Origin of the sequence: Enterobacter sp. BIDMC109, assembly GCF_001037885.1 — a bacterium.
Taxonomy (GTDB): Bacteria; Pseudomonadota; Gammaproteobacteria; order Enterobacterales; family Enterobacteriaceae; genus Enterobacter; species Enterobacter hormaechei_C.
Window position 1 is genome coordinate 4,577,075 of sequence record NZ_KQ090002.1, and the last position, 57,127, is coordinate 4,634,201.

51 protein-coding genes, 1 tRNA gene, 2 rRNA genes and 1 pseudogene (2 of these 55 cut by a window edge) are annotated in these 57,127 nt (G+C 56.8%); 17 read left to right on the plus strand and 38 right to left on the minus strand.

Annotation, left to right across the window (positions count from 1 at the left end):
- Positions 1–59 carry the beginning of a superoxide response transcriptional regulator SoxS gene (gene soxS / locus SK62_RS21510; protein WP_048249880.1) on the minus strand. Its footprint begins 268 nt before the window's first position, so the window shows 59 of its 327 coding nt (coding positions 1–59); its start codon is at positions 57–59; the stop codon falls past the left edge of the window.
- 98 nt (positions 60–157) lie between these two features.
- Here soxS and soxR point away from each other — a divergent pair, with 98 nt between their 5' ends.
- The 4 genes from soxR (at position 158) to SK62_RS21530 (ending at position 5,090) form a co-directional block, all read left to right on the plus strand.
- Positions 158–616: a redox-sensitive transcriptional activator SoxR gene (soxR, locus tag SK62_RS21515; protein WP_003860275.1), complete on the plus strand. Its 459-nt coding sequence runs from the start codon at positions 158–160 to the stop codon at positions 614–616.
- Positions 617–972: 356 nt separating this feature from the next.
- Positions 973–1,644, plus strand: a complete 672-nt coding sequence (locus tag SK62_RS21520) for a glutathione S-transferase family protein (RefSeq protein ID WP_017694715.1) — start codon at positions 973–975, stop codon at positions 1,642–1,644.
- A 297-nt stretch (positions 1,645–1,941) separates the two neighbouring features.
- A complete protein-coding gene (ghxP, locus tag SK62_RS21525) occupies positions 1,942–3,291 on the plus strand; it encodes a guanine/hypoxanthine transporter GhxP (RefSeq protein WP_047718417.1) in 1,350 nt (449 codons plus the stop codon).
- 152 nt (positions 3,292–3,443) lie between these two features.
- Positions 3,444–5,090 (plus strand): Na+/H+ antiporter, encoded by a 1,647-nt coding sequence (locus tag SK62_RS21530; protein ID WP_003860270.1) that lies wholly within the window; start codon positions 3,444–3,446, stop codon positions 5,088–5,090.
- Between the two features lie 75 nt (positions 5,091–5,165).
- Here SK62_RS21530 and SK62_RS21535 read toward each other — a convergent pair whose 3' ends face one another.
- Positions 5,166–6,053 carry a LysR family transcriptional regulator gene (locus tag SK62_RS21535; RefSeq protein WP_022646759.1) on the minus strand — a complete coding sequence of 296 codons (888 nt, stop codon included), beginning with the start codon at positions 6,051–6,053 and terminating at the stop codon, positions 5,166–5,168.
- 102 nt (positions 6,054–6,155) lie between these two features.
- On the opposite strand from SK62_RS21535, the gene SK62_RS21540 reads away from it, so the two are divergent.
- Positions 6,156–6,566 (plus strand): CidA/LrgA family protein, encoded by a 411-nt coding sequence (locus SK62_RS21540; protein WP_017382632.1) that lies wholly within the window; start codon positions 6,156–6,158, stop codon positions 6,564–6,566.
- Positions 6,559–7,248: an LrgB family protein gene (locus SK62_RS21545; RefSeq protein ID WP_047718415.1), complete on the plus strand. Its 690-nt coding sequence runs from the start codon at positions 6,559–6,561 to the stop codon at positions 7,246–7,248. The genes SK62_RS21540 and SK62_RS21545 overlap by 8 nt, the downstream gene beginning before the upstream one ends.
- Positions 7,249–7,281: 33 nt before the next feature.
- Here SK62_RS21545 and actP read toward each other — a convergent pair whose 3' ends face one another.
- The 3 genes from actP to acs form a co-directional block, all read right to left on the minus strand.
- Positions 7,282–8,931, minus strand: a complete 1,650-nt coding sequence (gene actP / locus SK62_RS21550; protein WP_017382634.1) for a cation/acetate symporter ActP — start codon at positions 8,929–8,931, stop codon at positions 7,282–7,284.
- Positions 8,928–9,242: a DUF485 domain-containing protein gene (locus tag SK62_RS21555; RefSeq protein ID WP_017382635.1), complete on the minus strand. Its 315-nt coding sequence runs from the start codon at positions 9,240–9,242 to the stop codon at positions 8,928–8,930. Before SK62_RS21555 ends, actP begins: the two co-directional genes overlap by 4 nt.
- A gap of 128 nt (positions 9,243–9,370) precedes the next feature.
- Complete coding sequence (gene acs, locus SK62_RS21560) at positions 9,371–11,329, minus strand: acetate--CoA ligase (RefSeq protein WP_048249883.1); 1,959 nt, start codon at positions 11,327–11,329, stop codon at positions 9,371–9,373.
- Positions 11,330–11,752: 423 nt separating this feature from the next.
- Here acs and gltP point away from each other — a divergent pair, with 423 nt between their 5' ends.
- Entirely contained in the window at positions 11,753–13,066 is a 1,314-nt protein-coding gene (gltP, locus tag SK62_RS21565) for a glutamate/aspartate:proton symporter GltP (RefSeq protein WP_015570199.1), read from the plus strand.
- Between the two features lie 80 nt (positions 13,067–13,146).
- On the opposite strand, the gene SK62_RS21570 is transcribed toward gltP, so the two are convergent.
- The 3 genes from SK62_RS21570 to fdhF all read right to left on the minus strand — a co-directional run bounded on the left by SK62_RS21570 (position 13,147) and on the right by fdhF (position 16,565).
- On the minus strand, positions 13,147–13,821 hold the full coding sequence (locus tag SK62_RS21570) for a tetratricopeptide repeat protein (RefSeq protein WP_015570200.1): 675 nt from the start codon (positions 13,819–13,821) through the stop codon (positions 13,147–13,149).
- 121 nt (positions 13,822–13,942) lie between these two features.
- Entirely contained in the window at positions 13,943–14,095 is a 153-nt protein-coding gene (locus SK62_RS21575; protein WP_042719158.1) for a Hok/Gef family protein, read from the minus strand.
- A gap of 322 nt (positions 14,096–14,417) precedes the next feature.
- Positions 14,418–16,565, minus strand: coding sequence for a formate dehydrogenase subunit alpha (fdhF, locus tag SK62_RS21580; protein WP_080024796.1), 2,148 nt, complete (start codon positions 16,563–16,565; stop codon positions 14,418–14,420).
- A gap of 256 nt (positions 16,566–16,821) precedes the next feature.
- Here fdhF and SK62_RS21590 point away from each other — a divergent pair, with 256 nt between their 5' ends.
- Positions 16,822–17,553 carry a response regulator gene (locus tag SK62_RS21590; RefSeq protein ID WP_032104458.1) on the plus strand — a complete coding sequence of 244 codons (732 nt, stop codon included), beginning with the start codon at positions 16,822–16,824 and terminating at the stop codon, positions 17,551–17,553.
- On the opposite strand, the gene SK62_RS21595 is transcribed toward SK62_RS21590, so the two are convergent.
- From SK62_RS21595 to SK62_RS21620, 6 genes are all read right to left on the minus strand, one after another.
- The gene (locus SK62_RS21595; RefSeq protein ID WP_047718412.1) at positions 17,535–18,554 is read right to left on the minus strand and encodes a carbohydrate kinase family protein; all 1,020 of its coding nucleotides are present in this window, start codon (positions 18,552–18,554) and stop codon (positions 17,535–17,537) included. The genes SK62_RS21590 and SK62_RS21595 overlap by 19 nt on opposite strands.
- Positions 18,554–19,414, minus strand: coding sequence for a ketose 1,6-bisphosphate aldolase (locus SK62_RS21600; RefSeq protein ID WP_047718410.1), 861 nt, complete (start codon positions 19,412–19,414; stop codon positions 18,554–18,556). Before SK62_RS21600 ends, SK62_RS21595 begins: the two co-directional genes overlap by 1 nt.
- Before the next feature lie 10 nt (positions 19,415–19,424).
- A complete protein-coding gene (locus tag SK62_RS21605; protein ID WP_023302932.1) occupies positions 19,425–20,111 on the minus strand; it encodes a D-lyxose/D-mannose isomerase in 687 nt (228 codons plus the stop codon).
- A 126-nt stretch (positions 20,112–20,237) separates the two neighbouring features.
- Entirely contained in the window at positions 20,238–21,179 is a 942-nt protein-coding gene (locus SK62_RS21610) for an ABC transporter substrate-binding protein (RefSeq protein WP_003860240.1), read from the minus strand.
- A 28-nt stretch (positions 21,180–21,207) separates the two neighbouring features.
- Positions 21,208–22,203 (minus strand): ABC transporter permease subunit, encoded by a 996-nt coding sequence (locus SK62_RS21615; RefSeq protein ID WP_003860239.1) that lies wholly within the window; start codon positions 22,201–22,203, stop codon positions 21,208–21,210.
- 2 nt (positions 22,204–22,205) lie between these two features.
- Entirely contained in the window at positions 22,206–23,720 is a 1,515-nt protein-coding gene (locus SK62_RS21620) for a sugar ABC transporter ATP-binding protein (protein ID WP_047718407.1), read from the minus strand.
- 181 nt (positions 23,721–23,901) lie between these two features.
- Between SK62_RS21620 and SK62_RS21625 the strand changes: the two genes are divergently transcribed.
- On the plus strand, positions 23,902–26,199 hold the full coding sequence (locus tag SK62_RS21625; RefSeq protein ID WP_015570208.1) for a hybrid sensor histidine kinase/response regulator: 2,298 nt from the start codon (positions 23,902–23,904) through the stop codon (positions 26,197–26,199).
- Here SK62_RS21625 and alsK read toward each other — a convergent pair.
- The 6 genes from alsK to alsR all read right to left on the minus strand — a co-directional run bounded on the left by alsK (position 26,132) and on the right by alsR (position 32,224).
- Positions 26,132–27,076, minus strand: a complete 945-nt coding sequence (alsK, locus tag SK62_RS21630; RefSeq protein ID WP_032620751.1) for an allose kinase — start codon at positions 27,074–27,076, stop codon at positions 26,132–26,134. The genes SK62_RS21625 and alsK overlap by 68 nt on opposite strands.
- Entirely contained in the window at positions 27,060–27,755 is a 696-nt protein-coding gene (gene alsE, locus SK62_RS21635) for a D-allulose 6-phosphate 3-epimerase (RefSeq protein WP_015570210.1), read from the minus strand. Before alsE ends, alsK begins: the two co-directional genes overlap by 17 nt.
- A 10-nt stretch (positions 27,756–27,765) precedes the next feature.
- Positions 27,766–28,746 carry a D-allose ABC transporter permease gene (gene alsC, locus SK62_RS21640; protein WP_047718405.1) on the minus strand — a complete coding sequence of 327 codons (981 nt, stop codon included), beginning with the start codon at positions 28,744–28,746 and terminating at the stop codon, positions 27,766–27,768.
- Positions 28,725–30,257, minus strand: a complete 1,533-nt coding sequence (gene alsA, locus SK62_RS21645) for a D-allose ABC transporter ATP-binding protein AlsA (RefSeq protein ID WP_032620755.1) — start codon at positions 30,255–30,257, stop codon at positions 28,725–28,727. Before alsA ends, alsC begins: the two co-directional genes overlap by 22 nt.
- Positions 30,258–30,333: 76 nt before the next feature.
- A complete protein-coding gene (gene alsB, locus SK62_RS21650) occupies positions 30,334–31,269 on the minus strand; it encodes a D-allose transporter substrate-binding protein (protein ID WP_015570212.1) in 936 nt (311 codons plus the stop codon).
- A 64-nt stretch (positions 31,270–31,333) separates the two neighbouring features.
- Positions 31,334–32,224: a MurR/RpiR family transcriptional regulator gene (alsR, locus tag SK62_RS21655; RefSeq protein WP_015570213.1), complete on the minus strand. Its 891-nt coding sequence runs from the start codon at positions 32,222–32,224 to the stop codon at positions 31,334–31,336.
- A 351-nt stretch (positions 32,225–32,575) separates the two neighbouring features.
- Here alsR and rpiB point away from each other — a divergent pair, with 351 nt between their 5' ends.
- Positions 32,576–33,025 (plus strand): bifunctional allose-6-phosphate isomerase/ribose-5-phosphate isomerase RpiB, encoded by a 450-nt coding sequence (gene rpiB, locus SK62_RS21660; RefSeq protein WP_023295775.1) that lies wholly within the window; start codon positions 32,576–32,578, stop codon positions 33,023–33,025.
- Between the two features lie 69 nt (positions 33,026–33,094).
- On the plus strand, positions 33,095–33,418 hold the full coding sequence (gene yjdP / locus SK62_RS21665; protein ID WP_017382647.1) for a DDRRRQL repeat protein YjdP: 324 nt from the start codon (positions 33,095–33,097) through the stop codon (positions 33,416–33,418).
- A gap of 54 nt (positions 33,419–33,472) precedes the next feature.
- Here yjdP and phnP read toward each other — a convergent pair whose 3' ends face one another.
- The 16 genes from phnP to SK62_RS21745 form a co-directional block, all read right to left on the minus strand.
- Entirely contained in the window at positions 33,473–34,231 is a 759-nt protein-coding gene (phnP, locus tag SK62_RS21670; RefSeq protein ID WP_032620756.1) for a phosphonate metabolism protein PhnP, read from the minus strand.
- Between the two features lie 9 nt (positions 34,232–34,240).
- On the minus strand, positions 34,241–34,675 hold the full coding sequence (phnO, locus tag SK62_RS21675; RefSeq protein WP_015570217.1) for an aminoalkylphosphonate N-acetyltransferase: 435 nt from the start codon (positions 34,673–34,675) through the stop codon (positions 34,241–34,243).
- Positions 34,668–35,219, minus strand: a complete 552-nt coding sequence (gene phnN / locus SK62_RS21680) for a ribose 1,5-bisphosphokinase (RefSeq protein WP_032104477.1) — start codon at positions 35,217–35,219, stop codon at positions 34,668–34,670. Before phnN ends, phnO begins: the two co-directional genes overlap by 8 nt.
- Positions 35,216–36,352, minus strand: a complete 1,137-nt coding sequence (phnM, locus tag SK62_RS21685) for an alpha-D-ribose 1-methylphosphonate 5-triphosphate diphosphatase (protein WP_047718403.1) — start codon at positions 36,350–36,352, stop codon at positions 35,216–35,218. Before phnM ends, phnN begins: the two co-directional genes overlap by 4 nt.
- On the minus strand, positions 36,349–37,029 hold the full coding sequence (gene phnL, locus SK62_RS21690; RefSeq protein ID WP_015570220.1) for a phosphonate C-P lyase system protein PhnL: 681 nt from the start codon (positions 37,027–37,029) through the stop codon (positions 36,349–36,351). Before phnL ends, phnM begins: the two co-directional genes overlap by 4 nt.
- Before the next feature lie 307 nt (positions 37,030–37,336).
- The gene (gene phnK, locus SK62_RS21695) at positions 37,337–38,092 is read right to left on the minus strand and encodes a phosphonate C-P lyase system protein PhnK (RefSeq protein ID WP_015570221.1); all 756 of its coding nucleotides are present in this window, start codon (positions 38,090–38,092) and stop codon (positions 37,337–37,339) included.
- Positions 38,089–38,934, minus strand: a complete 846-nt coding sequence (gene phnJ, locus SK62_RS21700) for an alpha-D-ribose 1-methylphosphonate 5-phosphate C-P-lyase PhnJ (RefSeq protein ID WP_047718402.1) — start codon at positions 38,932–38,934, stop codon at positions 38,089–38,091. Before phnJ ends, phnK begins: the two co-directional genes overlap by 4 nt.
- On the minus strand, positions 38,927–39,991 hold the full coding sequence (locus tag SK62_RS21705; RefSeq protein WP_032104783.1) for a carbon-phosphorus lyase complex subunit: 1,065 nt from the start codon (positions 39,989–39,991) through the stop codon (positions 38,927–38,929). The genes phnJ and SK62_RS21705 overlap by 8 nt, the downstream gene beginning before the upstream one ends.
- Complete coding sequence (gene phnH, locus SK62_RS21710) at positions 39,991–40,575, minus strand: phosphonate C-P lyase system protein PhnH (RefSeq protein ID WP_003860219.1); 585 nt, start codon at positions 40,573–40,575, stop codon at positions 39,991–39,993. The genes SK62_RS21705 and phnH overlap by 1 nt, the downstream gene beginning before the upstream one ends.
- Positions 40,572–41,024, minus strand: a complete 453-nt coding sequence (gene phnG / locus SK62_RS21715; RefSeq protein WP_032672104.1) for a phosphonate C-P lyase system protein PhnG — start codon at positions 41,022–41,024, stop codon at positions 40,572–40,574. Before phnG ends, phnH begins: the two co-directional genes overlap by 4 nt.
- Positions 41,025–41,750, minus strand: coding sequence for a phosphonate metabolism transcriptional regulator PhnF (gene phnF, locus SK62_RS21720; RefSeq protein ID WP_032672103.1), 726 nt, complete (start codon positions 41,748–41,750; stop codon positions 41,025–41,027). It lies immediately after the preceding gene.
- 20 nt (positions 41,751–41,770) lie between these two features.
- Entirely contained in the window at positions 41,771–42,550 is a 780-nt protein-coding gene (phnE, locus tag SK62_RS21725) for a phosphonate ABC transporter, permease protein PhnE (RefSeq protein ID WP_032620758.1), read from the minus strand.
- Positions 42,551–42,708: 158 nt separating this feature from the next.
- Positions 42,709–43,725, minus strand: a complete 1,017-nt coding sequence (gene phnD, locus SK62_RS21730) for a phosphonate ABC transporter substrate-binding protein (RefSeq protein WP_032104778.1) — start codon at positions 43,723–43,725, stop codon at positions 42,709–42,711.
- Between the two features lie 23 nt (positions 43,726–43,748).
- Positions 43,749–44,537: a phosphonate ABC transporter ATP-binding protein gene (phnC, locus tag SK62_RS21735; protein ID WP_032104776.1), complete on the minus strand. Its 789-nt coding sequence runs from the start codon at positions 44,535–44,537 to the stop codon at positions 43,749–43,751.
- Positions 44,538–44,673: 136 nt separating this feature from the next.
- Positions 44,674–45,111, minus strand: a complete 438-nt coding sequence (gene yjdN / locus SK62_RS21740) for a VOC family metalloprotein YjdN (protein WP_032104775.1) — start codon at positions 45,109–45,111, stop codon at positions 44,674–44,676.
- Positions 45,112–45,191: 80 nt separating this feature from the next.
- Positions 45,192–45,527, minus strand: coding sequence for a zinc ribbon domain-containing protein YjdM (locus tag SK62_RS21745; protein WP_003860206.1), 336 nt, complete (start codon positions 45,525–45,527; stop codon positions 45,192–45,194).
- 591 nt (positions 45,528–46,118) lie between these two features.
- On the opposite strand from SK62_RS21745, the gene crfC reads away from it, so the two are divergent.
- Together crfC and SK62_RS21755 are read left to right on the plus strand one after the other, a co-directional pair.
- Entirely contained in the window at positions 46,119–48,473 is a 2,355-nt protein-coding gene (gene crfC, locus SK62_RS21750) for a clamp-binding protein CrfC (RefSeq protein WP_045348054.1), read from the plus strand.
- A pseudogene (locus SK62_RS21755) lies at positions 48,470–49,347 on the plus strand (diguanylate cyclase regulator RdcB family protein). Before crfC ends, SK62_RS21755 begins: the two are co-directional and overlap by 4 nt.
- 33 nt (positions 49,348–49,380) lie before the next feature.
- Here the strand turns inward: SK62_RS21755 and kdgT are convergent.
- Positions 49,381–50,373, minus strand: a complete 993-nt coding sequence (gene kdgT, locus SK62_RS21760) for a 2-keto-3-deoxygluconate transporter (RefSeq protein WP_017382657.1) — start codon at positions 50,371–50,373, stop codon at positions 49,381–49,383.
- 646 nt (positions 50,374–51,019) lie between these two features.
- Here kdgT and proP point away from each other — a divergent pair.
- Complete coding sequence (gene proP, locus SK62_RS21765) at positions 51,020–52,522, plus strand: glycine betaine/L-proline transporter ProP (RefSeq protein WP_015570231.1); 1,503 nt, start codon at positions 51,020–51,022, stop codon at positions 52,520–52,522.
- Positions 52,523–52,555: 33 nt separating this feature from the next.
- Here proP and SK62_RS21770 read toward each other — a convergent pair whose 3' ends face one another.
- On the minus strand, positions 52,556–53,509 hold the full coding sequence (locus SK62_RS21770) for a nickel/cobalt transporter (RefSeq protein ID WP_039271986.1): 954 nt from the start codon (positions 53,507–53,509) through the stop codon (positions 52,556–52,558).
- Positions 53,510–53,994: 485 nt separating this feature from the next.
- Here SK62_RS21770 and SK62_RS21780 point away from each other — a divergent pair.
- From SK62_RS21780 to SK62_RS21790, 3 genes are all read left to right on the plus strand, one after another.
- A 16S ribosomal RNA gene (locus SK62_RS21780) occupies positions 53,995–55,536 on the plus strand.
- 84 nt (positions 55,537–55,620) lie between these two features.
- A tRNA-Glu gene (locus tag SK62_RS21785) sits at positions 55,621–55,696 on the plus strand.
- Positions 55,697–55,878: 182 nt separating this feature from the next.
- Positions 55,879–57,127: ribosomal RNA gene (locus SK62_RS21790) — 23S ribosomal RNA — on the plus strand; its annotated part runs 1,548 nt beyond the window's last position; the annotation flags it as partial.

A 57,127-nucleotide genomic window follows, 5' to 3' on the forward strand; every position in this document is an offset into this window, starting at 1 on the left:
TGGTCGATATGTTCATCAATCCATTCAATAAGTGTCTGAATAATTTGCTGATGCGACATAAGGTTACCCCTCTGTGGAGACATCTGTCCTGGTTGATTCGTCGTTTTCTCTGCGGGGGAGTATAATTCCTCAAGTTAACTTGAGGTAAAGAGGTTTTATGGAAAAGAGATTACCGCGCATCAAAGCGCTGTTAACCCCCGGTGAAGTGGCTAAGCGAAGCGGTGTGGCGGTGTCGGCGCTCCACTTCTATGAAAGCAAAGGGTTAATAAAAAGTATCCGTAACGCCGGAAACCAGCGGCGCTATACCCGCGATGTGCTCCGCTACGTGGCGATCATCAAAATTGCGCAACGTATCGGCATTCCTCTGGCCACCATCGGTGACGCGTTCGGCGTATTGCCGGAAGGGCACTCGCTGAGCGCGAAGGAGTGGAAGCAGCTGTCGTCCCAGTGGCGAGAAGAGCTGGATCGTCGTATTCACACGCTGGTGGCCCTGCGCGATGAGCTGGACGGCTGCATTGGTTGCGGGTGTTTATCACGCAGCGATTGTCCGCTACGTAACCCGGGTGACAGGCTGGGCGAGCAGGGAACGGGGGCGCGGTTGCTGGAGGAGGATTGAGAGGTGTTTGCCGGATGGCGCTTCGCTTACCCGGCCTACGCTCTCGGTTTTGCAGGTCGGGTAAGGCGCAGCCGCCACCCGGCAACAAGCATAAAGAACTAAAGCGCCACTAAGGGCGCTTTAGTTTTTTCCGGTCTTTGTCTTTCTCTCTATCCCGCTGGCTCACGGGAGGGTTTCCCCCGACATCAGTACCCCTCGTGTCGAGCTTGTGGAGGAGGTTCCGGTTTGTACTGACACTTTAATTCTATGCCCGGCCGCCGTTTTTGCCACCGGAGACGGTGAGATTTTAGCCAAATTTTTTTCGTGAAGTTGTTCAGTTTTCTATAGTTAAAAAGTATGAATCACCGGAGAACATCATGCTAACGGTCCACCACCTTAATCAGTCTCGTTCACATCGCGTCCTCTGGGCGCTGGAAGAGCTGGGTCTGACGTATGAGATTGTGCGCTACCAGCGCGAGAAATCCATGCTTGCACCGGATTCGCTCAAAAAAGTGCATCCGCTGGGGAAATCCCCGGTACTGGAAGATAACGGACTGGTGCTGGCCGAATCAGGCGCGATTCTGGAATATCTTCAGGAAACGTACGATTCGGCGTCACGATTCAAACCGTTAGATCCCGCCCATAAAGTGCAGTATCGCTTCTGGCTGCATTACGCCGAAGGGTCTTTGATGCCGCTCCTGTTAATGAAGCTGGTGTTTAACAGCCTCGGCAAACCACCCGTCCCGTTTGGCCTGCGCACGCTGGGTAAGGCGCTGGGGCAGGGGGTGCAAAAAGCGTATCTCAACCGCCAGCTGGAAACGCATGCGCGCTTTATTAACGATCATCTTGCCGAAAACAGCTGGTTTGCCGGCGACACGCTGACCATGGCTGATATCCAGATGAGTTTTCCCCTCTTCGCCCTGCTGGCGAGAGGCGGCATCGACAATCTCGACCACATAGCGGCGTGGAAACAGAGAGTGGAGGCACGTCCGGGCTGGCAGACAACGCTTGCGAAAGGCGGCCCGCTGACAATCCCCGGCGAGGGATGAAATGTAACGAAATTGCGCATGGACGATAACGTTTGCGCATCCTCTGCTTAATTCTTCATCGCCATGAGGCAATTTTAGCGAAAAACGAGAAAGTTCAGTTGAAAAGGGCGGGTATTAGGCTAGATAATCGTTTGCCTACATTTGACCACCCGTTTTGTAAGCGCGGAGCTAAACGTTTGCTTTTTTTGTGACGCCCCTTTCGTCGCAAACGCAGCACAAGGATTTGACGTTTCGCTGGCAGTGGAGTCTCCACCACGCTTACGGACTTTCAATAAAAATTTTCAGGGGATGTTTTCTATGTCTTCGCCATCTGCGCGTACCGGCGGTTCACTTGACGCCATGTTTAAAATTTCTGCTCGCGGCAGCACCGTGCGCCAGGAAGTTGTTGCCGGTCTGACCACGTTTCTGGCGATGGTGTACTCCGTCATCGTGGTGCCAGGCATGCTCGGCAAAGCGGGCTTCCCGCCAGCGGCGGTCTTCGTTGCCACCTGCCTGGTTGCGGGTGTGGGTTCGATTGTGATGGGCCTGTGGGCGAACCTGCCGCTGGCGATCGGGTGCGCCATCTCCCTGACCGCGTTTACCGCCTTCAGCCTGGTGCTGGGCCAGCATATCAGCGTCCCGGTAGCGCTCGGCGCCGTGTTCCTGATGGGCGTGCTGTTCACCGTAATTTCAGCAACCGGCATTCGTAGCTGGATTTTGCGCAACCTGCCGCAGGGCGTGGCGCACGGCACCGGCATCGGTATTGGCCTGTTCCTGCTGCTGATCGCTGCCAACGGCGTGGGTCTGGTCATCAAGAACCCGCTGGACGGCCTGCCGGTTGCGCTGGGTAACTTCGCGAGCTTCCCGGTGATCATGTCGCTGGTGGGTCTGGCGGTGATCATTGGCCTGGAAAAACTGAAAGTGCCGGGCGGCATTCTGCTGACCATTATCGGCGTGTCCATCGTCGGCCTGATCTTCGACCCGACCGTTCATTTCTCCGGGATTTTCGCCATGCCGTCGCTGAGCGATGACAACGGTAACTCCCTGATTGGCAGCCTGGATATTGTGGGCGCGCTGAACCCGGTGATCCTGCCAAGCGTGCTGGCGCTGGTAATGACCGCGGTGTTTGATGCCACGGGCACCATCCGCGCGGTGGCCGGTCAGGCTAACCTGCTGGATAAAGACGGACAGATTATTGACGGCGGCAAAGCGCTGACCACCGACTCCCTGAGCAGCGTTTTCTCTGGCCTGGTGGGTGCGGCGCCTGCGGCGGTGTACATTGAGTCCGCAGCGGGTACGGCGGCAGGCGGTAAAACCGGCCTGACGGCCATCACCGTTGGCGTGCTGTTCCTGCTGATCCTGTTCCTCTCTCCGCTCTCTTATCTGGTGCCGGCTTACGCGACCGCACCTGCGCTGATGTACGTCGGCCTGCTGATGCTGAGCAACGTAGCGAAAATCGACTTCGCGGATTTTGTTGATGCCATGTCCGGCCTGATCACTGCGGTATTCATCGTGCTGACCTGTAATATCGTGACCGGCATTATGATCGGCTTCGCCTCGCTGGTGATTGGGCGTCTGGTCTCCGGTGAGTGGCGTAAGCTGAACATCGGTACCGTGGTCATCGCTGTTGCGCTGGTGGCGTTCTACGCGGGCGGCTGGGCCATCTGAATTGACTTTTTATGCGAAAACGGGTGGCTCAGGCCGCCCGTTTTTATTTTCAGGACTCATCCTGTTGCCTTTTACGTTACTCTGGAGAGGATAGAATAAGAGGCACGACGCCTCAGGTTTGGCATATAAGAAACACAGCAAACAGGGAACGCATGGAAATTTTCTTCACAATACTCATCATGACCCTTGTGGTCTCATTATCCGGGGTGGTTACACGCGTACTGCCCTTCCAGGTCCCCCTGCCTTTAATGCAAATAGCTATCGGTGCGCTGCTGGCGTGGCCGACGTTCGGTCTGCACGTGGAGTTCGATCCGGAACTGTTCCTCGTGCTGTTTATCCCGCCGCTGCTGTTTGCCGATGGCTGGAAAACGCCGACGCGCGAATTTCTGGAGCACGGGCGAGAGATCTTCGGCCTGGCGCTGGCGCTGGTGGTGGTCACCGTGGTCGGGATTGGTTTCCTGATCTACTGGGCCGTACCGGGGATCCCGCTCATACCCGCCTTTGCGCTGGCCGCCGTGCTGTCGCCTACCGACGCCGTGGCGCTGTCCGGCATTGTGGGCGAAGGGCGCATTCCAAAGAAAATCATGGGCATTTTGCAGGGCGAGGCGCTGATGAACGACGCCTCTGGCCTGGTCGCCCTGAAGTTTGCCGTGGCGGTTGCCATGGGCACCATGGTCTTTACCGTCGGCGGCGCGACCCTGGAATTCTTCAAGGTGGCGATTGGCGGTATCCTCGCGGGCTTCGTAGTGAGCTGGCTGTACGGACGCTCGCTGCGCTTCCTTAGCCGCTGGGGTGGTGATGAACCGGCGACGCAGATCGTCCTGCTGTTCCTGCTGCCGTTTGCCTCTTACCTGATTGCCGAACACATTGGCGTGTCGGGCATTCTGGCGGCGGTAGCCGCGGGGATGACCATCACCCGCTCCGGCGTTATGCGGCGCGCGCCGCTGGCGATGCGCCTGCGCGCGAACAGTACCTGGGCTATGCTCGAGTTTGTGTTTAACGGCATGGTGTTCCTGCTGTTGGGCCTGCAACTGCCGGGCATTATGGAATCCTCGCTGATTGCGGCCGAAGCGGATCCAAACGTTGAAGTCTGGATGCTGTTTACCGATATCGTGCTCATCTACCTTGCGCTGATGCTGGTGCGTTTCGGCTGGCTGTGGACGATGAAGAAATTCAGCGTTCGCTTCCTGACCAAAAAGCCGATGGAGTTTGGCTCGTGGACTACGCGCGAGCTGCTGATTGCCTCATTCGCGGGCGTTCGCGGGGCGATCACCCTTGCTGGTGTGCTCTCCATTCCTCTGCTGCTGCCGACGGGTGACGTCTTCCCGGCGCGCTACGAGCTGGTGTTCCTGGCGGCGGGCGTGATCCTCTTCTCCCTGTTTGTCGGCGTGATTATGCTGCCGATTCTGCTGCAACATATCGACGCGGGTGACTCCTCGCAGCAGCACAAAGAAGAGCGGATTGCCCGTGCGGCGACGGCGGAAGTGGCGATTGTCGCCATCGAGAAGATGGAGGAGCGTCTGGCCGCCGATGCCGAAGAGAACATTGATAACCAGCTGCTGAAGGAAGTCAGTTCACGCGTGATCGGTAATTTGCGTCGCCGTGCTGACGGACGTAACGACGTGGAAAGTTCGTTGCAGGAAGAGAACCTCGAACGCCGTTTCCGCCTGGCGGCGCTGCGCTCCGAGCGTGCCGAGCTGTATCACCTGCGCGCCACGCGGCAGATCAGCAACGAGACGCTGCAAAAGCTGCTGCACGATCTGGATCTGCTGGAAGCGTTGTTGATAGAGAATCAGTAGCGCTGTAATTGCCCGGTGGCGCTGCGCTTACCGGGCCTACGTGCTCGATCGGTTCCCTCTCCCTGTGGGAGAGGGTTAGGGTGAGGGTACCCAAAACCCCTCACAGCATTGCAACCACGCCTGCGCGCTGTGCGACAGATAGACCCCTTCACGCCAGATCATCCCCAGCTGCCAGTGCAGGTCGCTCTCCAGCGGGATCCAGCGCAGCGTATTTTTATCCAGCCGCTCGCAGATCGGCTGCGGCAGAATGGCAATCCCCACGCCCGCCTGTACCATCGCCGCCAGAAAATCCCACTGGCCGCTGCGCACCGCAATGCGCGGCTTCACGTTATGCTGGTTAAACAGCGCCATCAGCTGGCGGCTTAAGGCAAAATCTTCGTTGTAAATCAGCAGCGGGTGTTCGCCGAGCAGCTCGGGTTTTACTGACTCAATCTTCAGCCAGTCGCCGGAGCGCGGCACCAGCACGCACAGCGGGTGGCTGAACAGAGGCAGCGTCGCCAGGCCGCTTTCCTCCTCCACGGGAAGGGCCGTCATGGCCACGTCCAGTTCACCGTTCATCACCGCCTGCTGCACGGTCAGGCCGCCAAATTCAGAAATTTTTAGCTCAACGCCGGGATAGCGCTGACGAAACAGGCTTATCGGACCGGCCATCATCATGCCGACCATCGGCGGAATACCGAGCCGCAGCAGCCCTTTTGTCAGATGGTTGATGTCCCCAAGCTCGGCCTCCAGCTGGCGGAACTCCGCCAGAATTGCCAGCCCGCGCTCGAACACCACGCGACCGGTATCGGTCAGCAGCAGCTTGCGCCCGTCGCGGATCAGCAGGGTACAGTTCAGCTCATCTTCGAGGTTTTTCAGCATCTTGCTGATGGTTGGCTGGGTTACGAATAACTTCTCCGCTGCGCGGGTAAAACTTTGCTGGCGAACCACCTCGACAAAATAGCGCAGCGTTCTTATGTCCATGATTATTCCTCGAAACTATACCTTCGATGATTTTAATTCATTTCAGTCGATACCGTACGCTCACTATACTGGCGCCTCGTCTCATTTCTGAGGAAAACCCCCATGGCCGTGGCGTTAAGCCGTGTTACGCCTGCCGTTGTTCAACGACTCCAGGTACCGGTTCAGGTACTGCTTTACGCGGGACTGTTTGTTTTCGCGGAATATCTTGTCGACTGGCTGCATCTGCCTTTACCCGCCAACCTGGTGGGGATGGTGCTGTTGCTGACGCTGATCCTCTGTCGCGCGTTGCCCCTTAGCTGGGTGCGGGCCGGCGCACGCTGGTTGCTGGCGGAGATGCTGCTGTTCTTTGTGCCGGCCGTGGTGGCGGTGGTGAACTATGCCCAGCTGCTGATGGTCGACGGCTGGCGCATCTTTGCGGTTATCGCCCTGAGCACGATGATGGTGCTGGGCGCCACCGCCTGGGTGGTGGATAAAGTGTATCGCTTTGAAATCAGCAGGCAGAAGCATGACTAACTTTCAGATAAGCGTGCTGTGCCTGATTGCGACAGTCGTCATCTACTTTGCCAACAAGCGCCTGTATCGCCGCTTTCGCGCGCTGCCGCTGATGCCGCTGGTATTTACGCCGATCCTGCTGGTGCTGATGCTGGTCTTCGGCCATATCTCCTGGCAGAACTACATTGGCGAATCCCACTGGCTGCTGTGGCTGCTCGGCCCGGCGACCATTGCCTTCGCCGTACCCGTTTATGACAACCTCGCCATTATCAAACGCCACTGGATGTCGCTCAGCGCGGGCGTCGTCACCGCGACGGTGGTGGCGGTGTGCAGCTCGGTCTGGCTGGCGCGGCTGTTTACGCTGCCTGATGAAATCCAGCGCAGCCTGGCGGTGCGTTCGGTGACCACGCCGTTTGCGCTGGCAGCCGCCAAACCGCTCGGTGGCCAGCCGGATCTGGTGGCGCTGTTTGTGGTGGTGACAGGCGTCTTCGGCATGGCTGTGGGGGATGTGCTGTTTCTGCGGCTTTCCATTCGCGAAGGGATGGCGAAAGGGGCGGGGTTTGGCGCGGCGTCGCACGGGGCGGGGACGGCACGTTTGTATGAGCTGGGACAGCAGGAGGGCGTTGTTGCGAGCCTGGTGATGATGCTTTCGGGCGTCACGATGGTGCTGATTGCGCCGCTGGTGGCGTGGGTGATGTTTTAAGCTCCCCGGCCAGAGCGACCGGGGAGAAAAGGCTTAGTGCGCGCGGCCCTGCTCAACGCCCAGGCCGGTTTGCGAGCGGATAAACTGGGCGCGGAATTTTTCACGCTCCAGGTTACCCTCCGGTGAATTATCGGTGGCAGAGAAGATCCAGATCCCGATAAACGCCACGGCAATGGAGAACAGCGCCGGGTATTCATACGGGAAGATAGCGCTTTCGTGACCGAGGATCTGCACCCAGATGGTCGGGCCGAGGATCATCAGAATCACCGCCGTCAGCAGGCCCAGCCAGCCGCCGATCATCGCCCCACGGGTGGTCAGTTTTGACCAGTACATGGAGAGCAGAATGATCGGGAAGTTACAGCTTGCCGCAATCGAGAAGGCCAGCCCGACCATAAAGGCGATGTTCTGTTTCTCGAACAAAATCCCCAGCAGGATGGCGACGACGCCCAGCACCAGCACGGTGATTTTGGAGACTTTCAGCTCATCGCGCTCGCTTGCGCCTTTGCGGAAGACGTTGGCGTAGAGGTCATGCGAAACCGCCGACGCGCCGGCCAGCGTCAGCCCTGCAACCACCGCGAGGATGGTGGCAAAGGCCACGGCAGAGATAAAGCCGAGGAACAGGTTGCCGCCCACCGCGTCGGCCAGATGCACCGCCGCCATGTTGTTACCGCCGATAAGCGCGCCCGCCGCGTCTTTAAACGCCGGGTTTGCCCCCACCAGCATGATTGCGCCGAAGCCGATGATAAAGGTCAGAATGTAGAAGTAGCCCATAAACCCGGTAGCGTAGAACACGCTTTTACGCGCTTCACGCGCATCTGACACCGTGAAGAAACGCATCAGGATATGCGGCAGGCCAGCGGTACCGAACATCAGGCCGAGACCGAGCGAGAGCGCGGATATCGGATCTTTCACCAGCCCGCCCGGGCTCATGATCGCTTCCCCTTTCGGGTGGACCGCCATCGCTTCGGTAAACAGATTATTGAAGCTGAACCCGACGTGCTTCATCACCATAAAGGCCATAAAGCTGGCGCCGAACAGCAGCAGTACCGCTTTGATGATCTGTACCCAGGTGGTGGCCAGCATGCCGCCGAACAGGACGTACATCACCATCAGCACGCCGACCAGCACCACCGCGACGTGGTAGTTCAGGCCGAACAGCAGCTCGATCAGTTTGCCCGCGCCGACCATCTGGGCGATCAGATAGAGTGCCACCACCACCAGCGAACCGCAGGCGGAGAGGGTACGAATCGGCCCCTGCTTCAGGCGATAGGAAGCGACGTCAGCAAAGGTATAGCGTCCCAGGTTACGCAGGCGCTCGGCAATCAGGAACAGAATGATTGGCCAGCCCACCAGGAACCCGAGGGAGTAGATCAGGCCGTCATACCCTGAGGTATACACCAGCGCGGAGATCCCAAGGAACGAGGCGGCGGACATAAAGTCCCCCGCTATCGCCAGCCCGTTCTGGAAGCCGGTAATGTTGCCGCCCGCGGTGTAGTAATCGTTACGGGAGCGTACGCGTTTCGACGCCCAGTAGGTGATATACAGCGTCAGCACCACGAAAATCAGGAACATGATAATCGCCTGCCAGTTGGTTGGCTGGCGCTGAACCTCGCCGGTAAGGGCATCTGCCGCATGGGCAGCAAAGGGAAGTGTGGCGGCTAGCGCCGTCAGGACTCGCTTCATGATGCTTTTACCTCGCGCAGAACTTCTCTGTTAAGACGATCGAATTCACCGTTCGCACGCCAGACGTACACACCCGTGAGCACAAACGAAATGATGATCACGCCAATCCCAATCGGAATACCGCGCGTGACGCTGGTACCCTCATGCAGCGGGGTGCCCAGCCAGTGCGGCGCAAAGGCGATCAGCAGAATAAAGCCGACGTAGATAATCAGCATGATGATGGAAAGGATGAAGGCAAACCGTTGCCGTTTTTCGACGAGCTCCCTGTAGTGCGCACTATTCTCTATCTGCTGACAAATATCGTTATTCATCACAGAGTCTCCAGAAGTAAGGTTGGTTTGTTTTTATCCCCTCTCCCCTGTGGGGAGAGGGTGAGGGGAGGAAGGTGCGGTCTGATGCCCTCACCCCGGCCCTCTCCCACGGGGAGAGGGAGAAAACACTAGGAAGGCATTGCGATGGCCTGCTTCTCTTCGAGCAGTTTGTCCACCACGCCAGGATCGGCCAGCGTTGAGGTATCACCGAGGTTACTGGTGTCGCCCGCCGCGATTTTGCGCAGGATACGGCGCATAATCTTGCCGGAACGGGTTTTCGGCAGCGAGTCGGTCCAGTGCAGCACGTCCGGCGTGGCAAGCGGGCCGATCTCTTTACGCACCCAGTTGCGCACCTCGGTATACAGCTCTGGCGAGGGTTCTTCGCCGTGGTTCAGGGTGACGTAGGCGTAGATCGCCTGGCCTTTGATGTTGTGAGGAATGCCGACAACCGCCGCTTCGGCAATTTTCGGATGCGACACCAGCGCAGATTCAATTTCCGCCGTACCCAGACGGTGGCCGGAAACGTTCAACACGTCGTCCACGCGTCCGGTGATCCAGTAATAACCGTCTTCATCCCGGCGCGCGCCGTCGCCGCTGAAGTACATGTTTTTGAAGGTCGAGAAGTAGGTCTGCTCGAAGCGCTCATGGTCGCCGAACAGGGTACGCGCCTGGCCAGGCCAGGAATCGACGATCACCAGGTTGCCCTCGGTAGCGCCTTCCTGCGGATTGCCTTCGTTATCCACCAGCGCAGGCTGCACGCCGAAGAACGGACGGGTGGCCGAACCGGCTTTCAGCTGCGTGGCGCCCGGCATCGGGGTGATCATGAAGCCGCCGGTTTCGGTCTGCCACCAGGTATCCATCACCGGGCACTTCTTGTTGCCGATCTTCTTCCAGTACCACTCCCAGGCTTCGGGGTTGATCGGCTCGCCCACGGAGCCGAGGATACGCAGGGAAGAGCGGTCGGTCCCTTCGATGGCTTTATCGCCTTCCGCCATTAGCGCGCGGATCGCCGTTGGCGCGGTATAGAGAATGTTGACCTGATGCTTATCAACCACCTGGCACATACGCGCCGGGGTCGGCCAGTTCGGTACGCCTTCAAACATCAGCGTCGTTGCGCCGCAGGCCAGCGGGCCGTACAGCAGGTAGCTGTGACCGGTGACCCAGCCCACGTCGGCGGTACACCAGTAGATGTCGCCCGGATGATAGTCGAAAACGTATTTAAAGGTGGTGGCCGCATAGACCAGATAACCGCCGGTGGTATGCAGCACGCCTTTCGGCTTACCGGTGGAGCCGGAGGTATACAGGATAAACAGCGGATCTTCCGCGTTCATCTCTTCCGGCTGATGCTGGTCGCTCGCGTTTTCAATCAGATCGCTCCACCACAGGTCGCGCCCCTCGTGCCAGTCGATTTTGCCGCCCGTGCGCTTGAGGACAATGACGTTGTTGATGGATTTTACGTTCGGGTTTTTCAGCGCTGCATCAACGTTTTTCTTCAGCGGAATACCGCGCCCGGCGCGCACGCCCTCGTCAGCGGTGATCACCAGCTTCGAATTTGAGTCGACAATACGCCCGGCAACCGCCTCCGGCGAGAAACCGCCGAAGATCACGGAGTGGATCGCGCCGATGCGCGCGCAGGCCAGCATAGCCACGGCGGCTTCCGGCACCATTGGCATATAGATCGCCACCACATCGCCTTTTTTAATGCCCTGGGCCAGCAGCACGTTGGCAAAGCGGCACACGTCGCGATGAAGTTCTTTATACGAGATGTGTTTACTCTGAGAGGCATCGTCGCCTTCCCAGATGATGGCCGTTTCGTTGCCGCGTTCAGCAAGATGGCGGTCCAGGCAGTTCGCCGCCAGGTTCAGCGTGCCGTCTTCATACCATTTAATGGAGACGTTGCCCGGCGCGAAAGAGGTGTTCTTTACCTTCTGATAAGGTTTGATCCAGTCGAGGATGTGGCCCTGCTCACCCCAGAACGCGTCAGGGCTGGAAACGGACTGCTGGTATTTCTCCTGGTATTGCTCCGGGCTTATCAGGCAACGGTCCGCAATGTTTGCGGGAATGTCGTGTTTGTGTATTTGGCTCATGGCTTTTTTTCTCCTTGTAAGATGTTAATAATATGTCGCAAAAACGTTAATAGTAGGGGCTTTACAAGCTTTGTTTAGTATTTGGGCGACAGATCACGCAATGTCTGAAGAGTATGAAAATTGAGCGAATGAAACTTTGAAGGGAAATAATTCACCTGAAGAATTATTCACTTTTTTGAAGTGAAAATATTTTGTATAACAAATGGTTATTTATGCGAATTGCTATAAATTGCCGTCAATGACACTTTTTGCAGTGAAATGCCTCGTTCTTTAAGGCTTGCGCAGCATGCCGTGCAAATGATACTCATACGGCGCGTTAAAAAATCCCATAAACCAACGCAACACAATTCATACCCTTTCAGTATGTCTCCATATTCATGCAGTTTTGATGGTACGGAGATTTCATTGAGGAAGTCAGTTTCTATGAAAAATTTGAAAGTCAGCCTGGCCTGGCAGATCCTGCTGGCCCTTGTGCTGGGCATCTTGCTGGGCAGTTACCTCCATTATCATAGCGACAGCCGCGAGTGGCTGATTGCGAACCTTCTCTCCCCTGCGGGCGATATCTTTATTCATCTGATCAAGATGATTGTTGTGCCGATTGTGATCTCGACGCTGGTGGTCGGTATCGCGGGTGTCGGTGATGCGAAACAGTTAGGCCGCATCGGCGTTAAAACTATTCTCTATTTCGAAGTGATCACCACGGTTGCCATCGTTCTTGGCATCACCCTGGCGAATGTGTTCCAGCCTGGTGCCGGGATCGATATGTCGCAGCTGGCGACGGTGGATATTTCGAAATACCAAAGCACAACCGCCGATGTGCAGAGCCATTCGCATGGGCTGATGGGGACTATTCTCTCGCTGGTGCCGACCAACATTATCGCGTCCATGGCGAAGGGCGAGATGCTGCCGATCATCTTCTTCTCGGTACTCTTTGGTCTGGGGCTTTCTTCCCTGCCCGCGACGCACCGTGAACCGCTGGTGACCGTGTTCCGATCTGTCTCCGAAACCATGTTCAAAGTCACCCACATGGTGATGCGTTATGCGCCGGTCGGGGTATTCGCGCTGATTGCGGTGACCGTAGCGAACTTCGGCTTTGCCTCCCTGTGGCCGCTGGCGAAGCTGGTGATTCTGGTGCACTTCGCGATTCTGTTCTTCGCGCTGGTAGTGCTGGGCATTGTGGCGCGCCTGTGCGGGCTCAGCATCTGGATCCTGATCCGCATCCTGAAGGATGAGCTGATTCTGGCCTACTCCACGGCAAGCTCCGAGAGCGTACTGCCGCGTATCATTGAGAAGATGGAGGCCTACGGTGCGCCGGCGTCCATTACCAGCTTCGTGGTGCCAACGGGTTACTCCTTTAACCTGGATGGTTCGACGCTGTATCAGAGTATTGCGGCAATCTTTATTGCGCAGCTGTACGGCATTGACCTGTCGCTGTGGCAGGAGATCGTGCTGGTTCTGACGCTGATGGTGACTTCAAAAGGCATCGCAGGCGTGCCGGGCGTCTCCTTCGTGGTGCTGCTGGCGACGCTGGGCAGCGTCGGTATTCCGCTGGAAGGCCTGGCGTTTATTGCCGGTGTGGACCGTATCCTCGACATGGCGCGTACTGCGCTGAACGTGGTGGGTAATGCGCTGGCGGTGCTGGTAATCTCCAAGTGGGAACACAAGTTCGACCGTAAAAAAGCGCTGGCGTATGAACGCGAGGTGCTGGGTCGTTTTGATAAAACGGCTGACCAGTAACATTCTAAGCCCGGTGGCGCTGCGCTTACCGGGCCTACGGGTTTTGTAGGCCGGGTAAGGCGAAGCCGCCACCCGGCACGTTACTCCCCGCTCAACGCATCAAACTCTTCACACCCGGTATCAAACCCTTCGGTACAGCTCAGGTTTAACCAGTAAAGCGCTTTCTGTTTATTCGGTGTGATAAAGCCTTTCTCACCCTGCCTGAACAGCATTCCTGCCCAGTACTCCGCATAGCCCGTCCGGGACAGAGCCGAACTCCGCTTGAACCACGACGCGGCCTGCACGTCATCCTGAGGGACTTCAACGCCGTTGGCATAGATCAGCCCCAGCAGCTGTTGCGCGTCTACCGCCGAGTCGCTATCGATGTCTTCGGTCGCCGATTGCAGCAGTGCGATGGCCTGCGGGTAGTCGGTTTTGCCCGCCTGCGTGTTCACCAGCACCCGCGCCAGCATGATCGCGCCGCGTTTGCTGCCCGCAATGTTTGCCTGCTGGGCCAGGGCTTTGGCCTGAGCATAGTCGCCCTGCGAAAAGTGGATTTGCGACAGCAGCGCCATGGCGTCGACATCACCGCCTTTTGCCGCTTTTTCCGCCCACAGTGCCGCCTGCGCGCTGTCGCCGGAACTGAACCAGGTATCGGCAAGATAATACTGCGCGCGCGCATCGCCCGCTTCAGCCTGCTTTTTATACTGGCTGCCTATCTCATCGGCATGGGCAAACGCGGTTAAAAATAACAACATCAGAAAAAGGGTTTTCATGGATTCTTATCATCTGGGTACACGCCGCGCAGTATAATCGCGGCGACAGAAGAAAAAAACGGGTGCGTTAAGACCTCAGCATCCCACAAGTCGGGCGGAACACGCGTTCCGCCCGAAGAGGTTAGCCTGCGTTACAGGCTAATTTCGCCGCCACCTCCTGATGTTCACTCTTTATTGAAAACTCGCAGAGCCTGCCGCGAGTAATAAAGGTAAAGATCACTATCGTCAGGCAAATAATAAAGACGATGCCTAACGCAGTTTTTAATGGCGTCATGCCTTTTACTCCTTGTGTAAAAAAGAATAAGAGGCTACTCTCAACCTGTTGGTAGTTGAGGGAGTAGCCTCGGGTAAATGAAAATTTCCCGGGGCTTCCTACTTTCTGTCCCTCAACAATGCTCAAGACAGAAAGTCTTAAGCACCCGCCGCACATCTTATCCCTCTGAATTAAAATGCAAAGATGTAATTCTTTTTCGCACGAATTACATTATTTCTGCGAGCCGCTTTCCAGAATAACAATTGATATTTTTAATGTGTTAAGCGGAAATAAAAAGGGAGTGAATATCTCACTCCCTTTATTCATCGATTAATTAACGGCATCAACCCATTGCGCTTTCACGCAGGCGGGCTTTCAGCTTGTTATATTCGTCGATCACATACTGTTCCGCAGCGTGTTGATCCGCAATGGGCTCCACGTTTACGGCGCAGTATTTATACTCCGGCGTTTTGGTTATCGGGCTTAAGTTCTCCGTCACCAGCTCGTTACAGGCGCCAATCCACCACTGGTAGGTCATATAGACTGCCCCTTTGTTCGGACGGTCGCTGACCTGTGCGCGGGTAATGATGCGGCCCTTACGCGAGTTCACCCACACCAGCGCTTCATCTTCAATACCGAGCCGTTCGGCATCGGCGGTGTTGATCTGCGCGTAGCCCGGTTCATCCGCCAGCGCCGCCAGCGCGGCGCAGTTGCCGGTCATGGAGCGGCAGGAGTAGTGGCCCACTTCACGCACGGTGGAGAGCACCATCGGATACTCGTCGGTGAGCTTATCGATCGGCGCGACCCAGTCGCAGGTGAAGAACTGCGCCAGCCCGTTCGGGGTGTCGAACTTCTCTTTAAACAGGTATGACGTCCCCTGATCGGATTCTGACTCATCCCGGCACGGCCACTGGATGTAGCCCAGCTCACCCATTTTTTCATAGGTTGCCCCATAAAAGTCCGGGCACAGATGCCGCAACTCGTCCCAGATCTCCTGGGTGTTGTTGTAGTGCATCGGGTAGCCCATGCGGGTGGCGATTTCGCTGATGATCTGCCAGTCTGTTTTTAGATCCCACTTCGGCTCGACGGCCTTGAAGAAGCGCTGGAAGCCGCGGTCTGCCGCCGTATAGACACCTTCATGCTCGCCCCAGGAGGTCGACGGCAGAATCACATCCGCCGCCGCCGCGGTTTTGGTCATAAAGATATCCTGGACAATCACCAGCTCCAGATCCTCAAAGCCTTTGCGCACCGCAGACAGTTCGGCGTCGGTCTGGAGCGGATCTTCACCCATGATGTAGGCCGCACGTACTTCACCGTGCGCCGCGCGGTGCGGCAGCTCGCTGATGCGGTATCCGGTGTGTGCCGGCAGACTCTCCACGCCCCAGGCCTTCGCAAACTTCTCGCGGTTTTCCGGGAATTTGACGTACTGGTAGCCCGGATAGGTGTCCGGCAGCGCGCCCATATCACACGCACCCTGCACGTTATTCTGACCACGCACCGGGTTCACGCCCACATGCGCTTTACCCAGATTGCCGGTCAGCATGGCGAGGCTGGTGAGCGAGCGCACGGTTTCCACGCCCTGGTAGAACTGGGTCACGCCCATGCCCCATAGAATGGCGGCGGTTTTCGCTCCGGCGTACATCCGCGCCGCCTGGCGGATCTCCTGCGCGCTGACGCCGGTTATCGCCTCTACTGACTCCGGCGTATAGCCTTCGACAATCTTGCGATACTCTTCAAACCCTTCCGTACGGCTCGCGACAAACGCCTGGTCGTAGAGGTTCTCCTCAATAATGACATGCCCCATCGCATTCAACAGCGCGATGTTCGAGCCGTTTTTCAGCGCGATGTGCATATCCGCAATGCGCGCGGTTTCAATTTTACGCGGATCGCAGACGATGATTTTCGCCCCGTTCTGTTTGGCGCGAATAACGTGATTCGCGACGATAGGGTGAGAATCCGCCGGGTTGTAGCCGAAGATGAACACCAGATCGGTGTTATCTATCTCATTGATGGCATTACTCATTGCGCCGTTACCGACCGACTGGTGCAGACCTGCAACCGATGGGCCGTGTCAGACGCGAGCGCAGCAGTCGACGTTATTGGTACCAATAACGGCGCGCGCGAATTTTTGCATCACATAGTTGGTTTCATTCCCGGTTCCGCGTGAGGAGCCGGTGGTCTGAATCGCATCCGGGCCATACTTGGCCTTGATGGCGCTGAGGCGCGTGGCGACGTAATCCAGCGCTTCATTCCAGGAGACGGCTTCCAGCTTGCCGCCGCGCTCGCGGCGGATCATAGGGGTTTTCAGGCGCGGCGTGAGGATTTGGGTATCGTTAATAAAATCCCAGCCGTAGTACCCTTTCAGGCACAGCGTGCCCTGATTGGTTTTACCCTGCGCCGCTTCCGCCCGGACGATTTTGCCGTTATCGACCACCAGGTGGATCTTGCAACCTGAGGCACAATAAGGGCAAACCGTGACGACTTTTTTCATCACTTTGCTCCAGTTAAACAGTTCTTACCTGCCCAATATGCAGCTTCTATGCCATGTTTTTACTATGGGTATTTCCTGACTTTACGACCCTTTGCGGGGCAAAACCCTGACGAAAAACAGCCAATCGTCAAAATTGACGTGTCGAAAGGGCAGGGGATGTGACATGGATTGAATTTCCGTCACGTAAAAAACAATTCGGCTGGAGCCAGCGGCAGAATGGTTCAGACTTAACATAATTCCCTGACGGAAGCATGCGATGAAACCGGCGATTCTGGTGGTTGATGATGATGTCGCAGTCTGCGAACTGCTACAGGATGTGCTCAGCGAGCACGTCTTTACCGTGCTGACGTGTCACACCGGTCAGGACGCGGTGAACCGTGTCCAGCAGGACCCTGGCATTGCGCTGGTTCTGCTGGACATGATGCTGCCGGATATCAATGGATTACAGGTTTTGCTGCAACTGCAAAAGCAGCGACCATCGCTACCGGTGGTGATGCTGACGGGGCTGGGAAGTGAATCAGATGTGGTCGTCGGGCTGGAAATGGGCGCCGATGATTACATCGGAAAACCGTTCAATCCGCGCGTGGTGGTCGCCCGCGTTAAGGCGGTGCTGCGTCGAACCGGCGCGCTGGACGCGGAGCCTGCCGCGCCGCGCGTTGAAGGTATTGCCTTTAACGGCTGGACGCTGGACACCACCCGCTGCGAGCTGAGCGATCCGCAGCGTAATACCGTGCCGTTAACCCAGGGCGAATACGGCCTGCTGCTGGCATTAACGCAAAACGCCCGCCGGGTACTGAGTCGTGAACAGCTGCTGGAGCTGACCCACAGCGAAAGCGCCGAGGTCTTTGACCGCACTATCGACGTGTTGATCATGCGGCTACGGCGAAAAATTGAGGTCAATCCGCACCAGCCTTTGCTGATCAAAACCATTCGCGGTCTGGGCTATGTTTTTGCCACGGACGTTTCCCATCATGAGAAAGCCGCCTGACCGTTCTCCTGAATAAACGCCTGAAGCTCGGCCAGCGTTTTCGCGCCGTCAATCGCATTGGCCGCCAGCAGGCTGGCCCGCGCGCAGGCGTGCGCCAGATAAATACTCTCGGTAAGCGACAGCGATTCATGGCAACCGTATAAAAAGCCTGCGCAAAACGCGTCGCCCGCACCGACGCTGCCGATAATCTCGTCCTGCGTCAGCTTCCACGAAGGAACCCATTGCCCTTTTTCACCCGGCGCTTCACCCCATGCCCCTTCCGGACAGTGGATCACTACCCGCTGCCGCACGCCTGCTGCCAGCAACTGTGCGGCAGCGTCGGCGATATGGACCATGTTCAGCGCACCATGACCGTCGCGGATCTCAAGCCCGCTAAACTCACCGGCTTCCAGCTCGTTAATCACCAGATAATCAAGATGATGCAGGGCAGGGAGCACCAGCGGCTGATAGCGCGGATCGCCCTTGCGGGAGACCAGATCGAGCGAGGTTTCATACCCCTGATCGCGCATCTGTGCCAGTAACCGCGCGCTGCGGGTGCCAAACTCCTCGTCCGGCATGTCCAGGCTGTCGAGCAGCAGCAGATAGCCGAGATGGAAGATCTTCAGCGATCCGTCTAAACGATCGAAGGCGGGAAGATCCAGCAGGCGGTTGGCGCCCGGCGAGTGAAAAAAGGTGCGCTGTCCGCTGGGGTCGGTCATCACCTGCGACATCGACGTTGGGGCGAACGTTGTACGCTGCACGCGCTGGCGATTGACGTGATACTGGTCGAGCATCGCCAGAATATAGTCTCCGTCGCTGTCTTCCCCAATCAGCCCCACCGCCTGTAACGGCAGGCCGACGTGCATTTTCGCCAGCGTCAGCAGAACGTTGAGCGGCGCACCGCCGGTTGAGCGCTCACTGTGGGTGATTTCCGCCAGCCAGCCGCGCTCCGGCCACTGTACGATCTGGTGGACGTGATCCACCAGCATGTTGCCTGCGGCGATAATCCCTTTGCGTTCCATTATGCCTGCCCCGCGCTGCCGAAGATGCGCATCTGCTCCGCGACCGTATCGGTAATGGCCTCTTCAATGCCCAGCAGCAGTTCGGCAAACTCATCGTACAGCGGCTGGCGGTTCGCCATGCGCTGCTCAACGGCGGCGAGCGCGGCCTGCGACATGCCGGTATAGAAGTTGATTTTATGAATGCCCAGCTCGATAGCGCGGCGGAAGTCGGCATCGCTAATTCCCGAGCCGCCGTGTAAAACCAGCGGCAGCCCCGTCTGCTGGCGAATGGCGTCCAGACGCGTGAAATCAAGCTTCGGCTCGCCCTTGTATTTCCCGTGCGCGTTGCCAATGGCGACCGCCAGCGCGTCGATACCGGTTAAATCGACAAATTCGCGCGCCAGCTGCGGGTCGGTAAAGAACGCTTCATCGGCATGCCCATACAGCGCGCCGCCTTCATCTCCGCCGACTGCGCCCAGCTCCGCCTCCACCGAGACGCCCACCGCGTGGCACATCTTCACCACTTCCCGGGTCTGGCGGATATTTTCTTCATAGCTCAGCGTCGAGCCGTCGAACATCACCGAGCTGAACCCTAAGCGCAGGGCGCGCACGACGGCCTCAAAATGCAGCCCGTGGTCGAGGTTAAGCACCACGGGAATATCGTGACGGGCGGCTTCGAACTTCACCGCTTCAACAAGCGACTCCAGAGACACGTACTTAAAATGCACTTCGGCGATGTTGATGATAAACGGCGAGCGTTCCTGCTTCGCGGCGGCAAACAGCGCGCGCAGAAAATGGGAGTCGAGAACGTTGAACGCGCCCAGGGCGTAGCGGTGTTCTCTGGCGTGTGCCAGACTGTCGGCAAGAGAAATCAATGGCATCATTCACTCCTTATATCCGAAACAGGTTGTACTCGTTGCACAGCACCAGCACCGCCGGTTCGTCTTCTTCGATGGTGTTGTAGCGATCGATGGGCTGTAAAAAGTGGTTGTCGTGTTCATCGTCATTGACTGACGACACTTCGCCCACCAGCACGTCGCCAAAGCCGCGTTCACCCCAGAAACTGTGGTACAGGCCGGGCGTCAGGCAGATGCTCTCCCCTGGCGTGAGGCGCAGCTGACTGCCGGGCGCGTGCGTCTGCCGACAACCGTCTATCGTGACGATCACGTCGGTGTTTTCGGTCTCTTCATGCGCGCCCGCATTCCATAACTCAATAATCAGATTCCCGCCGCCGCGGTTGATGATGTCCTCCCGCTTGCGCCAGTGGAAATGCATCGGCGTCACCTGGCCGTCGCGGACGTGCATGATTTTTTCGGCATAGCACTTTTCATAAGGCACGCCGTTGGGGGAGCCGTTGCGCAGGGTGAACAGCGTCAGCCCCTCTGCGGCAAAGTGGTTGCCGCCAAACGCCGTCACGTCCCAGCCGAGCCTGAGGTCGAACACCTCCTGCCAGGCGGCCTGGTCAAGCTGCTGCCATTTTGTTGGCGGAAAGCTGGCAAACGGCGGGAGATGCACGTCGTGCATGGAGAAGAACTGCCGCGTGTGGCCGAGGATTTCATTGATGTCGGAGCGTTTCATGGGGACTCCTTGCGTTTTATGCCGCCCCCTCACCCTAACCCTCTCCCCAAAGGGGAGAGGGGACGATTACACCCTCTCCCCTTTGTGGGGAGAGGGCCGGGGTGAGGGCATCAGGCCGCACCGGGGTTACTTAACCGTCCACCCCTTATACGTGCCGACGTTCTTTTTATCGATCATCGTCACCGGGATCAGCACAGGCTCTTTCGGCGCAGGTTTGCCCTGAAGAATGTCATAACCGATCTCCACCGCCTTCGCCGCCATCACCTGCGGATCCTGCGCCGGCGTCGCCACAAACAGGGAGTTTTCGCGCTTCAGAGCTTCTTCACCGTCCGGGCTGCCATCCACGCCAACGATAAAGAACTCATTACGTTGAGCCTGTTTCGCCGCCAGATCGGCACCGATCGCCGTCGGATCGTTAATTGCGAATACGCCGTCGATCTTCGGATTGGCCGCCAGCAGGGAGGTCATGACCTCCAGTCCGCCTTCGCGGCTGCCTTTGGCGTTCTGATTATCCGAAAGCACTTTGATATCCGGGTGGCGCCTGAACTCGGTCTGGCAGCCCTCCACGCGGTTTTGTACCGCAGAAACCGGCGGCCCGTTGATGATCACCACGTTGCCTTTACCTTTCAGGCGGTCGGTTATGTACTTACAGGCCATCTCCCCCGCCTGGGTGTTATCGGAGGTGATGGTCGCATCAGCCCCTTCCGCCGCCACGTCAACCGCCACGACCACGATCCCTGCCTCTTTGGCGCGTTTTACCGCCGGGCCGATCCCTTTGGAATCCGCGGCGTTGAGGATGATCATGTCCACTTTCGCCGCAATGAAGTTATCGATCTGCGACACCTGCTGGCCCAGATCGTACCCGCTGGAGACCAGCGTCACCTTGACGTTATCTCCCGCCAGCTTGCGCGCTTCCAGCTCGGCGCCTTTGGTGATCTGCACGAAGAACGGGTTAGCCAGGTCGCCCACCGTCACGCCGATGGACTTCAGATCTTTTGCCTGCGCAAACGGGGTTGCGGCCAGCAGCGCGCCAGCACAGAGCGCGGTCACTAAGGGCTTCAATCTCATGCTGTATTCCTCACGTAGGGTATTGTTGTTATGCACTTTGATGGTGTCGGGTACGGTATTTGTCGATCAGCACCGCTATGATGATCACCGCCCCTTTGATCACCAGCTGCCAGAAGTAGGAGACGCCCATCAGCGTCATGCCGTTGTTGAGGGTGGCGATGATCAACGCGCCGACCAGCGTGCCGGTGATCGTGCCGATCCCGCCGACGAAGCTGGTGCCGCCGAGGATCACCGCCGCAATCGCATCCAGCTCGTACCCCGTGCCGAGGTTGCCGTTGGCGCTGTAGAGGCGCGAGGCGCTCATCACGCCGCCTAATCCCGAGAGCAGGCCGCTCATGCCGTAGACAAACAGCAGCACCAGCCAGACCTTGATGCCGGTTAAGCGTGCCGCCTGCATATTGCCGCCGACCGCATAGATGTGAACGCCGAGGGTTGTGCGACGCAGAATAAACCAGCACACCACAATCACCGCCAGGGCGATCACCACCAGCCACGGAATCGGGCCGAGGTAGTTGTTGCCGATCCACTCGAAGTTAATGTTGGAGTTAATGACCGTCGTGCCGTCCGCCAGCAGATACGCCGCGCCGCGCAGTGCCGTATAGGTGCCGAGGGTGACGATAAACGGCGGCAGCCCGGCAAAGGCCACCAGCGCGCCGTTGAACAGCCCCAGCACCATACCGAGCATCAGCGCCGCCGGAATGGAGAGCATCGCAAATTCAGGGATAAGCGAGACCACCATCGCCGCTACCGCCGTAGTGCCCAGAATCGAGCCCACAGAGAGGTCAATCCCGCCGGTCAGGATGATGAAGGTCATCCCCGCCGCCAGCACGATGTTGATCGACGCCTGCCGGGTAATATTCAGCAGATTGCTCTCGGTGAAAAAGTTCGGGGCGATAAAGCCAAATACCGCCACAATCAGGATTAAAATCGGCAAAATGCCGATCGTTTGCATCAGATCGCTCATCAGCATTTTTTTGGCGGAGGCGGATTTCGCCACCTGCTGCGGATGGGTTGGAGTTGTCATAATTACACCGCCTGATGATGTGTGTCGTTCACGCCGGTTGCCAGCGTCATAATGTTTTCCTGAGAGATGTCGCGTCCGTGAAGTTCACCCGCGATGCTGCCTTCCCGCATCACGTACACCCGGTCGCTCATGCCCACCACTTCCGGCAGCTCGCTGGAGATCATCAGAATCGCCACCCTTTTGCGCGCCATCTGGTTCATGATGCGGTAGATCTCGCTTTTCGCGCCGACGTCCACGCCGCGCGTGGGTTCGTCCAGAATCAGAATGCGCGGGCCAATCGCCACCCAGCGGGAGATCAGCAGCTTTTGCTGGTTGCCGCCGGAGAGCCCGCCCGCGCGCACCTGAGAATGCGGCACGCGGATATTGAGCAGGGCGATGGCGTCATCGGAAATAGACTGCGCTTTTTTGCGGTTCAGCCAGCCGAAGGTGGCGTCGCGCTCCAGCGTCGCCATGGTGATGTTCTCCTGCGCCGCCAGCTCCAGAAACAGCCCCTGCTCCTTGCGGTTCTCGGTAAGAAAACCGATGCCATTCTCAATGGCCGCGCGCGGGGAGTGGATTACCACCGGTTCGCCGTCCACCTCGATCATGCCGCCGGTGGCTTTGCGCACGCCGAAGATCAGCTGCGCCAGCTCGGAGCGACCGGCCCCGACCAGCCCCGCCAGCCCGACGATTTCACCGGAGCGAACCTGCAAACTGCACGGCAGCACTTTTTTGCCATCCGTGAGGTGGTGCACGTTCAGACGCGGGCTGCCGAGCGGAATATCGCGCTCTTTGTTAAACAGATCGCTGAGCGGGCGGCCCACCATCATGCGCACCAACTCAGAGGCATTCAGCTTGTCGCGCGTTAGGCTGCCGACGTACTGCCCGTCGCGCAGGACGCTGACGCGATCGGAAAGCTCATACACTTCCGCCATCCGGTGGCTGATGTAGATAATCGCCATCCCTTCATCGCGCAGGCGCAAAATCAGTTCGAACAGGCGGTGGGTTTCGCGCGAGGAGAGGGCGGCGGTAGGTTCATCCATCACCAGAATGCGGCTGTTGCGGTGCAGCGCGCGGGCGATCTCCACCTGCTGTTGCTCGGCGATGGTCAGCTTCATGACCAGGTCGGTGGCGCTGAACTGCGCGCCCAGACGGTCAATGACCGCCTGCGCCTGGGCTGCCATCTCTTTGCGCTGGACCAGCCCGCCGCGCGACAGCTCGCTGCCGAGAAAAATGTTTTCCGCCACGGTCAGGTTAGGAGCAAGCTGCATCTCCTGATAAATCAGGGTAATGCCTGCGGCCAGCGCATCCTTCGGACCTTTGATGTGAAACGGCTGGCCGTCGATGAGGATGTCGCCGCTGCTGGCGGTATAGGCGCCTGCGAGGATCTTCATCAGCGTGCTTTTTCCGGCGCCGTTTTCCCCCATCAGCGCGTGGATCTCTCCGGGGAAAACCGTCAAATCCACACCCTTGAGCGCGTGGAAATTGCCAAACGTCTTGGCAATATTGCGCATCTCTAAAACCGGGGTTCTGCTCATGGCGGATCTCCTGTGAATGTCGATATCTGCACTTCATCACAGGCGCGTAAATGCAAAATGTCAGAAGCTGTTCATATTTGTCATAGTTATGAATAGCTAATCGCCATCACATTTTCCTTTTCCCTCTCCCTGTGGGAGAGGGCCAGGGTGAGGGCACCAAACCGCAGAGGAGCCCAAACCCATGTCTTCACGCCCCCCGTTCTTCACCAGCGCCCGCGGTCGCCTGCTGATATTTAACCTGCTGGTGGTGGCGGTAACGCTGATGGTAAGCGGCGTGGCGGTGCTCGGCTTTCGTCATGCCAGCCAGATCCAGGAGCAGGTGCAGCAGCAAACGCTGGATGATATGACTGGCAGCATGAACCTCGCGCGCGACACGGCCAACGTGGCAACGGCGGCGGTGCGGCTGTCGCAGGTGGTCGGTGCGCTGGAGTACAAAGGCGAAGCTGAACGGCTTAAACAGACGCAGATGGCGCTGCGCCACTCGCTGGAGCAGCTTGCCGATGCGCCGCTGGCGCAGCAGGAGCCCGCGCTGGTGGCGCGTATTATTCGCAGGAGCAATGAGTTACAGCAGAGCGTGACGGGAATGCTGGAGCGCGGGCAAAAACGGCATCTGGAGCGTAACGCGCTGCTCAGCGCGCTGTATCAAAGCCAAAGCTATCTGCGTCATTTGCAGGATATCAACCGCCGTTACGCGAGCAATGTGCCAGACGCCCGGCAGCTTGCAGAGATGGACAGGCTGATCGTTGCCGCCATTGATACCCCTTCACCGCGCGCCACGGTGCAGCAGCTGGATGCAGTAACCGCGATGTTACCCGCGAGCGCCCTGCAACCGGTGGTCAACCTGGTGCTCCCGGATTTTAATGATGAGCTGCGCAAGCTCGCGCCACTGTCAAAGCAGCTGGAGGAGAGCGATCTGTCCATCAGCTGGTATATGTTCCACATCAAGGCGCTGGTGGCGATATTAAACCGCGACATCAATCAGTACGTTGAACAGGTGGCGCAGGCCTCCCGGCTGCGTACCGCTCAAAGCCACCAGGAGCTGCGCTCCATCAGCGTGTTTATCAGCGTCTTCGCGGTGCTGGCGCTGATCATCACCGGCTGCGCCTGCTGGTATATTTACCGCAATCTGGGCTCCAACCTGACGGCTATCTCAAGGGCAATGTCGCGCCTCGCTCACGGCGAGCAGGATGTGTCGGTGCCCGCGCTACAGCGGCGTGATGAGCTGGGGGAACTGGCGCGCGCGTTTAACGTTTTTGCCCGCAATACCGCTTCGCTGGAGCACACCACGCGGCTACTGAAGGAGAAGACCTCGCAGATGGAGGTCGACCGCATCGAACGTCAGGGGCTGGAGGAGGCGCTGCTGCACAGCCAGAAAATGAAGGCGGTTGGGCAACTGACGGGCGGGCTGGCGCATGATTTTAATAACCTGCTGGCGGTGATTATCGGCAGTCTGGAGCTGACCGATTCAGCGTCACCGGACGCGCCGCGCATCACTCGTGCGCTCAAAGCCGCGGAACGCGGGGCCATGCTCACCCAGCGTCTGCTGGCCTTCTCGCGCAAGCAATCCCTGCAACCTCATGCGGTAGAGATGAAGCCGCTGCTGGAGAACCTGAGCGAGCTGATGCGGCACTCGCTTCCCGCCACGCTGACGCTGGATATTGAAGCGCAAACCCCGGCCTGGCCCGCATGGATTGACGTCAGCCAGCTGGAAAACGCCATTATCAACCTGGTAATGAACGCCCGTGATGCAATGGAGGGGCAAAATGGTGTGATCAAAATCCGCACCTGGAACCAGCGTGTGACCCGCAGCGACGGGCGTAGGCAGGATATGGTCGCGCTGGAGGTGATTGACCACGGCTGCGGGATGTCGCAGGAGGTGAAATCGCAGGTCTTTGAACCGTTCTTCACCACCAAACAGACCGGCAGCGGCAGCGGGTTAGGGCTGTCGATGGTGTACGGCTTTGTGCGTCAGTCCGGGGGGCGCGTTGAGATCGAAAGCGCGCCGGGGCAGGGAACCACCGTGCGGCTCCAGCTGCCGCGCTCGACGCTGCCCGCGTTCTCCGATGATGCCGCGCTGGCGACCACGGCCCCGGCAGAGAGTGAGCTGCTTGTGCTGGTCCTGGAAGATGAGGCGGGCGTGCGGCAGACCCTGTGCGAGCAACTGCACCAGCTTGGCTACCTGACGCTTGAAGCCGAAAACGGCGAGCAGGCGCTGAACATGCTGGACGCATCACCGGATATCGGCATGTTTATCAGCGACCTGATGTTGCCGGGCGGCCTGAGTGGTGCGGAGGTGATCGGCCATGTACGCAGCCACTATCCGCAGTTGCCGGTGCTGCTGATCAGCGGGCAGGATTTGCGCCCGGCGCATAACCCGCAGCTGCCGGACGTTCAGTTACTGCGAAAACCTTTCACCCGCGCACAGCTGGCGCAGGCGCTGCGCAAGGTGATGGCAGGAACCGGCAGCGAGCCAGGGTAGCGGCCCCCTGAGCGCCGTTAAAAGACGACGACGAGGCAGGGATAAATTTCACGGACTCATGCGGCAGCGGGCGGCGCAAATGCTGCTTTATCCCGACAATCAGCGCTTCGCGCGGAAAGCCAGGCATATCCATTACGCCGCCTCCGAGGATCACCGCATCCGGATCGAACAGATTTACACTGGTGGCAATGGCGCGGGCTGCATGATTCAGGAGTTGCTGTACGAAGGGGTCATCGGGTACGGCTGAAAAGATATCTCCCATCGCATACTCGCGGGGCTGCTGTTCGTACCACTGTTTCAATACGATACCGGAACAAACCGTTTCCAGACATCCCGGGTTGCCACAACCACAGTGCCGCGTCATATCCCCCTGTGGAATATGCCCGAGCTCGCCCGCTACGCCGTGCGCGCCCGTCCATGGAGCACCGTTTAGCCAGATGGCAAATCCCATGCCGGTGCCAAGGTAGGCCGCCAGAACCTCTTGCTGCTGGAGATTGTGTTGCACCACGTCAAACGAAAGCTGAAGGTTAACGTCGCGGGAAAATTCGACCGGGCAGCCTAGCGCATCTTCAAGTTTTCCCGCCAGATCGCGGAGCTCATTCGCCTGCAAAGGCAGATTTGGCGTCGAAATAATGGTGCGTTTGTCTTTGCCGACCAGTGCCGGAAAGCCCATGACCAGACCGCGACAGTGAACCTGTAAATGACGCAGCTGAGCCGTGATCATTTCCGTCACGCCGCACACCACACCAGAGCGGATAACCTCCGCGGTGCGCTGTTTTTCACAATGCAACACCGCACCGTCGGCCGTTTGCAGGCAAAAACGGATATGAGTGGCCCCCATATCCACTCCGGCGACGACATCAGGCTGTTTTTGCATGAGGAACAACCTCGTTTCGTGCCGACAGGATCTGCCCGGCCATAAGCTGCCATGCATCCCCGATATTCTCTGCATGGTTGAACAGACCAGACGTTCCGACGATAAAGACATCTGCGCCGGCGGCCATCAGTTTTTTATAGGTGGCCTGATTGCATGAGCCATCGATCTCAATCTCATAGCTCAGCCCTTCGCGTTCGCGCCAGGCTTTCAGCTCGGCAATTTTCTCCAGCATTTCCGGAATGAACGGCTGCCCGGCAAAGCCTGGATCGACGGTCATCACGGTGATTTTGTCCGCCTTATGAATATAGTATTTCATTGCCTCAACCGGGGTTTCCGGGTTGAGGATGAGTCCCACCTTCATACCGTGACGACGGATCTCTTCAATCAGGCGGAAAGCCTGACCGTTGATGGTCTCCGGGTGCAGTGTGATGAAGTCTGCTCCGGCCTGCGCCAGCTGGCTTATGTAGTCCTGCGGGCGAGTCACCATCAGGTGACAGTCCAGTGGTTTGGTGGCGAGCTTCTTCACCTGGCCGACAAAGAACGGAGACAGCGTCAGATTAGGCACAAAGTGGCCGTCCATGATGTCGATATGGAAGTAGTCCGCGTGCTGGTCAATAAATTCGATCTGTTCTTTGAATTTCAGCAGATCCATACACATCAGGGAGGGTGAAATTTTCATAGTGATTTCCTTACTTACTGATCAATCTGTCGAGGGCAACAGCGGCGATAATCAACCCGCCCATTACCACCAGCTGGTAGTAGGTTTGTACCTGTAAGATATTGAGTCCGTTATTGATGGTGCCGATGATGAGACCACCAATCACGACCGAGAAGATGCGGCCTTTACCGCCGAAGAAGCTGGTTCCGCCGATGATGGCGCTGGCGATGGCGTATGTTTCAAATCCCATCCCGGCCAGCGGCTCCGCTGCGCCCAGACGCGCAGTCGACACCACGCCCGCCAGCCCGGCGCATACGCCAGAAATAATGAACACCACCAGAATATGAAACTTCACGTCGATGCCGGAGTAGAACGCCGAGTTTTTGTTACCGCCCAGGGCGTAGATATTGCGCCCTAGCCGCATACGGGTGGTGAGGAACCAGAGGATCACCGCGACGATCAGCGAGAAGATGACCGGTACGGGTATCCCGAGGACGCTGGCAGCGAAGAAGTTTACAAAGTCGAACGAGAAGCCATAGACGGAATTAGCGTCGGAAATCACCAGCGTGATGCCGCGAAAAATGGCGTTAGTACCGAGAGTGATAATGAACGGATGTAGCCCGGTCCAGTTGACCAGACAGCCATTGATCGCCCCCAGCGCGCCGCCGACCAGTACGCCGCCAATCAGTGCTGCAAAAAACGGGTCGACACCAGCCAGCATCAGTTTGGCAGTCACCATGCCGGAGAGTGCCAGAATGGCTCCGCCGGACAGATCAATACCCGCGACAAGGATGGCAAAGAATTCGCCCATCCCGATCAGCACCGTTACCGAGCTCTGGACAAAAATCTGCGTGATGTTGTTGGTGGTGAGGAAGTACTCCGATGACAGCGTGCCAAAGATGGCGACTATAATCGCGAGGATAAAAAAGGTACCGTACTTGTCCCAGAACAGCGCGAAGTTAAATGGCTTTTTCTCCGCCATATCGCCTTTCACTCTTGTGGTAATGCCCATGCCATGATCTCCTCTTCGCTCATGTCGTCGCGATTGGTCAGGATTTGCGTCAGCCGCCCTTCGCAGAACACGGCGATGCGGTCGCAGACGGCGATAATTTCAGGTAATTCAGATGACACCATCAGGATGACCTTGCCTTCGTCAGCCAGCTGGCGCATCACCTTGTAGATTTCGGCCTTTGCGCCGACGTCGATGCCTCGCGTGGGTTCATCAAAAATGATGACGTCCGGGTTGCAACACAGCCATTTAGAAATCAGCACCTTTTGCTGATTGCCGCCGGAGAGTTCGGTGATGTTTTGCTCTACGCTTTGGCACTTCAACGCCAGCAACTGGCGCTGTGCTTCGGCGGTCTTGCGTTCTTCATGCTCGCGAAAGAGCCCCATGGCCCCTTTATAGCCACCGTTTTTCAGGCTCTGGCTGACGGCCATGTTTTGGGCGATAGAGAAATTAGGGAAAAAGCCATTTTCGCGGCGGCTTTCGGTGATGTAGGCCATCCCTTTTTTCAACGCATCCAGAGGCGAATGCGGGGAGATGGTTTTGCCGTTGAGGCGAATTTCACCGCTCGCGCGTTTATCCACGCCGAAGAGACAGTCCATCAGTTCGGTACGTCCCGAGCCGACCAGACCCGCAAAACCCAGTATTTCGCCGCGGTTCACGCTGAACGAAATATCACGCACTTTTTTCTTGTCCCGGCTGGTGACGTTGTTCACCTCAAACACCGTGTCGCGTTCGATGTTGCCGGTGCTCTCTTTCATGGCGTTAAAGCTGTTTTGCAGTTCGCGGCCGACCATCAGGCGCACAATGTCGTCGTTTGAAACGTCACTCACCAGGCCACTGCATACGCTGGAACCGTCTTTCATTACCGTGTAGCGGTCGCAGATGCGGCGGATTTCCGCGAGCTTATGCGAGATATAGACAATGGCGGTGCCTTCTTTACGCAGCTGATTCATGATCAAGAAAAGATAATCCACCTCTTTATTGGTTAATGAAGATGTGGGTTCATCCATAATGATCACTTTGGCATCGAGCATTAAGGTTTTCGCGATTTCCAGCATCTGTTTATGGCTGATGGATAAATTCGCTACTTTTTCATCTAAATCGACTTTTAATCCGACGCGTAAGAGCATCATCGCACCGCGAATGCGCATCTCTTTCCAGTCAATAATCCTGATGCCACAAACCTTTTTAGTCAGGTGACGGCCTATATATAGATTTTCCAGCACGGTTAATTCATCAATAACGCTGAGTTCCTGATATATAATGCCGATGCCCAGTCTTGCTGCCAGTTTATGATCCAATTTGTCGTAATTCTTTTCATTAATAATAATGGAGCCTTTGGTCGGTTCATGAATTCCCGACAATACTTTCATTAAGGTTGATTTACCGGCACCATTTTCCCCTAATAACGCGTGGATCTCATGAGGGTATATAGTTAAATCAACCGATTTTAATGCGTGAACCGGACCAAAGGATTTGCCGATCCCCGCCATCGAGATATATGGCGTGACCATGTTTATTTCCTTCTCTGTTCACCCTCTCCCTGTGGGAGAGGGCCGGAGTGAGGGCATCAAGCCGCACAGTTCTGCGTTATTTTGTCACCAGAATCGAATCCACCAACTTGAATTCAGGCGTTTTTTCCAGCGGGATGACTTTCCCGGTTTTCGCGGCATCCACCATTAATTTCAGGCCGGTCGCCCCGATGTCCGCCGGGTTTTGTGCGACGGTTGCCGTCATCTGACCGGCTTCGACCATCTTACGCGCCTCTGGGATACCATCGGTGCCGACCACCAGCACTTTGCCGATTTTACCGGCGTTTGCCACCGCCTGTGCCACGCCCATTGCCATGGTATCGTTCGCGCAGTAGAAGGCTTTCAGATTCGGGTTTCGTTGCAGCACGTTGGTTGCCACATCCAGAGCTTTAATGCGATCCCAGTCAGCGGGCTGGCTGGCAACCAGCTTAATTTGGTTTGCTTTTTTGAAGGCTTCTGTTGCGCCATTGCGGCGCGCCTCGCCCGATGCGTTACCGGCTTTACCCTCAATGATTGCGACTTCGCCCCCCTCCGCACCAAGTTTATTGATAATAAAATCGGCCCCTTTTGCGCCGACGGCCACGTTGTCCGTTGTGACAAACCCCTCTACATTGCCACCTGCTTTTTTCAGGTTATCCATATCGATTTTTTCATCGAGATTCACCAGATAGAGACCTTTCTGCCAGGCGCGCGCGACGGGCATGACCAGATTCACGGAGGAGAGTGGGGCAAAAGCGATACCCTTGTATTTTTTATTACTCAGATCTTCGAACAGCTGTAGCTGGGACTGAAAATCCCCTTCTGACGGCGAGGCAAAAATATCAACGCTTACTCCCAGGGTTTTGGCTTCATCTTCAATCCCTTTCTTCATATCCACCCAGAATGGATTGGAGAGCGTTTTTAATACCACCGCATATTCCGCAGCAGCAAACGCGCTGGTGGATAACATTAAGCCCATAGCGGCGCCGCTGAAATATTTCAGATATTTATTCATAGCAGTGTTCTCAATGTAGGGTATGTTGTTGTTAATCCCGCCTGAGCAGGATTAACCTTTTAATTTACTTCAGTGCGCCAGGAGAGAAGAAATCCACAATAGCGCCGGTTTTTTGCATATTAAGTGTGGCCTGTTCGATGTTTTGTTGTGCAACGGAAACAAATAACGCATCTAATAATGTAAGCTGTAATATACGCGCGGAGGCGTTGCGCCCTAATAACGGGGTCTCTGGTGCTGGCGAACAAATAATATAATCAGCAAGTTTAGCAATCGGTGAATGGTAGCTATGAGTAATACAGATAATTTTGGCGCCGTTCTTTTTTGCTAACTCAACTGCTGCTTTCACATCACTGGTGCGGCCGGAATGGGAGACCACCAGTACCACATCCCCTTCCTTCAGCAGCGATGCCGACATCATCATAATGTGCGCGTCCTGATACGACTGGCAGCGCACGCCGATGCGTAGAAACTTATGCTGGATGTCGGCGCAAATAGCGTTAGAACCACCCACACCGTACAGATCGCGCTGGTTGGCCTGGGCGAAGAAACGTGCCGCGCGGTGAATTTCATCCACGTTCACTATCGACTGGCCTTCCATAATGGTGCGCAGCGTAATATTGAACACTTTGTTAACCACATCCTGTGGTGCTTCATCAAAAGCGAGTTCCGCAGGTAATACTTGTTCGGATTGCGAGAAGTAGTCGACCAGCGCCGCACGCAGGTTACGGAAACCGCTAAAGCCGAGCAGTTTGGCCACTTTCACGATCATCGCTTCCGACACCATCAGCGTTTCGGCAACGTCTTTAATCGCAGGCGCGCCGCTCAGGTTACCCGGCTGGAGCAGCCAGTCGACGATACGGCTTTCGTTGTCGGTCATGCCTTCCTGCTTCATGCGCAGGTACGGTGCAAGGCCAATGCCGTTAGGCAGCTCTTTTTTAAATTCTGACTGACTCATCGCTCTCTTTTGTCCTTAAAAATGAAGACGACACTATATCACCACACTCTGGCATGAAAATATGCTGGCAACTTCACAATGTTTGAAAATTCATAAAGTTTTATTGTCTGTGAAGTTTTGATGGGCGGTTGCTTTAGGATGACCTTAAAAATCAATAATATAATTATGAAACGTTAACGGATTTTAATGCATGCCGTAAGAAATATACCGTCATGAGAGAGTTGAAATGTCAAAGGCAGGGGTGTAGAACACGCGCAGAACTCGATGGTTTTGAGGTTTTATTGCACAACTGACCGGTCTTAAATCACAACTCCATCGAGTTCGTAAAGTTAACCCACGATGAGGTTTATTATGAAAAAGATTGCATTTGGCTGCGATCACGTAGGTTTTATGCTGAAAGAGGATATTCTGGCCCATCTGCGCGCGCGTGGCATCGACGTGGTGGATAAAGGCACCTGTTCCCCGGAGCGTACTGACTACCCGTATTATGCCAGCGCGGTTGCACAGGCTATTATCGATAAGGAGGTGGATGGCGGCATCCTGATCTGCGGAACGGGGGTAGGGATCTCCATTACGGCCAATAAGTTCCCGGGCATCCGCGCAGTGGTCTGTAGCGAACCTTATTCAGCTCAGCTTTCAAGGCAGCATAACAACACGAATGTGCTGGCATTTGGTTCGCGCGTGGTCGGACTGGAGCTGGCAAAAATGATCGTCGATGCCTGGCTAAATGCACCGTTTGAAGGGGGACGACATCAGGCGCGAGTCGATGCGATAGGGGCGATTGAACAGGCCAGGAATTGAGATTCCTCCGCTACCCCGGTTCCCTGCCATTCATTACCGTAAGGCCAGTTCACCTGCGAGTCTGGCCTTATGAAACGTTACTCTACCGCTCTGTTATTGGGTCTGCTGACTTTAACCAGCCAACTGGCGCATGCCGATGTGATTGATGATGCCATTGGCAATATTCAGCAGGCGATCAACGACGCCTATAACCCCGGCAGCAGCCGTAATGATGACGACGACGATCGTTACGATCGCAGCCGTCAAACCGACAGCCGCCAGTACGACGATCGTCGTCGACAGTTAGAAGATCGACGCCAGCGTTTAGACGAGCGTCAGCGGCAGCTGGATGACGATCGGCGTCGGTTAGAAGAGGATGAGCGCCGGTTAGAGGATGATTACGATCGGTGGTAACCCTGGTATTGCAACGCGTAGGCCGGGTAAGGCGCAGCCGCCACCCGGCAAAATTTAATCCAACACCAGCACCATCCCGTCATACCCCGCTTCAATGCCGGACGGCAGCGGGTTATTCATCATCCACACGTCAAACTGATGGCTGATATGCGTCAGGATCACCTGCGGACAGCCAATCACCTCGTTCAGCGCAATCACCGTATTCAAGTCACAATGGTTGCGCGGCGTCTCCGGGCGCGGTTCATGGCTACAGTCGATAATCATCGCCTGCGGCTGATTGTTTAGCAGAAACGTCACCGTTTTATCCGGTAGCCCGGCGGTATCAGAAAGCCACGCCACGCGGCTGTGGGCGGACTCCAGCAGATAGCCAAACGTGAGTTTTGAATGGTTGAGCGGCAGCGGCGTGACCCGCAAGCCCTGAAGTTCAAACATCACAAACGGCTCCACCGTGTGGCTGAAATCGAGAAGGCCCGGATGCCTGAACAGGTCGTCACAGCCTGCGTCGTCCGGCGGACCGTAAACCGGAATGGTCGCTCCCACGCCCCAGCGCAGAGGAAAAAGCCCCTGAACGTGATCCATATGATAATGGGTAAGCAAAATCTGCCTGAAACTCCCCGCGGGCCAGTCGTCCATCAGGTGTGGAATACCCGCGTCCAGCAAGGTGACCGAATCGTTGAATTTCACCGCCGCGCTACAGGGGCGACGGCGATAATTTTCCTGTAAACGCGCCCGTCGGCACGCCGCGCAGTCGCAGCCAAACACCGGCACCAGCTGAGCCCCTCCGGTTCCTGTCAGCGTGATCGTCAGACTCATAACGCACCTCTACAGCGGTTTGGTGAAGCGGAAATGGCTTTGCGTATATCCTTCACGAACATAAAAACGGTGCGCGTCCACGCGCTTCACGCTGGTGGAAAGCTCGGTCAGCTCGGCGCCTGCCTGTCGCGCGACGTCCTCTGCCCAGGCCAGCAGCTGGCTGCCCACTTTTAATCCGCGCGCCTGCGGCATCACCACCAGCTCCTGGATCTCGCCGATCCAGCGGGCGTGATGCAGGTGAAACTGCATATGCAGGCCGATCATACCGATGATCTGCCCGTCCAGCTCGGCCAGCTGGTAACGCATATTGTGATCCTGCAAGTTGGCCAGATACCCGGCGTGAAACGCCTGATGATCGAACTCGGCCTGCTTAAGTTCGCAGATCAGCGCGTAAACGATCGGCGCATCGTCGGCGGTGGCGGGGCGAAGCTGGCAGTCAGGCATGCTGTTTCTCCTTCTGGCGAATAAGCGATAGCAAGGTCTCGACTGACTGTAGCAAACTTCCGTCGTTATTGAGGAGATGGCAACCCGACGGGGTGTAGCGCGCCGCCCGTTCCAGCCGCTGGTCGATCTCGCGCGCGTTTTCGCGCCCCCGCTTTTGCAGCCGGCTACGGAGAACGTCCGGGGAAACCTGCAAACAGACCGGGAGCAGCGCCGCTTCGTACCGGGCGCGAGCCTGCGGGAGATGCGCCCGCGAGCCGTTAACCAGTACGTCGAACCCCGCATGCAGCCAGAGGTCAATCTCAATACCGACGCCATAGTAGTAACCGTTGGCATGCCAGCTCAGCGCCAGCAGGTTTTGTCCGGCGCGGGTAAAAAACTCCTGCTCGCTCAGGGCGATATGGTTCTCGCTTCCGGCGTTGGCATCGCGCGTGATATAGCGGTGCGCGACCAGCAGCTGTGAATGTTCCCGCTGCCGTAACGCCGACAGCAGGCTGTCCTTCCCGGAGCCGGACGGGCCCATTAACCAGATGAGTCTTCCCATCAGAACACCCTTTTTCCCTGACGCCAGACGTGGTCGATATGAATGTGCTCGCCCTTACGGTGGGCGAGCACCAGATCGGCCCGTTTCCCCTCGGCAATTTCACCGCGATCGTGAAGATTAAGCGCGCTGGCCGGGTTTTTCGTCACCAGGCGAATCGCCTGTGGCAGCGTGAAGCTGTTGTTCTCGTCGTCCGCGACGCGGAAGGCCGCGTCCAGCAGGCTGGCGGGGTAATAGTCAGAGGAGAGGATATCCAGCAGGCCGAGCGAGGCGAGCCTGCTTGCCGCCACGTTGCCGGAGTGCGATCCGCCGCGCACGATATTTGGCGCGCCCATCAGGACGTTCATGCCGTGCTTACGCGATGCCTCTGCCGCTTCAAACGTGGTGGGAAATTCAGCTATCACGCTGCCAAGCTGGTGGGATTCGCGCACGTGATCGTGCGTGGCGTCGTCATGGCTGGCCAGGGCAATATTCCGGTCCCGGCACATCGCGGCAATGGAGAGGCGATTCGGCTGCGACCACTGGGCCGCAAGCTGGAGCTGCTCTTCTTCGTAGCGCGCCATCTCCGCCTCGTTGAGCGAATATTTGCCCTGATAGTATTCGCGATACTTTTCAATGTTGGCGAACTGGCGCTGCCCCGGCGAGTGATCCATCAGGGAAACCAGCGAGACCGGCTCGCGGCCCACCAGCTTCTCAAACAGCGGCAGGGTGGTGTGGTGCGGCAGCTCGCAGCGCAGGTGCAGGCGGTGCTCGGCGCGGTTGAGGCCGCGCTTTTGCGTCTCCTCCACGGCGTTGATCATCTTCTCCAGGTTCTCCAGGCGATCGCCGCCGTCGCGCACGTCGCCAATCGCCACCGCGTCCAGCACCGTGGTGATGCCGCTGGCGACCATCAGCGCGTCGTGGCTGCTCATCGCTGAATGAGCAGGCCAGTCCACCTTTGGGCGCGGGGTGAAGAATTTATCGAGATTATCGGTATGCAGCTCAATCAGCCCCGGCAGCAGCCAGCCGCCTTCGCCGTCCATCGCTTCAGGAGTGCGGCTCCGGGTTTCGGCAAAGGCGCGGATGACACCGTCCCGCACCTCAACCGAGCCGTTCACGACCTCATTTTCCAGCACCAGCCTGACATTATTGATAATCATACGTTTGTCCCCATCGGGTGCAGTCTGTCCGCCACGCGTTGGCGTACGGCGTCGTCGTGGAAGATCCCGACGATCGCCGCGCCGCGCGCTTTGGCCTGTTCGATCAGTTCCATCACCGCTGCGCTGTTCTTACTGTCGAGCGAGGCGGTGGGTTCATCCAGGAGTAAAATCGGGTAATCGACGATAAAGCCGCGGGCGATGTTGACGCGCTGCTGCTCGCCGCCGGAAAAGGTCGACGGGGCGAGGTGCCACAGACGCTCCGGTACGTTGAGGCGCGTCAGCAGGCTGGCGGCTTTAGCGGCGCAGGTTTCGCGCGGCACGCCGAGATCCAGCAGGGGTTGCATGACCACGTCCAGGGCGGAGATCCGCGGGATCACTCGCAGGAACTGGCTGACCCAGCCGATCGTCGAGCGGCGCACTTCCAGCACTTTGCGCGCGGGAGCCTGAACCAGATCGACCCATTCATTGTTATGGCGAATATGAATATGGCCTTCGTCCGGCAGGTAGTTGGCATACAGGGAGCGCAGCAGGGTGGATTTTCCGCTGCCGGAATGGCCATGCAGCACCACGCATTCGCCGTTGCTGACCTCTAACGAGGCATTTTGCAGTACCGGCAGGCGGACGCCGTTTTGCTGGTGGAGCACAAAGGTTTTACTGACATTTTCAACGTGGATCATTTTGGCCTCGCGATTCGTTTTGCCGGGTGGCGGCTTCGCCTTACCCGGCCTACGGGTGCGGTGTTCGTTTTGCCGGGTGGCGGCTTCGCCTTACCCGGCCTACGGGTGCGGTGTTCGTTTTGCCGGGTGGCGGCTTCGCCTTACCCGGCCTACGGGTGCGGTGTTCGTTTTGCCGGGTGGCGGCTTCGCCTTACCCGGCCTACGGGTGCGGTGTTCGTTTTGCCGGGTGGCGGCTTCGCCTTACCCGGCCTACAAGGTGCGGTGTTCGTAGGCCGGGTAAGCGCAGCGCCACCCGGCAACCGCGCCCTCAGTTCTGCAATACGGACGACACCAGCAGCTGGGTATACGGATGATGGGGATCGTCGAGCACGCGGTCGGTTAACCCACTTTCCACCACCTGACCCTGCTTCATCACCAGCAAGCGGTCTGCCAGCAGGCGCGCGACGCCTAAATCGTGGGTGACAATCACCACCGCCAGGTTTAGCTCCACCACCAGGCCGCGCAGCAGGTCGAGCAGGCGAGCCTGTACAGAGACGTCCAGCCCGCCGGTCGGTTCATCCATAAACACCAGCTTCGGATGGGTGACGAGATTGCGGGCAATCTGTAAACGCTGCTGCATGCCGCCGGAGAAGGTGGTCGGCAGGTCGTCGATGCGCGAGGCGGGAATTTCAACCTCTTCCAGCCAGTGCTGCGCCGTGGCGCGGATGTTGCCGTAGTGGCGCGCGCCGGTGGCCATCAGCCGTTCGCCGATGTTGCCCCCCGCCGACACCTGGCGGCGCAGGCCATCCATCGGGTGCTGGTGCACCACGCCCCACTCGGTGCGCAGCAGGCGGCGGCGATCGGCTTCACTCATGCCATACAGCGACACGCCCTCATACAAAATGTCGCCATTCTGCGGCGTCAGGCGCGCGGAGATGGACTTCAGCAGGGTGGTTTTACCGGAGCCGGACTCGCCGACAATGCCCAGCACTTCGCCCGGCCACAGCTCAAACGACACGTCGCTAAAGCCTTTGCCCGGCGCATAAAGGTGAGTCAGGTTATTAACCGAAAGCAGCGGTTTCATTGGCTGTTCGCCTCGCTCTGTTGGCGGCAGTAATCGGTGTCGGAGCAGACAAACATCCGTTTGCCCGTGTCGTCCAGCACCACTTCATCCAGATAGCTATGCTTCGAACCGCAGATGGCGCACGGCTCGTCCCACTCCTGCACCGTAAACGGGTGATCGTCAAAATCCAGGCTCTCCACACGGGTGTACGGCGGTACGGCGTAGATGCGTTTTTCACGTCCGGCGCCAAAAAGTTGCAGGGCGGGCATCATGTCCATCTTCGGGTTATCGAATTTCGGGATCGGCGACGGGTCCATCACGTAGCGGCCATTCACCTTCACCGGGTAGGCGTAGGTGGTGGCGATATGGCCGAAGCGGGCGATGTCCTCATACAGTTTGACCTGCATGATCCCGTACTCTTCCAGGGCGTGCATGGTGCGGGTTTCGGTTTCCCGCGGCTCGATAAAACGCAGCGGCTCCGGGATCGGCACCTGGAAAATCAAAATCTGATCTTCAGTCAGCGGGGTCTCCGGTATGCGGTGACGGGTCTGGATCAGCGTCGCGTCTTCGGTTTTTTCGGTAGTATTAACGCCCGTTACGCGCTTAAAGAAGTTGCGGATCGACACGGCGTTGGTGGTGTCGTCGGCACCCTGGTCGATGACCTTCAGCACGTCCGCCTCGCCGATCACGCTGGCGGTGATCTGAATACCGCCCGTGCCCCAGCCGTAGGGCATTGGCATTTCGCGGCCGCCGAATGGCACCTGGTAGCCGGGGATCGCCACTGCCTTAAGGATGGCGCGGCGGATCATGCGTTTGGTTTGTTCGTCCAGATAGGCAAAGTTGTAGCCGCTTAAGCTAGCCATTGGCGCGCTCCCGTTGCAGGCGTTTCAGCAGTTCCAGTTCGGCCTGGAAATCGACGTAGTGCGGCAACTTGAGGTGCGAGACAAAGCCGGCGGCCTCAACGTTATCCGCGTGGGCCAGCACGAACTCTTCGTCCTGTGCCGGGCCTGCAATATGCTCGCCGTAGTCCGGCGCCTGGAGCGCACGGTCAACCAGCGCCATCGCCATCGCCTTGCGCTCGCTCAGGCCATACACCAGCCCGTAGCCGCGGGTAAAGTGCGGATCTTCATTCTCTGGCGCGACAAAACCGTTGACCATTTCGCACTCGGTCATCAGCATTTCGCCGATGTTCACCGCAAAACCCAGCTCTTCCGGCACGATTTCAATGTCGATATAGCCGCTGCGGATCTCTGCCGCGAAGGGGTGGTTGCGCCCATAGCCGCGCTGCGTAGAGTAGGCCAGCGCCAGCAGATACCCTTCATCGCCGCGCATCAGCTGTTGCAGGCGGGACGAGCGCGAACAGGGATAGACCGGCGGCGTGCGGGTGATGTCATCCGGTGTGCTGCCGGTGTCCTCTTCCGCCTTCGCCAGCCCCTGGTTTGCCAGCAGGCTAAAGACGTGCGGGGAGGCATCTTGTTCAGCGTCAGAGACGCTGAGCTGCGGTGTTTCACCGTTCGCCAGCAGAGTGAAGTCCAGCAGGCGATGGGTGTAGTCGTAGGTCGGACCAAGCAGCTGGCCGCCAGGAATATCTTTGTACACCGCAGAAATACGGCGCTCTAATCGCATTTCCGCCGTATTCACCGGCTCGCTAACCGCCAGCTTCGCAAGCGTAGTGCGGTAAGCGCGCAGCAGGAAGATGGCTTCCACGTTATCGCCGCTGGCCTGTTTCAGCGCCAGCGCCGCCAGTTCGCGGTCCGCGATGCCGCCTTCGGTCATCACGCGGTCGACGGCCAGGTTTAACTGTTGTTCAATCTGGGCGACGCTCAGCTCGGGAAGGGCGTCATCCCCCCGGCGTCTGTGCGCCTGCAAGGCATGGGCGGCGGCGATCGCCTTCTCGCCCCCTTTGACGGCAACGTACATCAGCACACCTCCACGTGAGTGGTTCTCGGGATCGCCAGCAGGCGCTCGCCGCAGGTCAGGATCAGGTCGATACCGAGCGGGAACGGATGCGGGCGCTCGGTCAGCTCATGAATGATGCACTCCGGCAGCTGGGGGGCGACCATCCGCTCGTCGGCAATCCCTGCACCCGTCAGGCGCAGCATGCGGCCACCGCTCAGGCTGGAGACCTGCAAAATCAGCGTAGCGCTGGTTTCTGGTGCGACGGCGCTGCCTTCGCTCAGGGCGTTAAGCTGTTCGTGGCTGATTTGCTCGTCGGCCACGGCGAAGACCGCCTGCTGGGGCTGCTCGACCAGCGGCGCGTTGGTGTGAAAGCGCAGGTTCTGGCTGGCGATATCGTTCAGCAATGCGCCTGACAGCCATACCGGGGTGTCGTTGTCCGCCAGCGTCAGCAGCACGCTGGTCGAGGCGAGGTTCAGCGGCAGCCAGCCCTGGGAGAGCTGGTGCAGCGAGACAATGACGCCCGGCTCGCTCATGGCTTTCAGCAGGCGACGGAAACTCTGTTGGGCATCCTGGACGGCCAGGGTAAAAGCAGGTTGAAGCGTCATGCGTTGTCTCCGCGAACGAGCGTAAAGAAGTCGACCCGGCTGGTATTCACTTCGGCCTGACGCGCGGCAAGGCGTGCGGCGCGGTCGGCTTCCAGCGGGGCAATAAGGGTTTCCATTAACGTCTGAAAATGCGGCTGTTCCTGTAAAAGCGCGTCGATCGCTGCGCAGCGTTCGGCGTGCGTTTTGTCGCGCCCAAGTATGTAGCCGTAGCCCAGCGTGCCGCTTTTCAGGCGGATCACCGCGCGGGTGAGGGTGGCATCGCCGGCGAAGAAGCGCTCGCCGGTGCCGCCCATGCGTGCCTGGATCTGCACCAGGCCGATCTCCGGCGCGCGGATCGTGTCGTAGTCCGGCGTCAGGCCGAGCGCGCTCATGCGGGCAGCCAGCGCATCAGGCTGGCTGTGGGCCAGCACGCGCATCCAGCGCTGACGAGTGGAGGTGTCGAAGTGCATTCAGTGCTCCATGGTAAATTCAATCATGTCGGCGCGGGTCAGGCTGACGGAGTATTCCGTTGTGTTGACGTCGCCGTCACGGTGGTTGAGGGTGCGCACGCAGAGCAGCGGGGCCATGTTGGGGATCTCCAGCATCTTGCTCTCTTTCGCCTGCGCGCGGCGGGCGCTGATGCGCGTCTGGGTGCGTTTGAGCGCGATACCCGTCGCGTCCTGAAGAAAATCATGCAGGGAACCGCTGGCGAAATGTTGCAGCACGGGCCAGAGGGTGAGGTCCGCGAAGTAGTGGTCGATCTGACAGACCGCCACGCCGTTCACCCGGCGCAACGTGCGCAGGTGAACGACGTTGTCGCCCTCCTGAATCCCCAGCGCGTCCGCCACGTGGCGGGAGGCGGGGCGCAGGACTGACAGCAGCTTTTCGCTGGTGGGGTGGCTGCCCTGATCGAGCAGGTTCTGGCTAAAACGCGCCTGGGCATTGAGCGGGTAGTCGAACGGACGCATCAGCACCAGCACGCCGACGCCCTGACGGCGCTGGACCCAGCCGCGCTCCACCAGTTGATCGATGGCGCGACGCAGGGTGTGGCGATTCACTTCGTAGCGGTCGGCAAGCTGCTGCTCGGCGGGCAGGTAGTCTCCGCAGCGGTAGTGCGTGCGCAGCTCCACTTCGAGCTTTGCCGCAATCTCTTGCCAGCGGGTGGGGTAACTGGTCGGATGTCTGGATAAGTGCATACAAATCAAAGCCTCGCTTCTCAGATGAAGTGCTTACGCAAACGTTGAGAGAGGAAATCCAGCAGGCTGACGGTGACGATGATGAGCACCATCAGGGCGCAGGTTTGCTGGAACTGGAAACCACGAATGGCTTCCCACAGGGTGACGCCAATGCCGCCTGCGCCCACCATGCCGACCACGGTGGCGGAGCGAACGTTGGACTCGAAGCGGTACAGGGAGTAGGAGATGAGCAGCGGCATCACCTGCGGCAGGACGCCGTACAGGATCTCTTCGATTTTGTTCGCTCCGGTTGCGCGGATGCCTTCCACCGGACCGGGCTCGATGGCTTCAACCGCTTCGGAGAGCAGCTTGGAGAGCACGCCGGTGGTGTGGATGAACAGCGCCATCACGCCCGCGAACGGACCCAGGCCGACGGCGACCACGAACAGCATCGCAAAGACCATTTCGTTGATGGCGCGACAGGCGTCCATCAGTCGACGCATCGGCTGGTAAACCCACCACGGCACGATGTTTTCGGCGCTCATCAGGCCAAACGGAATGGAAAGGATCACGGCGAGGGCGGTGCCCCAGACGGCAATTTGCAGGGTGATCGCCATTTCACCGAGGTAGTCCTGCCACTGGCTGAAGTCCGGCGGGAAGAAGTCGGCGGCGAAGGTCGCCATGTTGCCGGAATCTTTGAAGAGCAGCAGCGGATCCATCTCCGCGCCCTTCCAGGAGATAACCAGCACCGCCAGCAGAACGGCCCAGCTTATGAGCGAGAACCAGCTGCGCTTTGGCGGCGGGAGGGTGATGGTTTGCATGTTTTACTCCGCGGGTCTTTGTGTGCCGGATGGCGCTACGCTTATCCGGCCTACGATCTGTTCTCCCTCTCCCTGTGGGAGAGGGCCGGGGTGAGGGCATCAGCGTGCTCATTTCCCCCTCACCCTAACCCTCTCCCTCAAGGGAGAGGGGACGTAAGTTACTGCACCGCTTTATTCACGCTGGTCATGGCGCCGAGCGCGGCGGTCAGGCGGTCGAGATCGTCCAGCTGCGCCTGAATTTCCGACACTTTGCTGGTCTTCTCTTCTTCCTTCAGACCTTTGTTGTCCTTCACGCCCTGCATCTGCTTGAACAGCGCCAGCTGGCGAATCGGCACCAGTTGCAAATCGCTGGACGCGCGGAACGGCGCCCAGCCCAGACGTGCCAGAACCGCTTTCTCTTCCGGCGTTTTGCCGTAGTTCATAAAGAAGTCGTAGACCTTGTCCTTGGTGTTCTCAGAGAGGTTTTTGCGCCACACGATCGGGTCGCCCGGGATCAGCGGTGATTTCCAGATAACCTTGATTTCCTTCAGCTTGTCCGGCGCGGAGGTCTTCAGCTTGTCGAGGTTTTCAGTGTTGTTGGTGGCGACGTCAACCTGCTTATTCGCCACGGCCAGGGCGTTGGTTTCGTGGCTGGCGTTGACCGTGCGCTTAAAGTCGCTGGCGGAGACGTTGTTTTTCGCGAAGACGTAGTAGCCAGGGACGAGGAAGCCGGAAGTGGAGTTCGGGTCGCCGTTACCAAAGGTCAGCTCTTTGCGTTTGGCGAGCATGTCGTTGAGATTGTTGATCGGGCTGTCTTTGTTAACGATCAGCACGCTCCAGTAGCCCGGGGAGCCGTCTGCCGCAACGGTCTGGGCGAAGACCTGGCCGTTCGCGCGATCTACCGCTTCCATAGCAGAGAGGTTGCCATACCAGGCGATGTCGACTTTGTTGAAGCGCATTCCCTGAATGATGCCCGCGTAGTCCGGGGCGAAGAAGGCGTTTACTTTGATCCCCAGTTTGGTTTCCATATCTTTCAGGAACGGTTCCCACTGCGGCTTCAGGTTTTGCTGTGATTCCGTTGAAATGATGCCAAAGTTCAGCGCTTTTTCCTGTTCCTCAGCGTAAGCAGGGCTTAGCAGGGTGCTGATGCTGAACATGCTGGTGAAGGCCAGCGCGGCAACGGCTTTGTAGTTCATGTCCATTCCTCGTTATGGGGACGTTAAGCAGCCTGCGCGCGCTCTTCGACGCGGTTTACGCTGCGGTAGAGATGATCGAAACGTTCGTTATCAAACTGGTGGCTTGCGCCATCGAAGAACACATTGCCCTGACGCAGGGCGACGATGCGCTCGCAGTAGCGCAGGGCGTAATCCACCTGGTGCAGCGTCACCACCACGGTGATACCGTCGTTCTGATTGATGTCGCGCAGGGTTTCCATCACGATGCGGGCCGATTCCGGGTCCAGCGAGGCGATAGGTTCATCGGCCAGAATGATTTTGGCTTTCTGCATCAGGGCGCGGGCGATGGCGACGCGCTGCTGCTGTCCGCCGGAGAGCGTGGAGACGCGCTGGTGGGCGAAATGCGCCATGCCGACGCGGGTCAGCGCCTGTAAGGCTTCTTGCTTCTGGGATGGGGAGAACCAGCGCAGGCAGGTGCGCCAGAACGGGGTGCTGCCGAGCGCGCCAATCAGCACGTTCTCGAGCACGGTCAGGCGGTTCACCAGGTTGAACTGCTGAAAGATATAGCCCGTCTGAGCGCGGCTTTTGCGAATATCGCTCGCCAGACGCCCCGCATGTTGCACGGTGTTCCCCAGCAGTTCGACGCGGCTTTCCGGCGTTTTGTCACAGGTAATCAGGCCGCTCAAGTGACGAAGAAGGGTGGATTTACCTGAACCAGACGGTCCCAACAGCGCCACCATTTCGCCCTGCTGGACGGTCAGATCAACGGCATGCAGCGCCTTGTTGTGATGGAAGGTTTTGCTCAGTTTCTCGACGCGAATGACAGTTTGCATGTGCCCGGCCTCACGATAAATGTGGCCTCATGCTGGCGCATCAATATGACATTTGGGTTAAGTCTCGGTTGCGGGAATTTGAAGAGTTGAGGGGAGTTTGATGACAGGCGGAGGCAGACTGCCCACCGCCCGAAAATTAGTGCTGCTGCTTAACGACGTTAATCATCCACGGCACGCCGTATTTGTCGGTGACTTTCCCGAATCCGTGCGCCCAGAAAGTCTCCTGCCAGGCCATTTCGACATTGCCGCCATCAGAGAGGTTGTCGAACCAGCGTTTGCCTTCATCCACGTCCTGCGTGTCGAGCACCAGCGTAAATCCGGCGTACTGCGCGCTGCTGCCGGGTGGCAGACCATCGCTCATCATGATATCGCTGCCGGCAATGCGGACGTTAGAGTGGGCGATGGCGGTATCCGGGAAGTTCATGCCTGACGGACAGCCTTCTTCACTGTTTTCGTCTTTGGGCATTTCGCCGAAGGTGATTTTGTAGAGGAGCTCTGCGCCGACGGCCTGCTGATAGAAGGCGGTCGCCTCCGCACAGTTGCCGGCGAAAGAGATGTAGGGACTTAACGGCATAATCTTTACCTCACGTAAGAAAAGCCCGTTAAGTGTAGTTCCCGAACGCCCGGTAAGCGAAGCGTCACCGGGCGGGACAATCAGTTCTTTTTCACGAACTCAGATTTCAGTTTCATCGGACCGAAGCCGTCAATTTTGCAGTCGATATTATGATCGCCTTCAACCAGACGGATATTTTTGACTTTAGTGCCGATCTTCAGCATGGAGGAACTGCCTTTTACCTTCAGATCTTTCACAACGGTAACGCTGTCGCCGTCTGCCAGCAGGTTGCCGTTCGCGTCTTTCACGATCAGCGCATCGCTGTCCTGCGCAGGCTCCGCATCGTTCCATTCATGGGCGCATTCCGGGCAAACGAACATGCCATTGTCTTCATAGGTGTATTCAGAATTGCATTTCGGGCAGTGTGGAAGTTGCATGTTGGTATCCTCAAAAGTGTTAACACGCTGGAAAACGCCAGCTAAATGACGGCAGTGTGCCGAAAAAGGCAGCGAGTATAACGCAAATCCCCACTTTTGTCGGTGATATTGTTTTATAAAAATAGCGCATAAATGCGCAAGCGATGACACGAACTGTCAGTGAATTAAGGGAAGCTTAAGCCCTGAACGGCAGAGATCGTAATCATGCTAAATGTATCGAATATTTTATTACAGCAAATTGCTACGCTGTGCCATTTCGGATAAGGTGAAGGAACAAGCCGTTATTTATCTATCCTCTTCTGACGCCATACATCTTTTGGCGCCAGGGAATACCTCTCTTTTTTGGTGGGTAAATAACGATGATATATCCTGATGTTTCCTGAAAATGCGTTTTGTCTATTCACTTTTGGCTTTCTGGCCAGGGGATGTTTTACACGTATTACGAGGGTGGTTTTTAAATTCTCATTATCTTCAGTTAGTTGTATTAAATGAACATGTTTTCCATACGTGATCATATAAGCCTGAAAAGTATAATTAAAACATCGTGGCTTAATAAAAGTAATAAATTTGCGTTAAGGGAAGGCTTTTATCATGCACACACAGACCATATTTGAATTAAGCCAGGAAGCTGAACGATTGTTACAGCTCGCTCTGAACAATCTTGATTCATTAAAATCTATGCCGATTGCAAAGCTGGATAGCACAGCCGCTGCGATGAGCGGCGTTAATAACAACGTTTTGCCGTTACATTTTAGCGCACGGGGTGTCGACGCTCAGCAGGCGATGCTGAATAACGAATTACGCAAAATAACCCGTCTCGAAATGGTGCTGGCGATTGTGGGTACCATGAAAGCGGGAAAGTCGACCACCATTAATGCGATTGTGGGCACGGAAGTGCTGCCGAACCGCAATCGTCCGATGACGGCACTTCCCACGCTGATCCGCCATACGCCGGGCCAGAAGGAGCCGGTGCTGCATTTTTTGCACGTTTCGCCCATCGATACCCTGATTACCCAGTTGCAGAAAAAACTGTGCGATAAAGATCGCGGCAAGCTGGCGCGGCGTCTGGAAATCGACAAGGACATGAATACGCTGCTGGAGCGCATAGAAAGAGGTGAGGCGTTTGAAAAACATCACCTGGGCGCGGAGCCCATCTTTCATTGTCTGAAAAGCCTGAACGATCTGGTGCGGCTGTCTCAGGCGCTGGGCGTGGAGTTTCCGTTCTCTGAGTATGCCGCGATAGAACATATTCCGGTGATTGAGGTGGAGTTTGTGCATCTCGCCGGTCTGGATGCGCACCTGGGGCAACTGACGCTGCTCGACACGCCGGGGCCGAACGAGGCCGGTCAGCCGCACCTGCAAAAAATGCTCAGCGAGCAGCTGGCGCGCGCCTCCGCCGTGCTGGCGGTGATGGACTATACACAGCTTAAATCTATTTCTGATGCGGAGGTTCGTCAGGCAATTTCGGCTGCCGGCAAATCCGTACCGCTTTACGCCCTGGTCAACAAATTCGATCAGAAAGATCGTAACAGCGACGATGAAGAGCAGGTGCGGGCGATGATTTCCGGCACGCTGATGAAAGGAAATATTTCTCCGGGGCAAATTTATCCGGTCTCTTCTATGTGGGCCTATCTGGCAAACCGCGCCCGCTATGAGATGAACGTTCATGGGCGCCTTCCCGATCATCAGGATCAGCGTTGGGTACAGGATTTTGCCGAGGCCGCGCTGGGCCGCCGCTGGCGAACGGCCGACCTGGACGATATTGACCATATTCGCCATGCGGCGGATCTGCTGTGGGAGGATTCGCTGTTCGAACAGCCCATCCGCAAACTGATTTACGCGGCTTACGCCAACGCCTCGCTGTTCGCTTTGCGGTCGGCATCGCATAAGCTGCTGAACTATGCGCAAAATGCCAGAGAATACCTGGATTTTCGCCATCAGGGACTGACGGTCGCTTTTGATGAGCTGGAGCTGAATATTGCGCGCCTGGAAGAGGATATGACGATGCTGCGTCAGCGGCAGAGCGTGGTGAGCGATGAGGTCCAGCATGAAGTTGAAGAGGCGCTCAACACAACGGATGCATTCCTGCTTCGCCAGAAAGGTGAACTTCACCAGGCGCTGGGCGACATTTTTAGCCGCCCGTCTATTCTTGATTTAGCAGGGCGCGAGCCATCCAGTTTGCGTGCAGACGACGCGGATGCGATCCAGCAGCTGGTGCTTGACGATGAAGGGCAGGCGCAGATTGTCCTGAGCAAGATCCGATCGTCATGCGAGCAGATTATGCTGAATGCGCAGAGCAGAATTGGCCGGGAGCTGGCGTTACGCTTCGATCAGCTGGAGTCTACGCTTGCCCGATCGTTGAATGAGGCGATGCGCCCTATCGAGACGCGAATCAAGGAACAGCTCAGTCATGCCGGATTTCGGGCGCGGATTAGCTTCCCGGCGTTTCAGGCAAACCAGCTTAATTTCAATACGCGCGGCTTATTTAATGATGCCATTGTGCAGGACACCCCTCCCGCCAGTCAGCCAGCAGGGGCAGGCAGCGTACGTAATACCGTCTCGCGCTGGCTCAATAATCCCGGCTGGGGCTGGGAAGAGTATGTCGTGACGCGCACACGCTATGTCATCGACATCGTTCAGCTTCATGGCAAATTTACGCAACATATCGATCAGTTTTGCGATCAAATACGTAAAGCTTTGGCCGCGCAGGTCGATGTCTCTGTTACGGCAGGTATGGCAACGTTCTTTGCAGAGTTTTCGTTGTGCCTGACCGGGTTACAGGAAAGCTTGCGTGATAGCCTTGCCGTGCGGCAGCAGAATGAACATTCAACCCGGGCGCTTAGCCAGTTGTTGAAGCAAAGTATGACTACTGCGGCGTGGATTCAGGAAGATACCCGACTGTTACGCGATGATATTCAAACCTTATTCGCGGCAGAGCAACCATGACAACACAGCTACTGGACGGTCCCGGGCGGACGCTGGAGTGTATTCATCCAAAATTTATGGTCGATTTGGTCCAGGGGGCGGACGCTGCACGTCACTCCCTCCTGGGGCCACAGCAACTGCAATTTCGTGAGCGTTTGACGCAGGAGATCATTACGCAGACCCGGCTGCGGCCGTGGGCAATGGCGGGAATGCTCAACGAAAATGCAGCGCTGCGGCTGGGTCTGGCGGAGAAACTGGCCGGTATGCTCGACCCCGGACACCTTGCGCTGACCCGTATGTCCGACAGGCTGGTAGCCCTGCGCCAGCAGGTGAATCCACGCCTCCCTCAACCGCCCGGATTGTTGCAACAGTACGAAGAGCTCTCCTCACATTTCAACCAGCGTGCCGCCTATAAAGAGAAAGCGCTCGCGCAGCGCGGCCTTACGGTTCAGGCGGGTGAGCACAGCGAGCAAATTTTTACCCGCTGGCGAGCCGGGCAGTATGACGGCTGGTCGCTGGCTGGCCGCTGCTTTATCGTGCTGGAAGAGTTGCGCTGGGGGCGTTTGGCGATGCCTGTCGTCTGGCGAATAGCGATGTGGCGGCCATGCTGAAAGATAATCTGCGCAGCATGGCCGCAAACTATCTGGCACAGGGAATTAATGCTTCTCCCACCACCCGGCATTTTTACCATCAGTGGCTGACGACGCCCGCTTCTCCCGGTCTGATTGATCATAAAGATATGCTGGGCTGGCTGGGGGACTGGTGTCAGGCGGATAAACATCCGGTGAGCTGGTCAGTGACGCAGAGCTGGCAAACGGTCGCGCTGGGAATGCCGAGACTCTGTTCGGCAAAACGGCTGGTGGATGGCATGGTGGAAGAGATATTTGGTACATGATTGCCCCCTCTTTTTAAGGAGGGGGCGAAAGGGTTAGTGGTGCATTTCTACCGCTTCAGGTTCTGTCCGGGACTCAGGCACATGCCCAAAGCGTCTGGCATACAGTGCCGTGATGACAGGGACCAGAATTGCCGTCACAATCACGCTGGCGGCAACCAGAGCCGTGGCGGAAGCGGCCACGGGTTCAAAGGCCGGGTTAATCTGGGCGATAATCACCGGGTTGGCTACCGCAGCGCCTGCGGCCGAAGAGGCGGCCACGCCCGCGGTTCCGTTGCCGCCCCCGATGACGCGGTCTGCAATAATCAGTGGAATACCCGTGATGACGATGACGGCAACACCCAGCACAATGCCCAGCAGGCCGGTTTCCAGAATCACGTTCAGGTTGATGGTATTGCCCAACGCGAAGCCGAAGAACGGGATCAGTACCGGGGTGGCTTTGCTGAAGAAATCACGCAGATCGTGATCGAGGTTGCCCAGCGCAAAACCAATCAGGAACGGCAGGATCGCCCCGACAAAATGGTGTGGTTCAAAAGAGGCAAGGCCGGCAGAACCCAGAATCAACATCGTCATCAGCGGACCCGACTCCAGGGACATCAGCACGAACGCGCCCGATTCTTCTTTGGTGCCATATTGATTCATCAGGCTGGCATAGAGACCGCCGTTGGTCATATCCATTGCTGAGACTATGGCCAGAACAGATAATCCGGCGAAGAAGCCGGTCTGAATTCCATTCTCCGGAATGAACATCGCACAGATCATGGCAACAACCCAGGCGACCGCAATTTTAGTAATGACCAGCGTCCCTGATTTACGTAATACCGTACCTGTTGCACGCAAGTTAATAGATGCGCCGATGCAAAAGAACCAGACTGCCAGAATCGGTACCGTTCCGGTAATCATACCTTTTGTAAAACCGCCAAAATAAGCACCGGTATTCGGGGCTAGCGTATTTAATATCGCGCCAAGTACCAGCGGGACCAGCATCATCCCGCCCGGGATGCGTTCTATTGTTGCTTTAATCTTCATCATTAACCCTCACATCTCGTCCGCATGGCTGGCGGAAAGCTCAAAAAATAGATCAACAAATTCAAACGATTGCCTTTTTTGGGACCAATCGATTCGTTATTTATGCTGTAGAGCGAAATTCAGGTGTTCAGCATTCCTTCATTTGAAAGCTGCTGGGATATCGTGTTCGGATTTATCATGCGATCTTTGGAATTGTGATTCAACGAAAATAAAACGCTGTTTTAGTTATCTTCGTCACATATTGAATGTAAACAGGATTGCCCACTGTTAATAATTGAATTTTGTGTAAATTCGCTGTGAAAAAATGTGCTTGCATTTTGTTTGGGGAGGAATAATAACGGGCGTTAAGATCTGTTTGATAAGGGGGTTTAGAATGACCTTATTTATCGTGAATTGACAAAAGCTGAAGGCAACTTACGAACAGGAAAAATAAGTGTGAAGTTGATCACATATATAAACGCTGGTAGGGTAAAAAGGTCTTTAACTGCCCAGACAGGCGTCAACAGGTTCGGTTGTATTGAGGTAAAACGTCAATGTAAGTAAACCTGCTACGCTTGAATAAGGAGATTCGCATGGAGCGGATCTCTGGTTCACAGCTTGCAAAATGCGCTGTGAAACGGACGGGGCTGAGTCTACGAGGAAAGCTATGCTTAGAAGGAAAAAAGTAAAACCCATCACGCTGCGCGATGTCACCATTATTGATGACGCGAAACTGCGCAAAGCGATTACAGCGGCCTCGCTCGGTAATGCGATGGAGTGGTTCGATTTTGGTGTTTACGGCTTTGTGGCCTATGCACTTGGTAAAGTGTTCTTCCCTGGTGCCGATCCCAGCTTGCAGATGATTGCTGCGCTGGGTACGTTCTCCGTTCCCTTCCTGATTCGTCCTCTCGGTGGCCTTTTCTTCGGCATGCTGGGTGATAAATATGGTCGCCAGAAGATCCTGGCTATTACCATTGTCATCATGTCGATAAGTACATTCTGTATCGGCCTTATTCCGTCGTATGCAACTATTGGTATATGGGCGCCGATTCTGCTGTTGATCTGTAAGATGGCGCAGGGCTTCTCCGTTGGTGGCGAATATACCGGCGCATCGATTTTTGTCGCTGAATATTCTCCGGACCGTAAACGTGGCTTTATGGGCAGCTGGCTGGACTTTGGTTCGATTGCCGGTTTTGTCATGGGCGCGGGGGTTGTGGTTCTGATCTCAACCGTAGTGGGTGAAGAGAACTTCCTTGACTGGGGCTGGCGTATTCCGTTCTTCCTGGCGCTGCCGCTGGGCATCATTGGGCTTTATCTGCGTCACGCCCTGGAAGAGACGCCTGCGTTCCAGCAGCACGTTGAAAAGCTGGAGCAGGGTGACCGTGAAGGGTTACAGGATGGCCCGAAAGTGTCGTTCAAGGAGATTGCGACCAAACACTGGCGCAGCCTGCTGACCTGTATTGGTCTGGTGATTTCCACCAACGTCACCTATTACATGCTGTTGACCTACATGCCGAGCTACCTGTCGCATAACCTGCACTACTCGGAAGACCACGGTGTGCTGATTATTATCGCCATCATGGTGGGTATGCTGTTTGTGCAGCCGATTATGGGTCTGCTGAGCGACCGCTTTGGCCGTAAGCCATTCATTATTCTCGGCAGCGTAGCCCTGTTCGCACTGGCAATCCCGGCCTTTATTCTGATTAACAGCAATGTGCTGGGGCTGATTTTCGCCGGTCTGCTGATGCTGGCGGTGATCCTCAACTGCTTCATCGGGGTGATGGCTTCTACGCTGCCGGCAATGTTCCCGACGCATATTCGCTACAGTGCGCTGGCGGCAGCCTTTAATATCTCCGTTCTGATTGCGGGCCTGACGCCGACGCTTGCTGCTTCACTGGTGGAGAGCACGCAGAACCTGATGATGCCTGCTTACTATCTGATGGTCATTGCGGTGATCGGCCTGATTACCGGTATTACCATGAAGGAGACGGCGAATCGTCCGTTGAAAGGGGCAACGCCTGCGGCGTCTGATATTCAGGAAGCGAAAGAGATCCTGCGTGAGCACTACGATAATGTAGAGCAGAAGATTGAAGATATTGACGCAGAGATTGAGGCGCTCCAGACAAAACGCTCTCGCCTTGTCGATCAGCATCCTCGAATTAACGAGTGATAAAAAAACCCGCCGCTGGCGGGTTTTCTTTTATTAGCATCCTGCGGCAATATAGTCGCCGCCGGCGCTGACGGGGATCACCGTCAGGAACAGGATCGTCGCGAACAGTATCAGAACAATCCCTCCGGCAATTTTGACCATCGGCATTACCCAGTTCAGGGACGTGCCGCCGCCAAACCAGGTTACTGTGCGTTCACGCGCGTAACGTACTGCCAGCGACAGCCCCATAATCGACAGCGCCGTGCCCAGCGACATTGTCATCACAGCAGCAATCCCCCAGCTAATAATGCCGAGCGCATTCGAGAACATCAGGATCATAATTGCCCCGCTGCACGGGCGTGCGCCAATGGCCAGCACCACGCCCAGACGGGTTTTCCAGTCGCTTTTAGCCAGATCCACCCCTACGCCGTGATGGCCGCAGCCACAATGTTCATTATGCTGGTGAAGCGGCTTGATGGCGCTAATCGCCATTTTGCGCGGACGCAGGCTGCTGAGCGCCTGATAAATGATAAATGCACCGAAGGCGGCAATCAGTAGGGCGCTGATTTTCTCGACGTACCAACGGCTGGTGCTGATATCCCCTGACGCGAGGTTCAATCCAACCGCCAGGATAAAGACAAAGACGATCGCGCTGACGCCCTGCATCAGGCTACCGATAAACGGTACGACGCGCGCCGCGAGCTGGCTCTCTTTATTGGTAGTGAGATACGTGGTGACGATGAATTTGCCGTGTCCCGGTCCAACGGCATGGAGGACACCATAAAGAAACGCACCGGTTAACAACCACAGCCCGCCGCTGTACTGATGATTATTAAGTTGCAGCAGATACATCACCAGATATCGGTGCAGGGTAATCTGGGTGGCGAGGCACCACTGAATAAAAGCATTCCAGTGCGTATGCAGTGCAAAACCTGCCATAAGTAACGCCAGCACGGTGAGCCCGGCGGTTGGGAGACGCCAGTCACGTTGAAGTCGTTGTGTCGTCATGAGGTTGACCCGCGAGAGAAATATTTGCCGCTAGTATAGTGTTCAAATCGCTGGATCACACCGGGATCGTCAATGGATTGTGGATAAGTCTGTGCGTAAAAAGGTATAAGGCGGGGTTTTGCTGTGGAATGCAGCAGTCAGTCATTTTTCTGTCATTTAGCGGTTGCGGCCTGCGGAGAACTCCCTATAATGCGCCTCCATCGACACGGCGGATGTGAATCACTTCACAAACAACCCGGTCGGTTGAAGAGAAAAAATCCTGAAATAACGGGTTGACTCTGAAAGAGGAAAGCGTAATATACGCCACCTCGCGACAGAGCGCTGAAGCGCGTCGCAACTGCTCTTTAACAATTTATCAGACAATCTGTGTGGGCACTCAAAGTGACATGGATTCTTAATGTCCTCGGACACTAAATGAATACCAAGTCTCAACGAGTGAACACGTAATTCATTACGAAGTTTAATTCATTGAGCATCAAACTTTTAAATTGAAGAGTTTGATCATGGCTCAGATTGAACGCTGGCGGCAGGCCTAACACATGCAAGTCGAACGGTAACAGGAAGCAGCTTGCTGCTTCGCTGACGAGTGGCGGACGGGTGAGTAATGTCTGGGAAACTGCCTGATGGAGGGGGATAACTACTGGAAACGGTAGCTAATACCGCATAACGTCGCAAGACCAAAGAGGGGGACCTTCGGGCCTCTTGCCATCGGATGTGCCCAGATGGGATTAGCTAGTAGGTGGGGTAACGGCTCACCTAGGCGACGATCCCTAGCTGGTCTGAGAGGATGACCAGCCACACTGGAACTGAGACACGGTCCAGACTCCTACGGGAGGCAGCAGTGGGGAATATTGCACAATGGGCGCAAGCCTGATGCAGCCATGCCGCGTGTATGAAGAAGGCCTTCGGGTTGTAAAGTACTTTCAGCGGGGAGGAAGGCGATAAGGTTAATAACCTTGTCGATTGACGTTACCCGCAGAAGAAGCACCGGCTAACTCCGTGCCAGCAGCCGCGGTAATACGGAGGGTGCAAGCGTTAATCGGAATTACTGGGCGTAAAGCGCACGCAGGCGGTCTGTCAAGTCGGATGTGAAATCCCCGGGCTCAACCTGGGAACTGCATTCGAAACTGGCAGGCTAGAGTCTTGTAGAGGGGGGTAGAATTCCAGGTGTAGCGGTGAAATGCGTAGAGATCTGGAGGAATACCGGTGGCGAAGGCGGCCCCCTGGACAAAGACTGACGCTCAGGTGCGAAAGCGTGGGGAGCAAACAGGATTAGATACCCTGGTAGTCCACGCCGTAAACGATGTCGACTTGGAGGTTGTGCCCTTGAGGCGTGGCTTCCGGAGCTAACGCGTTAAGTCGACCGCCTGGGGAGTACGGCCGCAAGGTTAAAACTCAAATGAATTGACGGGGGCCCGCACAAGCGGTGGAGCATGTGGTTTAATTCGATGCAACGCGAAGAACCTTACCTACTCTTGACATCCAGAGAACTTAGCAGAGATGCTTTGGTGCCTTCGGGAACTCTGAGACAGGTGCTGCATGGCTGTCGTCAGCTCGTGTTGTGAAATGTTGGGTTAAGTCCCGCAACGAGCGCAACCCTTATCCTTTGTTGCCAGCGGTCCGGCCGGGAACTCAAAGGAGACTGCCAGTGATAAACTGGAGGAAGGTGGGGATGACGTCAAGTCATCATGGCCCTTACGAGTAGGGCTACACACGTGCTACAATGGCGCATACAAAGAGAAGCGACCTCGCGAGAGCAAGCGGACCTCATAAAGTGCGTCGTAGTCCGGATTGGAGTCTGCAACTCGACTCCATGAAGTCGGAATCGCTAGTAATCGTGGATCAGAATGCCACGGTGAATACGTTCCCGGGCCTTGTACACACCGCCCGTCACACCATGGGAGTGGGTTGCAAAAGAAGTAGGTAGCTTAACCTTCGGGAGGGCGCTTACCACTTTGTGATTCATGACTGGGGTGAAGTCGTAACAAGGTAACCGTAGGGGAACCTGCGGTTGGATCACCTCCTTACCTTAAAGAACCTGCCTTTGTAGTGCCCACACAGATTGTCTGATGAAAAGTAAATAGCAAGGCGTCTTGCGATTGAGACTGTACGTCCCCTTCGTCTAGAGGCCCAGGACACCGCCCTTTCACGGCGGTAACAGGGGTTCGAATCCCCTAGGGGACGCCACTTGCTGGTTCGTGAGTGAAAGTCACCTGCCGTCATATCTCAAAACTGACTTGCGAGTCATGTTTGAGATATTTGCTCTTTAAAAATCTGGATCAAGCTGAAAATTGAAACGACACACAGCTCATGTGTGTTCGAGTCTCTCAAATTTTCGCAATCAGAAGTGAAACATCTTCGGGTTGTGAGGTTAAGCGACTAAGCGTACACGGTGGATGCCCTGGCAGTCAGAGGCGATGAAGGACGTGCTAATCTGCGAAAAGCGCCGGCGAGGTGATATGAACCCTTGACCCGGCGATGTCCGAATGGGGAAACCCAGTGCAATTCGTTGCACTATCGTTAACTGAATACATAGGTTAACGAGGCGAACCGGGGGAACTGAAACATCTAAGTACCCCGAGGAAAAGAAATCAACCGAGATTCCCCCAGTAGCGGCGAGCGAACGGGGAGCAGCCCGGAGTCTGAATCAGCTTGTGTGTTAGTGGAACGGTCTGGAAAGTCCGACGGTACAGGGTGATAGTCCCGTACACGAAAGCACACATGCTGTGAACTCGAAGAGTAGGGCGGGACACGTGGTATCCTGTCTGAATATGGGGGGACCATCCTCCAAGGCTAAATACTCCTGACTGACCGATAGTGAACCAGTACCGTGAGGGAAAGGCGAAAAGAACCCCGGCGAGGGGAGTGAAAAAGAACCTGAAACCGTGTACGTACAAGCAGTGGGAGCCTCTTTATGGGGTGACTGCGTACCTTTTGTATAATGGGTCAGCGACTTATATTCTGTAGCAAGGTTAACCGTATAGGGGAGCCGAAGGGAAACCGAGTCTTAACTGGGCGTTAAGTTGCAGGGTATAGACCCGAAACCCGGTGATCTAGCCATGGGCAGGTTGAAGGTTGGGTAACACTAACTGGAGGACCGAACCGACTAATGTTGAAAAATTAGCGGATGACCTGTGGCTGGGGGTGAAAGGCCAATCAAACCGGGAGATAGCTGGTTCTCCCCGAAAGCTATTTAGGTAGCGCCTCGTGAACTCATCTTCGGGGGTAGAGCACTGTTTCGGCTAGGGGGCCATCCCGGCTTACCAACCCGATGCAAACTACGAATACCGAAGAATGTTATCACGGGAGACACACGGCGGGTGCTAACGTCCGTCGTGAAGAGGGAAACAACCCAGACCGCCAGCTAAGGTCCCAAAGTCATGGTTAAGTGGGAAACGATGTGGGAAGGCACAGACAGCCAGGATGTTGGCTTAGAAGCAGCCATCATTTAAAGAAAGCGTAATAGCTCACTGGTCGAGTCGGCCTGCGCGGAAGATGTAACGGGGCTAAACCATGCACCGAAGCTGCGGCAGCGACGCTTATGCGTTGTTGGGTAGGGGAGCGTTCTGTAAGCCGTTGAAGGTGTGCTGTGAGGCATGCTGGAGGTATCAGAAGTGC

What these genes read in the sequence shown, in the direction of transcription:
- SK62_RS21610 (WP_003860240.1), bottom strand. Translation starts at nt 21,179, where the DNA reads ATGAGATTGAAGCCCTTAGTGACCGCGCTCTGTGCTGGCGCGCTGCTG.
- SK62_RS21600 (WP_047718410.1), bottom strand. Translation starts at nt 19,414, where the DNA reads ATGCCATTGATTTCTCTTGCCGACAGTCTGGCACACGCCAGAGAACAC.
- acs (WP_048249883.1), bottom strand. Translation starts at nt 11,329, where the DNA reads ATGAGCCAAATACACAAACACGACATTCCCGCAAACATTGCGGACCGT.
- SK62_RS21535 (WP_022646759.1), bottom strand. Translation starts at nt 6,053, where the DNA reads ATGGACATAAGAACGCTGCGCTATTTTGTCGAGGTGGTTCGCCAGCAA.
- phnO (WP_015570217.1), bottom strand. Translation starts at nt 34,675, where the DNA reads ATGCCTGACTGCCAGCTTCGCCCCGCCACCGCCGACGATGCGCCGATC.
- SK62_RS21620 (WP_047718407.1), bottom strand. Translation starts at nt 23,720, where the DNA reads ATGAGCAGAACCCCGGTTTTAGAGATGCGCAATATTGCCAAGACGTTT.
- alsA (WP_032620755.1), bottom strand. Translation starts at nt 30,257, where the DNA reads ATGGTCACGCCATATATCTCGATGGCGGGGATCGGCAAATCCTTTGGT.
- SK62_RS21570 (WP_015570200.1), bottom strand. Translation starts at nt 13,821, where the DNA reads ATGAAAACCCTTTTTCTGATGTTGTTATTTTTAACCGCGTTTGCCCAT.
- SK62_RS21545 (WP_047718415.1), top strand. Translation starts at nt 6,559, where the DNA reads ATGACTAACTTTCAGATAAGCGTGCTGTGCCTGATTGCGACAGTCGTC.
- proP (WP_015570231.1), top strand. Translation starts at nt 51,020, where the DNA reads ATGCTTAGAAGGAAAAAAGTAAAACCCATCACGCTGCGCGATGTCACC.
- alsK (WP_032620751.1), bottom strand. Translation starts at nt 27,076, where the DNA reads ATGCAAAAACAGCCTGATGTCGTCGCCGGAGTGGATATGGGGGCCACT.
- SK62_RS21595 (WP_047718412.1), bottom strand. Translation starts at nt 18,554, where the DNA reads ATGGAACGCAAAGGGATTATCGCCGCAGGCAACATGCTGGTGGATCAC.
- SK62_RS21575 (WP_042719158.1), bottom strand. Translation starts at nt 14,095, where the DNA reads ATGACGCCATTAAAAACTGCGTTAGGCATCGTCTTTATTATTTGCCTG.
- phnG (WP_032672104.1), bottom strand. Translation starts at nt 41,024, where the DNA reads ATGCACTTCGACACCTCCACTCGTCAGCGCTGGATGCGCGTGCTGGCC.
- SK62_RS21770 (WP_039271986.1), bottom strand. Translation starts at nt 53,509, where the DNA reads ATGACGACACAACGACTTCAACGTGACTGGCGTCTCCCAACCGCCGGG.
- SK62_RS21540 (WP_017382632.1), top strand. Translation starts at nt 6,156, where the DNA reads ATGGCCGTGGCGTTAAGCCGTGTTACGCCTGCCGTTGTTCAACGACTC.
- phnP (WP_032620756.1), bottom strand. Translation starts at nt 34,231, where the DNA reads ATGAGTCTGACGATCACGCTGACAGGAACCGGAGGGGCTCAGCTGGTG.
- SK62_RS21555 (WP_017382635.1), bottom strand. Translation starts at nt 9,242, where the DNA reads ATGAATAACGATATTTGTCAGCAGATAGAGAATAGTGCGCACTACAGG.
- phnK (WP_015570221.1), bottom strand. Translation starts at nt 38,092, where the DNA reads ATGAAACCGCTGCTTTCGGTTAATAACCTGACTCACCTTTATGCGCCG.
- yjdN (WP_032104775.1), bottom strand. Translation starts at nt 45,111, where the DNA reads ATGCCGTTAAGTCCCTACATCTCTTTCGCCGGCAACTGTGCGGAGGCG.
- yjdP (WP_017382647.1), top strand. Translation starts at nt 33,095, where the DNA reads ATGAAACGTTACTCTACCGCTCTGTTATTGGGTCTGCTGACTTTAACC.
- SK62_RS21615 (WP_003860239.1), bottom strand. Translation starts at nt 22,203, where the DNA reads ATGACAACTCCAACCCATCCGCAGCAGGTGGCGAAATCCGCCTCCGCC.
- soxR (WP_003860275.1), top strand. Translation starts at nt 158, where the DNA reads ATGGAAAAGAGATTACCGCGCATCAAAGCGCTGTTAACCCCCGGTGAA.
- alsC (WP_047718405.1), bottom strand. Translation starts at nt 28,746, where the DNA reads ATGGGCATTACCACAAGAGTGAAAGGCGATATGGCGGAGAAAAAGCCA.
- phnJ (WP_047718402.1), bottom strand. Translation starts at nt 38,934, where the DNA reads ATGGCTAGCTTAAGCGGCTACAACTTTGCCTATCTGGACGAACAAACC.
- alsR (WP_015570213.1), bottom strand. Translation starts at nt 32,224, where the DNA reads ATGAGTCAGTCAGAATTTAAAAAAGAGCTGCCTAACGGCATTGGCCTT.
- phnM (WP_047718403.1), bottom strand. Translation starts at nt 36,352, where the DNA reads ATGATTATCAATAATGTCAGGCTGGTGCTGGAAAATGAGGTCGTGAAC.
- alsB (WP_015570212.1), bottom strand. Translation starts at nt 31,269, where the DNA reads ATGAATAAATATCTGAAATATTTCAGCGGCGCCGCTATGGGCTTAATG.
- SK62_RS21605 (WP_023302932.1), bottom strand. Translation starts at nt 20,111, where the DNA reads ATGAAACGCTCCGACATCAATGAAATCCTCGGCCACACGCGGCAGTTC.
- phnL (WP_015570220.1), bottom strand. Translation starts at nt 37,029, where the DNA reads ATGATCCACGTTGAAAATGTCAGTAAAACCTTTGTGCTCCACCAGCAA.
- ghxP (WP_047718417.1), top strand. Translation starts at nt 1,942, where the DNA reads ATGTCTTCGCCATCTGCGCGTACCGGCGGTTCACTTGACGCCATGTTT.
- kdgT (WP_017382657.1), bottom strand. Translation starts at nt 50,373, where the DNA reads ATGAAGATTAAAGCAACAATAGAACGCATCCCGGGCGGGATGATGCTG.
- phnE (WP_032620758.1), bottom strand. Translation starts at nt 42,550, where the DNA reads ATGCAAACCATCACCCTCCCGCCGCCAAAGCGCAGCTGGTTCTCGCTC.
- SK62_RS21520 (WP_017694715.1), top strand. Translation starts at nt 973, where the DNA reads ATGCTAACGGTCCACCACCTTAATCAGTCTCGTTCACATCGCGTCCTC.
- phnD (WP_032104778.1), bottom strand. Translation starts at nt 43,725, where the DNA reads ATGAACTACAAAGCCGTTGCCGCGCTGGCCTTCACCAGCATGTTCAGC.
- rpiB (WP_023295775.1), top strand. Translation starts at nt 32,576, where the DNA reads ATGAAAAAGATTGCATTTGGCTGCGATCACGTAGGTTTTATGCTGAAA.
- phnF (WP_032672103.1), bottom strand. Translation starts at nt 41,750, where the DNA reads ATGCACTTATCCAGACATCCGACCAGTTACCCCACCCGCTGGCAAGAG.
- SK62_RS21745 (WP_003860206.1), bottom strand. Translation starts at nt 45,527, where the DNA reads ATGCAACTTCCACACTGCCCGAAATGCAATTCTGAATACACCTATGAA.
- gltP (WP_015570199.1), top strand. Translation starts at nt 11,753, where the DNA reads ATGAAAAATTTGAAAGTCAGCCTGGCCTGGCAGATCCTGCTGGCCCTT.
- actP (WP_017382634.1), bottom strand. Translation starts at nt 8,931, where the DNA reads ATGAAGCGAGTCCTGACGGCGCTAGCCGCCACACTTCCCTTTGCTGCC.
- SK62_RS21590 (WP_032104458.1), top strand. Translation starts at nt 16,822, where the DNA reads ATGAAACCGGCGATTCTGGTGGTTGATGATGATGTCGCAGTCTGCGAA.
- SK62_RS21705 (WP_032104783.1), bottom strand. Translation starts at nt 39,991, where the DNA reads ATGTACGTTGCCGTCAAAGGGGGCGAGAAGGCGATCGCCGCCGCCCAT.
- phnH (WP_003860219.1), bottom strand. Translation starts at nt 40,575, where the DNA reads ATGACGCTTCAACCTGCTTTTACCCTGGCCGTCCAGGATGCCCAACAG.
- crfC (WP_045348054.1), top strand. Translation starts at nt 46,119, where the DNA reads ATGCACACACAGACCATATTTGAATTAAGCCAGGAAGCTGAACGATTG.
- alsE (WP_015570210.1), bottom strand. Translation starts at nt 27,755, where the DNA reads ATGAAAATTTCACCCTCCCTGATGTGTATGGATCTGCTGAAATTCAAA.
- phnC (WP_032104776.1), bottom strand. Translation starts at nt 44,537, where the DNA reads ATGCAAACTGTCATTCGCGTCGAGAAACTGAGCAAAACCTTCCATCAC.
- SK62_RS21530 (WP_003860270.1), top strand. Translation starts at nt 3,444, where the DNA reads ATGGAAATTTTCTTCACAATACTCATCATGACCCTTGTGGTCTCATTA.
- SK62_RS21625 (WP_015570208.1), top strand. Translation starts at nt 23,902, where the DNA reads ATGTCTTCACGCCCCCCGTTCTTCACCAGCGCCCGCGGTCGCCTGCTG.